This window comes from Microbacterium pollutisoli (assembly GCF_053586795.1).
The window spans coordinates 794,164-851,702 of sequence record NZ_JBNYWT010000001.1; the positions used below are offsets into that span (position 1 = coordinate 794,164).

Consider the following 57,539-nt stretch of genomic DNA (forward strand, 5'->3'; position numbering starts at 1 on the left):
CGCACCACGTCGAGCGCGAACGCGGCGGCCGGCGCGGGGCTGAACGCGCGGTAGAGGTCGAACAGGTGACCGGCCAGCAGCCCGCTGCCGGCGGTGGTCTCGGTGACGGACGGGTCGGATGCCGTGGACTCGAGCGACCCGGTGCCCCCGCCGTTGACGAATTCCAGTGCCGTGACCTCGCGCAGTGCGGCGACGATGGCGGCCCGGCGCTGCGCCAGCTCCTCCCGGGAACGGCGCTGCATCCAGCGGACGACGGCGTCGCCCGATCCGGCGTCGTCGGGCTGGCCGGCCACCTGCGCTTCGTACATCATGAGCCCCACCAGCGAGAATCCGGGCCGCTGCGCGATCGCGCGGGCCAGTCGCGTCACCTCCGCGACGTCGTGGACCGGTGAGCGGCGCACGCCGATGTGTCCGAGCACGGGCGCGCGCCAGGAGGCGTCGGCGTCGATGGCCACGCGGATCGCCGGGCGCGACCGGGCGGGCGCCACCGCGTCGACGAGGTCGAGCTGGGCGAGGTCGTCGACCATGAGGGTGATGCGCGCGGCGGCCCGCTCGTCGGCGGCGAGGGCCGCCAGGGCGGCGCGGTCGGCGGTCGGGTAACCCAGCACGATGTCGTCGTGATCGGCGGCGAGCCACAGTGCTTCCGGCAGTGTGAAGGCGAGGATGCCCCGATACCCCGGCATCGCCAGCGCGGCGTCGAGCACCTCGCGCACCCGGACCGACTTGCTGGCCACGCGGATGGGGACGCCGGCCGAGCGCACGACCAGGTCGAGGGCGTTGTGGCGCAGCGCGTCGACGTCGATCGCCGCGACCGGGCCGGGCCGGTCGGCGACGGCGGCGGTGCGGGCCGCCCAATAGCGCGCGGGCGTGCGCCAGGGTTCACCGGCTGCCACGTCGGGCCCGGCGAGCAGGTCGAGGGTCATGTGTGTCAGCCTACGACGCGCGCTGGTACCCCCGCTGGGACTCGAACCCAGACTGAAGCGATTTTAAGTCGCCTGCCTCTGCCATTGGGCTACGGGGGCGTCCCCCGATTATGCCGCAGGAACCGGGGTCACCTGGATGCGACGGGCGCCTTCTCGGCCGGAGCCTTGGCGGCACCGGCATCCGCGTCGGGGGCGACGGGACGCGGGCGCGCGGCGAACTCCTCGAACACGTAACGCGGGTTCTGCACCGTCTGCAGCGACACGTTGTCGCGGGTCAGCCAGAAGTTGTGCCACCAGTCGCCGAACACCCGCCACTTGCGCTCCCACGACGGCATCGCCAGACCGTGGTAGCCGCGGTGCGCGAGCCACGCGATGAAACCCTTGAGGGCGATGTTCCCGGACTGGAAGACCCCGTTGTACAGGCCCAGTCCCGCGACGGCGCCGAGGTTGTTGTGGATGTACTCCTTGGGCAGCTCGCCGCGCAGCACCGCGACCAGGTTCTTCGCCAGCAGCTTGGCCTGGCGGACCGCGTGCTGCGCGTTGGGCACGCAGTAGCCGCCCACGCCGTTGCCGGTCAGGTCGGGCACCGCCGACACGTCACCGGCGGCCCACGCGCCCTCGACGACTTCCTCCGCCGTGCCCACCCGGAGGTCGGCGCGGGTGCGGATGCGTCCGCGCTCTTCGACGGGCAGGTCGCTGCCGCGCACGACGGTCGGGTTGGCCATCACGCCGGCGGTCCAGATGATCAGCTCGGTGGGCAGCACCTCACCGGTGGACAGCTCGACGTTGCCGCCGACAGCGCCGGTGACCTGCGTGTCGAGGTGCACGTACGCGCCGCGCTTGGCGAGGTCCTTCAGCACCCATTCGCTCGTCTTGAGCGAGACCTCGGGCATGATGCGGCCCATCGCCTCGATGAGGTGGAAGTGCGTGTCTTCGAAGCGCAGCTGCGGGTAGTCCTTCAGCAGCGAGGATGCCAGGGCGCGCACCTCGGCGAACACCTCGATGCCGGCGAACCCGCCGCCGACGACGACGACGGTCAGCAGCCGGTCGCGCTCGGGGCCGGGAGGCAGGTTCGATGCCCGGTCGAAGTTGGTGAGGATGCGGTCGCGGATGGCGACGGCCTCTTCGATCGTCTTCAGCCCGATCGCGTTGTCGGCGATGCCGGGGATCGGGAACGTGCGCGAGACGGCACCGGCGGTGACGACGATCTGGTCGTAGTCCTCTTCCCACCCGTCGCCCACCTCGGGGGTGATGGTGGCGACCTTGCGCGCGTGGTCGATGCCCGTGACCTTGGCGGTGATCACCCGCGTGCGCTTGAGGTGACGCCGCAGGCCGACCACGACGTGACGGGCCTCGATCTCGCCGGCGGCGACCTCGGGGAGGAACGGCTGGTACGTCATGTACGGCAGCGGGTCGACGATGGTGACCTCAGCCTCGCCCTTGCGCAAGTGCTTCTCGAGTTTCCACGCGGTGTAGAACCCCGCGTAGCCCCCTCCGACGATCAGGATCTTGGGCACGGTGCTGGTCACGGTCGGAAGAACTCCTTGGAATCAACTGCTTGGCGAACGCGGGTGGCGCGCCGATCGGATGCGTCGGACAGCAGCGGTGACGCCGAGCCCAACCAGTATAGCCGCGAGTGTTCCCCCCAGCAGAGGCACCGTACCGTACATAAGCGTCTGCGCGCTCGGCAGCAGCGGCGAGGTGGCCTCGCTCGGCGGCTCGGCGACCGGCAGCGGCGGCACCTCGACGGGGGTCACCGTGGGGGTCGGCGCGGGAGCGGCCTCCCCGCGTCGATATACCCGGATCCAGTCCCTGAGACTGCCCATCGGGTTGGCGTCCACGCGCGGCACCGTCGCCGATACGGCGCGGTCGGCATCGACGATGCCGTAGCCGTAGAGACGGTCGGGGACGCTCCGAGCGCCCGGCGCCGGGCGGGCGGTCTTGATGATCCGGTTGATCACATTCGCGGCATCCAGCTCGGGGTGCGCGGCGCGCACCAGCGCGGCGATGCCGGCCACGATCGGCGCGGCGCCGCTGGTGCCCTGCCAGATCACCACGGTGCCGTCGGCGGAGACGCCCAGCAGTTCCTCGCTCGGGGCGGAGATGCCGACGGTGATACCGGCGGTGGAGGCCTCCCGGCTGGCCCGGCCCGACTTGTCGATGCCCGCGACCGTCAGCACGCCCGGGATCGTCGCCGGCGCGCCGACCCGCTCGGTGCCGGTGCCGCGGTTGCCGGCGGCGACGATGACGACCGCGTCGTGCTCGTACGCGTACAGGAACGCGTCGTCCCAGCTCTCGTCCCAATCGAGCGTGTTCGTGGTGAACGAGAGGTTGATGACGTCGGCGCCGTTGTCCACCGCCCAGCGCATGGCCTCGGCGACCTGCTCGACGAAGGGCACGGATGCCGAGGACCCGAACCCGATGGATGCCGACAGCAGCGAGGCCTCGGGAGCGACGCCGATCACGCCCGTGTCCGGGCCGGTGCCGCGGCCGGCCGCCAAGGAGGCGACCCAGGAGCCGTGACTGGCATCGACCACGCCGACCGGGGTGCGCCCGTCGGCGGCGCCGACGCCGGAGAAGTCCTTGCCGGCCACCACAGCGCCCTCGAACTCGGTGCGGCCACGGGCGATGCCGGTGTCGATCACCGCGATGCGCTGCCCGGCCCCGCGGGTGACCTCCCACGCATCGGTGATGCCGAACTCGTCGAGCCAGTACTCGGCCGACCGGGCCGGGTCCGGGGGTGGTGGCTCATCAGGCGCGTCGACGGGCGCGGCCGCCGCGCCGGTGAGGAGCGCGACGGCGGTCAGCACCGCCGTCGCCGCCGCCGCGCGGCGCATCACGACGTCGGCCCCACCTCGGCGGGCTGCGCACAGGTGCACCGCTGCGGCGACCAGTCGCTGCGGGCGAGCGCACGGTCGCCGATCGGGTTGACGCCCGGCCCGGCGGCCAGGGCGTGGGCGGCCACCGCGTGCAGGCACTTGACGCGGGTGGGCATGCCGCCGGCGGAGACGCCCTCGATCTCGGGCACCTCGCCGTGGGCGGCGCGGTCGGCGAGGTAGGCGGCGTGGGCGGCGGCGTAGGCGGCGGCCAGCTCCTCGTCCTCGGCCAGTTCGTCGTTGAGCTCACGCATGACGTGCGTGGCCTCGAGCGCGGACATGGCGGCGGTGGCCCCGGGATGGGTGAGGTAGTAGAAGGTGGGGAACGGCGTGCCGTCGGGCAGCCGCGGCTCGGTCGCCACGACGGTCGGGTTGCCGCACACGCACCGGGCAGCGATGCCGATGACGCCGCGCGCCGGCCGGCCCAGCTGCCGGCGCAGCGCCTGCAGGTCTGCGGCGGTGGCGGGAGTCAGCGTGGGGGGCACCGCACCAGGGTACCGGGCCGTTGCTGGGTCGATGCCCAGCGTGTCGCCGGTTCAGCCGTCGGCGCCGCCGGTGACGCTGACCGAGCGGGCCAGTCCCGCACCGGTCACCGAGCGCACGAGCTGCGACATCCAGTCGTTGGCGGTCTCCTCGACCTCGTCGCTGACGGCGACCTGTTCGGCGGGCACTGTGCCGGCCGGCAGATCGTCGTCGATGAGGTACACGACCTCGCCGGGTTTGACGTAATAGAGGCGTTCGCGGGCCTGCGAGGTGATGTAGGCGGGGTCGGCCCACTGCTCACGCTGGGCTTCGAGTGCAGCGACCTCCGCCTCGGTGAGCCGCACCGACTCTTCGAGCGCCGCGATGCGCTGCTGCTGGTCGACGTAGGTGCCGATGGTGGGCACGAGGACGAACGCGGCGAGCACCACCAGGGCGAGCATGATGCCGGTGAAGGCCGACAGCCGGACCCGTGCCATCCAGTCCCGCACATCCACGTTGGGTGCAGTGCGGGCGGCCGGGCCCCGGCCCGGAGCCGGGGTGCGCGAAGAGGGAGCCGTCGGTCGTTGCACGGCTCCCTCCTCTCGTCGTCAGTGCGGCGCGTCAGCCCTGGAAGCGGGGGAACGCCCGGCGGCCGATGAACTCCGCCGCCTCGCCCAGCTCCTCCTCGATGCGCAGAAGCTGATTGTATTTCGCGACCCGCTCGCTGCGGGCGGGCGCGCCGGACTTGATCTGACCTGCGCCGGTGGCCACGGCCAGGTCGGCGATGGTGGTGTCCTCGGTCTCGCCCGAACGGTGCGACAGCATGGCGGTGTAGCCGGCGCGGTGGGCCATGTCCACGGCATCCAGCGTCTCGGACAGGGTGCCGATCTGGTTGACCTTCACCAGCAGGGAGTTGGCCACGCCACGGCTGATGCCGTCGGCCAGACGCTGGGGGTTGGTGACGAACAGGTCGTCGCCGACCAGCTGGGTCTTGCTGCCCAGTGCCTCGGTCAGCGCCTTCCAGTTGTCCCAGTCGTCTTCCGCGAGCGCGTCCTCGATGGTCACGATCGGGTAGTCGGCGACGAGCCCGACGTAGTACTCGGTCAGCTCGGCGGCGGTCCAGTCCTTGTTGTCGAGGCGGTAGACGCCGTCGGTGAAGAATTCGGTGGCCGCGACGTCCAGGCCCAGGGCGATGTCGCGTCCGGGGGTGAAGCCGGCCTTCTCGATCGCACGCATCAGGAAGTCCAGGCCCTCACGGTTGCTGGGCAGATCGGGGGCGAAGCCGCCCTCGTCGCCGAGGCCGGTGGCGAAGCCGGCGGCCTTCAGCTCGCCCTTGAGCACGTGGTACACCTCGGTGCCCCAGCGCAGCGACTCGGAGAAGGTCTCGGCGCCGATCGGCGCGAGGAAGAACTCCTGCATGTCGATGCCGTTGTCGGCGTGCTCGCCGCCGTTGATCACGTTGAACAGCGGCACCGGCAGGATGTGCGCGTTCGGTCCGCCCAGGTAGCGGAACAGCGGCAGGTCGGCGCTGTCGGCGGCGGCCTTGGCGACGGCCAGGCTCACGCCCAGGATCGCGTTGGCGCCGGCGCGCGACTTGTTGTCGGTGCCGTCGGTCGCGATGAGGATCTCGTCGACGACGCGCTGATCGCTCGCCTCGACGCCCTCGATGGCAGGGCCGAGCTCGTCGACGACGGCCGAGACCGCCTTGAGCACGCCCTTGCCGCCGTACCGGCCCTTGTCGCCGTCACGCAGCTCGTACGCCTCGAACGCACCGGTGGATGCGCCGGAGGGGACGGCCGCGCGCTGGACGATGCCGTCGTCGAGCAGCACCTCCACTTCGACGGTCGGGTTGCCACGCGAATCCAGGATCTCGCGTGCGCCTACAGCCTCGATCAGTGCCACAGGGGACTCCTTGCTTGTGGAAGGTGGATCATGGGAGCATCGTCGGTCCGCGTCCGAGTCTAGTGAAGTGGATGCCAGGGCCACAGGCCGTGTGACGCGCGCGGCCCGTCACGGCGGAGGATCAGACGACGAGCGCGACGGCGACGCCGTCCCACCCCTTGGCGTCGAGCGTCTGCAGCGCGGTCGCGTCGAAGCGCGGGTCGGCGCCGAGCATCTCCAGCGCCCGGCGGGTGCCGACCACGTCGGGCCGGGCGCTGCCGGGGTCGGCGACCGCCCCGCCGCGTCCGACGTTGTCGACGACGACCACGGTGCCGGGGCGTCCGAGCCGCACCGCCCAGTCCAGGTACAGGGTGTTGGACTCCTTGTCGGCGTCGATGAACACGAGGTCGAACGGCTCCCGGTCCGCGAGGGTGGGCAGCACGTCGGCTGCGCGTCCTTCGAGGATCTCCACCCGGTCCCCCACGCCGGCCGCGTCGAGGTTCGTGCGGGCGATGCGGGCGTGGGCGGGCTCGGCCTCGATGGTGGTCACCGTGCCGTCGGCCGGCAGCGCCCGGGCGAGCCAGGTCGTGGAGTAGGCGCCGAGCGTGCCGATCTCGAGCACCCGCCGGGCGCCGGCGATGCGGGCCAGCAGGTGCAGGAACTTGCCGTTCACGGGCGCGACCTCGATCGCCGGCATCCCCGCGTCCTGCTGCCGCGCGACCGCGGCTTCGAGAGCCGGATCGTGCCCGACGAGCGTGTCGCTGAAGTAACGGTCGACGGCGCGCCAGCCGTCGGGGGTCGGTTCGGTCATGCGCTCAGCCAACCGGGCGGCCCGCACCGCGTCAAGGCGGGGCGGCCGCGTCGACCCCCGTCAGCGCCCACCCGGCTGCGGCTGCCGCCGGAACTGCCCGGTGGCGGCCAGCACGGCCACCACGACGGCCAGCACGCCCCACGCGACGACACCCAGCGGACCGACCAGCGCCATGTCGGGCGTCTCCCCCGCCGCCACCAGCAGCAGGACGAGCCCGGCCACCGCGTTGAGCGACCCGTGTGCGAGGGCGGCGGGCCACACTGACGCGCTGCGCAGGCGCAGCCACCCCAGTAGCACGCCCCAGGCGACGCAGCCGCCGACCATCAGCAGCAGGCCCGCCAGGTCGGGGCGGCCGAAGTTGTAGCCGAGCAGGATGACCGGCGCGTGCCACAGGCCCCAGACGGCGCCGCTGAGCAACAGTGCGGGCCACGTGCCGAGCGGCAGCAGGGCGGGCAGCAGCCAGCCGCGCCACCCGATCTCTTCGCCCGCGGCGGGGATCACGTTCAGCAGCGCCCCCACCGGGATGAACGCCAGCTGCGTGGCCACCAGCAGCTGCACGGGCGGCAGCGGCGTCCCTTCGGGGACGACGGCGGCGAGCTGCTCGGCGAACCCGGAGAACCCGGCCAGATCGAGGCGGACCAGTCCGATGGCCGCGGTCGCCAGCGCGATGGCGGCGACGAGGACGATCGGGGCGACCAGGGCGATCGCCAGCATCCCGATGAACCGCCCCGCCGGGCGCAGCGGCCACATGCCGAGGAAGCGCAGTCGCCCCGTCGGCGGGGTCTTCATCCCGAACACCACGAGCAGGGTTGCGAGGGTGGGCGTGAGCATCATGAGGGCCAGCAGCGGCGGGGCCCAGGGGTTCGCCAGGCCGCGATCGAGCCACAGCGGCAGCGCCGCGAGCCACGCCAGCCCGAAAGAGGTCAGGACGAAGACGGCGACGGCGCGCCACGGCACGCGGTCGGGGACGACGCCGCCGCCGGCTGCGGGTGCGGCCGTCATCGGTGGGCCTCCGTCGGGCGCGTCGTCTGCGCCCGCGCGGCGAGCGCACCCAGCACCGCGGCGCCGGTGTGCGCGTCGTCCACGGTGACGGTGAAGGTCTTGCCGCTGCGGCGGCGCACCTCGATGCCGGGGCCGGTGCGCAGCACGACGCCGAACCGGCCCGCGGGGCCCCACCGCAGCCCCCACCCGCCGAACTCGGCCATCGGGTTGACCTCGACGACGGCGGCCTGGGTGACCTCTTCGAGCGGCACCCGCATCCGCGGCCAGCCCAGCGCCGAGGTCACCGTGAGGCCCTGGTCGTCGACACGCACGTGGTAGACGAGATTGGCGGCGACGAGCAGGCTCACCAGCACCATCAGCACGGACGTGAGCCACAGGGCGACGGCCTCGGTGGTGGCCACGGCGGTGATCACGGTCACGGCACCGGTCACGACGAGGGCCGCCAGCAGAACGAGGACGCCCGAACGCGACATCGTCGCCCGCTGCAGCCAGACCGCCCGCTCCCCCGGGGACAGCTGCGTCGGCACCGCCGGAGCGGGCGTCGGTTCGAAGCGCTGCCGCGGCTGCGCGAACCAGCCGGCCACCGTCACCACGGCCGCGGCACCCCCGGCGGCCGCCAGCGGCACCCAGATCGACGGGCCGGCGGCCGCGTCGGCCAGCCCGGCCTGCCGGACGGTGGACACCGCCACCAAGACGGTCAGCAGCGTCGACAGGCCCAGCGCGGTCGCCCCCAGCAACCGGTACGCCCCGCCGCGGTCACCGCGCCGCAGGGCGGGCAGGGTCAGCAGCGCCAGCAGCAGCGGGATCCCCAGGCCGCTGCCGGCCAGCAGGACGATCGGCACCCAGGGCGGGCCGAAGGCGTCGGGAGCGCCGCCGGCGTCCCAGTGCGTGGCCACCGGATCCGGGAGTGCGGGCAGTGCCGCGAGCATCACGACCACCCCGCTCGTGACGATGACGGCCGGCAGCACGACCGCGACGAGCACGAAGCGGGTCACGATGCGGCGGGTCTCAGCGGGCATACGGGGTCTCCTCGGTGCGGACGGCGTCGGTGATCAAGGCGGCGAGGGTGTCGGCGGTCAGCCCGAGGGCGCGCCCCTTCGCCGCGAGTGCGACGATGTCGCCGTGCAGGCTCGTGAGCTGCGTGACCGCGTCGGTCAACACGGCGCCGCGACCGCGGCGCATCTCGACCAGTCCCTCGTCGCGGAGATCCTGATAGGCGTGGAGCACGGTGTGCAGGTTGACGCCGAGGGAGGTCGCGACATCGCGGGCGGCGGGGAGCCGCTCCCCCGGCCGCAGCCGGCCGGCCGCCGCATCGGTGCGGATCGATGCGGCGATCTGGGCGAACAGGGGCACCGCACTGTTCGGGTCGATGCGCACCAGCATGCGTCGATTCTATAACAACTAGAACATTGCGTGGTGCCGGGAGCCCCGCCGATGTGCGGACGGGGACGCGGCCCCGCAGACTGGCATCCATGCGCATCACTCCCCGGCGGCTCGCGATCGGCATGAGCCTGTGGATCCCGAATCTGTTCTCCGGCATCCGCGTGAAGCGGTTCGCACCGGACTGGACGTCGGCGACCGTGCAGCTGCACGTGAACGTCTTCACCCGCAACTATGTGAAGACCGCGTTCGGCGGGTCGATGTCGGCGATGACCGACCCGTACTTCTTCATGCTCGTGATGCATCAGCTCGGCCGCGACTACGTCGTGTGGGACACCCGCGGCGAGATCGAGTTCGTCAAGCCCGGCCGCGGCGTGCTCACCGCACATTTCACGGTGCCGCCCGAGAAGGCGGCCGAACTGCGCGAACGCGCCCGCGGCGGGGCGAAGGTGCTCGAGTGGTTCGAGACCCGGATCGTGGATGCCGACGGCGACGTCGTGGCGCGCGTGCGCCGCGAGGTGTACGTGCGGGAGAAGCGACGGGTGACCGAGGCCGCGGCCGGGTGAGCCCGGCGGTTCACCTTGCGGTGGCGGCGACCGGCTAGGGTTCGCCCATGACCGCTCCCTCGCTCTCACGCCGGCTCGGCCTCGCCGACGCCGTGCTCATCGGCTTGGGGTCGATGATCGGGGCCGGCGTGTTCGCGGTATTCGCGCCGGCGGCCGCGGCTGCGGGATCGGGGCTGCTGATCGGGCTGGGCATCGCGGCGGTGGTCGCCTTCGGCAATGCCACCTCGACCGCGCAGCTGGCCGCGGTCCATCCCACCTCGGGCGGCGTGTACGCGTACGGGCGCGCGGAACTGGGCCCCTGGTGGGGCTTCATGGCCGGCTGGGGCTTCGTCATCGGCAAGCTCGCCAGCTGCGCCGCGATGGCCCTCACCTTCGCCGCCTATGCGGCGCCGGCCGGGTGGGAACGGCCGGTGGCCGTGGCCGCGGTCGTGGCGTTGGGCGCGGTGAACTGGTTCGGCATCACCCGCACCGCGCTGGCCACGCGGATCATCGTCGTGATCGTGCTCGCGGCGCTGGCGGTCGCTGTGACGGCCGGAGCGGCGACCAGTGCCGGTGATGTCTTCCCGGCGCTGGACGGCATCGGCGACACCGGCGCATACGGCATCCTGCAGTCGGCGGGGCTCATCTTCTTCGCGTTCGCCGGCTATGCGCGCATCGCGACGCTGGGCGAGGAGGTGCGCAACCCCGCCCGCACGATCCCCCGGGCGATCGTGGCCGCGTTCCTCATCGCCCTGGTCGTCTACGCCGTGGTCGCCGTGGCTGTCCTGGCCGTGCTCGGGCCGGAAGAGGTGGCGGGCTCCACCGATCCGGTGGCGGCGATGGTCGCGGCCTCCGTCTGGCCGTGGGCGGAGCCGGTGGTGCGGCTCGGGGCCGCCGCCGCCAGTCTCGGGGCGCTGCTCGCGCTGATCGCCGGTATCGGGCGCACCGTGTTCGCGATGGCCAGAGAGGGCGACCTGCCGCGGCCTCTGGCGGCGGTGCACCCCCGCTGGCGCGTGCCGCACCGCGCCGAAGCGCTGGCGGTGACCGTCGTGGTGGTGCTGGTCGCGTTCGCCGACCTACGGCTGGCGATCGGATTCTCCTCGGTCGGCGTGCTGCTGTACTACCTCATCGCGAACATCGCCGCGTTCGGGCAGCACGGCCCCGCCCGGCGCTACCCGCGCGCACTGCAGGTGGTCGGCGCCGTCGGCTGCGGCGTGCTGGTGGTCACGCTGCCGTGGCAGGCGGTCGCCGCCGGCGTGGCGGTGTTCGCGGTCGGCATCGCCTACCGGCTCGTCCGGGTGCGACGCCGCAGGTGATCAGGTGTCGTGCTCGATGATCCCGGCATCCTCACGGTGATCGTCGATGCCCCCGGCCGGATACTCGCCGCGCTCGGGCCGCCGACGCAGGTACACCGCGCTGACGACCAGCCCGCCCCACACCAGCAGGATCGAGATGATCAGGAAGACGATGGCGATCGCGGTCACGATGCCCCCTCCTTCGCGTACGTGGGCGGCAGCGCCGGCCAGGGCCGGTAGTCATCGGGCGATCGGTACCAGGGCAGCAGCGAAGCGACGACGGCGATGATGACGATGACCGCGACCGCGCCCCAGCCGAACAGGGTGAGGTACCAGCCCGGCAGGTCGCTGTACCCGTCGACGATCAGGGTGACGATGCGCGAGATCAGCATGTAGCCCAGCACGACCGGCGCCAGGATCCCGACCAGCGCGATCCACGACCGGCCCACCCGGAACGTGGAGACGGCGTTGAGGTGGTCGCGCAGCTCGGGGCCGCGCCGCAGCACCCACATCACGAGGATCGTCATGATGACCGCGGACGCGACGATGCCGACGTTGTTTGTCCACTGGTCGACGACGTCCAGCGCCAGCAGGCCGGTCGTCGTCGAGAACCCGAGGATGGACAGCACGGCCGAGACCACGCCCACCCCGATGGCCGCCGCGCGCACCGACAGCCCGAACTTCTCCTGCACCGCCGCCGACACCACCTGCAGGACCGACACGAGCGAGGTGAAGCCGGCCAGCGCCAGCGATCCGAAGAACAGGCAGCCGAACACAGCGCCGCCGGGCATCTGCGACACGATGGCGGGGAACGTCATGAAGGACAGTCCGACGCCGGTGAGGTTCTCGAGCTGCTCGACGGCCACGCCCTGCTGGAAGGCGAAGAACCCGAGGGTGGCGAACACGCCGATGCCGGCGAGCAGTTCGAACGACGAGTTCGCGAACGCCACCACGAGGCCGGGGCCGGTGAGGTTCGAGCGGCGCCGCCGGTACGAGGCGTAGGTGATCATGATGCCGAACGCGATCGACAGCGAGAAGAAGATCTGGCTGTACGCGGCGATCCACACGTTCGGGTCGGCGAGCGCGGTGAAGTCCGGGGTGAACAGGGCGTTCAGGCCGTCGGCGGCGCCGTCGAGGAAGAGTGCGCGGACGACCAGGATGAGGAAGGCCACCAGCAGCACCGGCAGCGCCCACGCGTTGGCGCGCTGCAGGCCCTTGGCCACCCCGGCCGCCATGACCACGATCGTGATGATCCAGATGGCCGCGAGCGGGATGAGCACGGCGGGCACGAACTCGAGGCTGAATCCGGGTTCGCTGACGCGCACGTACTCCTGCGTGAAGAACTTCGCCGGTTCGTCGCCCCAGCGCTGGTCGAACGAGAAGACGAAGTAGCTGACCGCCCACGCGATCACGACGGTGTAGTACAGCCCGATGACGAACGCGATCGCGACCTGGAACCAGCCGAGCGTCTCGAGCCCGCGCCCGGCCCGGCCGCCCAGGCGCCGCAGCGCCGTGGGCGCGGCCCCGCGGAACCGGTGCCCGATCGCGTAGTCGAGGAACAGGATCGGGATGCCGGCGGTCAGCAGCGCGACCAGGTACGGGATGAGGAATGCTCCGCCGCCGTTCTCGTACGCGACGCCGGGGAACCGCCAGATGTTGCCCAGTCCCACCGCCGAGCCGATCGCGGCGATGATGAACCCGATCTGCCCGGTCCACTCCTCACGGGGAGCCCGGGCACGGGCCGTTTCCGGCGACGTGTCGGCCATGACATACCTCCGCTCCGCGCGCCGGACGGGTGCGTGTCCGCGCTGCCGTGCACGGCACGCTACCACCGCCCCGGCTCCGCCGCGATCCCCGTCCCGGGGTGGACGCCGGGCGGTTGGCTGCGGGGTCAGCTGAGGGGCTTGAGGTCCAGCTCGGCGCGGGTGGTGCCCGCCGACACGGGCGCGAACGACGTGTAGCCGTCGGCGGCGGCGCGTTCGAGCAGCGCCTTGAGGTTCTTGGTGCGCTGTTCCAGCCGCACCCGCGCACCCTCGGAGATCAGCGCCGCCTTGAGCGCGGTGAGCTCGGCCACCGGGACGTCGCGATCGTGGACCAGCACGACGGCGGCACCGGTATCCCCGGAGTCGGCGGCGACAAGGTCGACCAGTCGCTCGAAGCCGAATGAGAAGCCCACGGCGGGCACATCCTGGCCGAGGAACCGCCCGATCATGCCGTCATAGCGGCCGCCGCCGCCGAGCGAGTAGTCCACGGACGGGTGCGCGAGCTCGAAGATCGTGCCGGTGTAGTAGCCCATGCCGCGCACCAGGAACGGGTCGAAAACGAGCGGCACGCCGCCGGGCTCATCGGTGGTGCGGGCGGCGGCCACCGCCTCGCCGATGCCGACCAGGTGCGCGATGACGTCGTCGGCAACGCCCTCGGGCAGGGCCTTGCGGATCTGTGCCTCACCGAACGGCACGTACTCGAGGGTCTGCGGCCGCAGCAGGAAGGCCCGGAACGCGGCCACCGCGGCGGCGTCCGCACCGCGCTCGGTCAGCTCGGCGACGACGCCATCTGGTCCGATCTTGTCGAGCTTGTCGATCGTGATGAGCACGCCGGGGCGCTCGTCGGCGGCGAACCCGAAGGTGTCGAGCATGGCGTCGAGTGCGCGGCGGTCGTTGATGCGGATCGAGCCGCCCTCCAGGCCGAGCGCGTCGAGCGTGTCGAGGCCGGCGACGAGCAGCTCGGCCTCGGCGCGGGCGGACGGATCGCCGATGATGTCGATGTCGCACTGCACGAACTGGCGGTAGCGGCCCTTCTGCGGGCGCTCGGCGCGCCACACCGGCGCGATCTGGATGGCGCGGAACACCGTCGGGAGCTGGCCGCGGTGCGTCGCGTAGAAGCGGGCCAGCGGCACGGTCAGGTCGTACCGCAGTCCCAGGTCGCTGAGCGCCGCGGGGTCGGCGGCCCCGGCGCGGATCGTCTCGGCATCCATCCCCCGCTTGAGGACGTTGAACGCGAGCTTCTCGTTGTCGCCCCCGATGCCGGCGTGCAACCGGGAGTAGTCCTCGACGACCGGAGTCTCGATCTCGTCGAAGCCGTGCGCACGGTAGCGCTCGCGGATGACGGCGAGCACGCGCTCGCGACGGGCCTTGTCAGCGGGGAGAAAGTCGCGCATGCCGCGCGGCGGGTTCACGGATGCCACGGGCCCATTGTTCCAGGTCTCGCGGCGTCGCGATTGTTCGTCCGGGCTGCACCGGCACGACCCGGAGCGCCGCGCGGGCGCGGGCTTCGCCGGACCGTACCCGCGTCGACGGCGTGGGCTTCGCCGACGCTACGCCGCGCCGCCACCCGCTTCGTCGGCGCGGATCTCCTGCTCCAGCAGCCGCAGACGCTCGCGCAGCGCCCGCTCCGCATCCCACCCCCGGCTGCGTGCCATGGCGACCAGGTGCAGCAGCGCGTCGCCGAGCTCCGCCTCCGTCCCCGGCCCATCTGCGCCTCCGTCCCGGTCCCCATCCCCGCGAGAGAACAACTGCGCGCCGAGAGTACGGGAATCACCCGTACCCTCGTCCTCCCGTTGTTCTTTCGCGGTCTGGGGGGTCGAGGGCGTGGGGGTGGAGGTGGGGAGGCGGGCGGCGCGGGAGAGCAGCTTCTGGGCCAGTGCGAGCGAGGGCATGTGCGCGGAGACGCCGTCGAGCACACTGGTGCGCGTGCGCTTCTCGGCGGCCTTGGCGGCGTTCCAGTGCACGAGCACCTCTTCGGGCGTGGTCGCGACCGCGTCGCCGAACACGTGCGGATGCCGGCGCACCATCTTCGCGGTCAGCCCGCGCGCCACGTCGTCGATGCCGAAGGGCTCCTCGCCGTCGCGCGCAGCGATCTCGGCGTGGAACAGCACCTGCCACAGCAGGTCGCCGAGCTCTTCGCGCAGGTCGTCACGACTGCCGGACTCCACGGCGTCGATGAGCTCGGCCGACTCCTCGACGAGGTAGGGCACGAGATCGCGGTGGGTCATCCGCTGCGACCACACGCACCGGTCGCGCACGGCGCGCATGGTCTGCGCCGCCTCGCGCAGCGGATCTACCCCGCCGTCGCTCACGCCGCCGCCATCCCTCACGCCGTGCCCGTTGGCGCTCCCGCCGTCGCTCACGCCGCGCCCGCCGTCGGTCACGTCGCGGCCGGCGGCGCCGCCACCGGGATCGGATTGCGTCGGTAATGCCATGACCGCCACGATACGAGCACCCCGGCGATCACGAGCGAGATCATCGAGCCCACCAGCACGCCGAGCGTGGCCTGGTCGCGGGTTCCGGCGTCCCCGGCGAAGGCGAGCTCGGACAGCAGCAGCGAGACCGTGAACCCGATCCCGCCGAGCGCCCCGGCGGCCAGCAGGTCGCCCAGCGGAAGGCGGACGTCCCCGTGGCGCCGGCCGACGCGCTGCGAGATCCAGCCCGCCGCCGTGATACCGACGATCTTGCCCACCGGCAGCGCGACCACGACCCCCCAGAACGCCGGTGACAGCTCACTGGGCGACACCGCCGGGATGACCACGAGCGCCGACGAGAACGCGAACAGCGGCAGAACCACGCCGTTCACCCACGGTTCGAGCGCGTGCCGCACCCGCAGAGCCGGGGTCTGCACCATGAGCAGCCCCAGGGCGACGCCGGCGATGGTGGCGTGGATGCCGGACCGGTACACGAAGTACCAGGTCGCCACCGCGACGAGGACCATCACGACGGCGATCGGCAGCCGGGCGCGCGTGTCGAGCAGACGACTGAGCACGGCGAACACCGCCAGGGCGACGATCGCGGCGACGATCATGCCGAAGTCGATGTCGGTGGTGAACAGCACCGCGATGAACACGATCCCGACGATGTCGTCGAGGATCGCGAGCGCGAGCAGGAAGATCCGCAATCCCGACGGCAGTCCGCGCCCGAACACGGCCAGCACACCCAGGGCGAACGCGATGTCGGTCGCGGTGGGGATCGGCCACCCGGAAGCCGCCTCGGTGCCGTGCGCGAACAGCACGAACACGAGGATCGGCACGACCACGCCGCCGGTGGCGGCGATCGCCGGCTGCAGCGCCTTGCGGGGCGAGTTCAGCTGACCGCTGGTGAGCTCGAACTGCAGCTCGACCGCCACGACGAAGAAGAACACCGCCAGCAGCAGGTCGGCCACGACATGACCGACCGACATCGTGAACACGCCCGGGATGCCGACGTAGGCCGCGCGGAGAGAGAGGGCCGCGTCGCCCGCGGCCGAATTGGCCACGATCAGCCCCGCCACGGCGGAGCCCAGCAGCATGACGGCGGGGAAGCGTTCGGAACGGAGCAGGCTCATGGGATCCTTCGGGGTCGCCGGACAGGTGCCGACCAGGCTTCCCGGCTCACCGCTACCGAGCGTAACGCGTGCCGGGGGCGTCCTCACAGCCGGTTAGCGTGGAACGCATGCCCGAACCCACTCCCACCGAAGCCCTCGATCTGGTCGGCCGCGGCGACGCCGAGCAGGAGCTGCCTGAACGGATGCGCGCGGACGTGCGCCTGCTGGGGAGTCTGCTCGGCCGCATTCTGCGTGAGAGCGGCTCGCCCGGCCTGTTCGAGGACGTCGAGAGACTGCGCCGCGCCACCATCGACGCGTACACCGACGAATCGCCCGAGGCCTTCGCCCGCGCCGAGCAGATCGCCGAGTCGTTCTCCGTCGCCCGCGCCCACGAGGTGGCCCGGGCCTTCACCGTCTACTTCCACCTGGTGAACCTCGCCGAGGAGAACCAGCGGGTGCGGGTGCTCGCCGAGCGCGACGGCCGGCCCGACTCGCAGGATGCCGGTGACTCGGTCATCTCGGCCTTCGCCCACCTGTCGGCCGAGGTCGGCGCCGAGGAGGCCACACGCCGCCTGCGCGCACTGCGGTTCCAGCCGGTGTTCACCGCGCACCCCACCGAAGCGCGCCGCCGGGCCGTGTCCAACTCCATCCGCCGCGTGGCCGGGCTGCTGCGCGAGTACGACGCCGCACCGGCCGACGGGGCGGCAAGGCGCCGGGCACAGCGCCGCCTGCTCGAAGAGATCGACACGCTGTGGCGCACGGCGCCCCTGCGTGCGGCCAAGCCGACCCCGGTCGACGAGGTGCGCGCGATCATGGCCGTCTTCGACGAGACGCTGTACACGGCCGTGCCGCACGTCTACCGCCGTGTCGACGACGCCCTGCAGGGCACCGCGGCCGGGGCGCGCTCCCCCATCGTGCAGCCGTTCGTGCGGCTGGGCACGTGGGTGGGCGGCGACCGGGACGGCAACCCGTTCGTGACCGCCGCGGTCACCAAGAAGGCGGCCGCCATCGCCGCCGAGCACGTGCTGCGCGGCCTGGAGCACAGCGCCGAGCGCATCGCGCGGACGGTGACCACGTCGGCCGAGTCGACCCCGCCCAGCGCGGAGCTGACCGCCCTGTGGCAGCGGCTGGCCGCCGCCGACGAGGACGGCGCTGCCGATGCCCGCAAGCGTGCCGGGAACGAGCCGCACAAGGCGGTGCTGCTGCTGCTGACCCGCCGCATCGTGGCGACCCGCACCCGCGACGCCGATCTGGCCTACCGCGACCCGGAGCATCTGCTGGCCGACCTGCGCGTCGTGCAGGACTCGCTCGTGGCCGCCGGCGCCCCGCGCCAGGCGTTCGGGCACCTGCAGCAGCTGCTGTGGCAGGTCGAGACGTTCGGGTTCCACCTGGCCGAGCTCGAGGTCCGGCAGCACTCGGCCGTGCACGCGAAGGTGCTCGCCGAGTGCCGCGCCGGCGGGCCGCTCAGCGAGCAGGCGCAGGAGGTGCTCGAGGTCTTCCGGGCGATCGCGCACCTGCAGAAGCGATTCGGGCCGCGCGCCGCCGGGCGTTACATCGTCTCGTTCACCCAGTCCGCCGAAGACCTCGCGGCGGTGCACGAACTGGCCCGCTACGCGGTCGGCCCGCAGGGCACCCCGCCGGTGCTCGACGTGATCGGCCTGTTCGAGACCTTCGCCGACCTGCAGGCCGCGCCCGCGATCCTGGACGAGATCGTCGACCATCCCGCGTTCGCCGCACGACTGGCCGCCACCGGCAACCACTACGAGGTGATGCTGGGATACTCCGATTCGTCGAAGGATGTCGGCCCGGTGGCCGCGAACCTGGCCCTGTACGAGGCGCAGGCCCGGATCTCCGCCTGGGCACAGCGTCGCGGCATCGCCCTGACGCTGTTCCACGGGCGCGGCGGCGCGCTGGGCCGCGGCGGCGGTCCCGCGAACTCCGCGATCCTCGCACAGCCGCCGCACTCGGTCGACGGGCGCTTCAAACTCACCGAGCAGGGCGAGGTCATCTTCGCCCGCTACGGCGAGCCGGCGATCGCCATGCGCCACATCGACCAGGTGGCGGCCGCCACGCTCCTGGCATCCAGCCCCTCGAACGAGCAGCGCAACCGTGCGGCGGCCGAACGTTACGCGGCCATCGCCCACACCATGGACGTCGCCTCCCGCGAGCGGTTCTTCGCGCTGGTCAAAGCCCCCGGTTTCGCCTCCTGGTTCGCCACGGTCACCCCGATGGAGGAGGTGGGGCTGCTGCCGCTGGGCTCCCGCCCCGCCCGCCGCGGACTGTCGGTCGAGTCGCTCGAAGATCTGCGTGCGATCCCGTGGGTGTTCGCCTGGTCGCAGGCGCGCATCAACCTGGCCGGCTGGTTCGGGCTGGGGTCGGCGCTGGCCGCGGTCGGCGACGAAGAGCTGCTTCGCGAGGCCTACGCACAGTGGCCGCTGCTGCGCACGGTCGTCGACAACGTGGCGATGAGCCTAGCCAAGTCGGACGCGCGCATCGCGCGCCGCTATCTCGAGCTGGGCGACCGCGACGACCTGGCCGACCTCGTGATGGCCGAGATGGCGCTGACCCGCGACTGGGTGGTGCGCGTCGCCGGCGGCGGCGAGTTGCTCGCCCACAAGCCCGTGCTGCAGCGCGCCGTCAAGATGCGCAGCCCCTACGTCGACGCCCTCTCGCTGCTGCAGCTGCGCGCCCTGCGCACCCTGCGCGGCGCCACCGGCGAGGTGCCCGAGGACTGGCGGCGCCTGCTGCTGCTGTCGGTGTCGGGGGTCGCGGCGGGCCTGCAGAACACCGGCTGACATGCCGGCGGGGTGCTTCAGTCCACGCGACGGTCGTGGCGGTGCCGCGCCAGTGAGGCGCCGTACCGTTCGGCGAGCTGCACCATCAGGTCGGGGGTGTCCCGGTCGAGTCCGAACACGTACCCGGGGAAGTCGAGTTCGTGCTGCAGCGCCCAGATCTCTTCGTGCTTCTCCGGCGGCAGCAGCTGCGCCGGGTCGCCCACCGCGACCCAGCCGATCGGCACGACTGATTCGGGCGGCAGCACGGTGCGCAGATGGACCACCGCGTTGATGCGCACCTCGCTGTGGGCACCGATGCGGGCCCCGTTGAACACCCGCGTCCCCGTGGCCAGGAACACCTCGTCGGCCACGGTCGCCCCCGAGATGGATGCCATCGGCCCCACCAGCACGTGCGATCCGATGTGCACGGGGTGGGCGGCGCTGGCCCGCACGAGCGCGTTCTCCATGACGATGACGTGGTCGCCCAGGGTGATCGGACCGCCCTCCGCGGTGATGACCGCGCCGTGGAGCACCTGGCATCCGGCCCCGATGGTCACATCACCGGAGATCACCGCGGTGGGGGCGACCACGGCGTCCGGATGGATGCGGGGCGCCGCCCCGAGATGCTCGAACTGCACGGTGTCTCCCTCCCGGGCGCCCTCGCCCGTTGCCGTCAGCGTAGCGCGGTCGATGACATCGAGTCCGACGAATGGGGCGTGAGGGGTTATGGTGGATCGACCCCTTTTGGTGCACCACGCATTCCGCGTGCCCGTGTCGGCCGCACACCCCGCAGGCCCTCGACCGCCCAGTGAACCCGCAGGGCAGGGACGCATCAGCGCCGTCGCAGTCGCGCAAGGGGAACTCAAGACCCTCGGCAAGAAAGCTCCACCTGTGCCTGAAACCCTCGTCGCTCTGCCCCCCATCGTCCGTGATGTCTTCGACAGCGTGGTGGCCCGCAACCCCCACGAGCCGGAGTTCCAGCAGGCTGTGCACGAGGTGCTCGAGTCGATCGCCCCGGTCATCGAAGAGCACCCGCAGTTCGCGGAGAACGGCATCCTGGAGCGCATCGTCGAGCCCGAGCGCCAGATCATGTTCCGCGTGCCGTGGATCGACGACGCCGGCAAGATGCAGGTCAACCGCGGTTTCCGCATCCAGTTCTCCTCCGTGCTCGGACCGTACAAGGGCGGCCTGCGGTTCCACCCGTCGGTGAACCTGTCGATCATCAAGTTCCTCGGCTTCGAGCAGATCTTCAAGAACGCGCTGACCGGTCAGGGCATCGGCGGCGCCAAGGGCGGCAGCGACTTCGACCCGCACGGGCGGTCGGATGCCGAGATCATGCGCTTCTGCCAGTCGTTCATGAGCGAGCTGTGGCGCCACCTCGGCGAGCACACCGACGTGCCGGCCGGTGACATCGGTGTCGGCGCGCGGGAGATCGGCTACCTGTTCGGCACCTACCGCAAGATCACCAACCGCCACGAGTCGGGCATGTTCACCGGCAAGGGCGTGCAGTGGGGTGGCGCCGAGGTGCGCACCGAGGCCACCGGCTACGGCACCGTGTTCTTCGCGCAGGAGATGCTCGCCGTGCACGGCGAGTCGTTCGAAGGCAAGCGCGTCATCGTCTCCGGCTCCGGCAACGTCGCCATCTACGCCATCGACAAGGCCCGCCAGCTGGGCGGCCTGCCGGTGACCGCCTCGGACTCCTCGGGCTACATCCTCGACGAGGCCGGCATCGACGTGGCCCTGCTGCGCCAGCTCAAGGAGGTCGAGCGGGCCCGGATCTCCGAGTACGTCGTGCACCGGCCCACCGCGCGGTTCGTCCCCGGCGCGCAGCCGTGGGAGGTGCCCGGTAAGATCATCCTCCCCTCGGCGACCCAGAACGAGCTGGGCGAGGAAGCGGCCCACATGCTGATCGCCGGCGGCGCGCGTGTCGTGGCCGAGGGCGCCAATATGCCCACCACGCCGGCCGCCGTCACCGCGTTCCAGAACGCGGGCGTGCTGTTCGCGCCCGGCAAGGCCGCCAACGCCGGCGGCGTCGCCACCTCGGCGCTGGAGATGAGCCAGAACGCGGCACGGCAGCGCTGGAGCTTCGCCGACAGCGAAGCCAAGCTGCAGGCGATCATGAAGGACGTACACGACGCCGCCTTCGACGCCGCAGCGCGCTACGGTCACCCCGGCGACTACGTCGTGGGCGCCAACTGTGCCGGTTTCGAGCGGGTCGCCCACGCGATGGTCGCCCAGGGCGTCATCTGACCCGGACGCCGCCTTCCGGCATCCTTCCGCGAGCACCCCGAAGCGCCCGCGCCGTTCAGTCGGCGGCGGGCGCTTCGGTCTGAGGGGCGGGGAACAGCTGGTCCAGCAGCTGCCCCACCCAGGCGATGAGGTCGGCGTCGACGACCGGCTCTCCCCCGGCGGTCGGCAGCGGCACGACCATCGCGTCGCCGCCGGCCAGCAGCTTGGCCTTGGGGTGCAGACGCCGCAGCCGCACCTGCATCGAGTCGGGCAGGTGCGCGGGCGCGACGCGCAGGTTGGGGCCCATCGCGACCACGTCGGTCAGGCCCGCCTGGGCGGCCCGGCGCCGCAGCCGGGCGACGGCGAACAGCCCCTGCACCTCGGCGGGCGGCTCGCCGTACCGGTCGGTGAGTTCGTCGCGCACCAGATCGATCGCCTCGTCGGCGGCACCCGGCGCGGCCGCAGCCGACAGCTTCTGGTAGGCCTCCAGCCGCAGACGCTCGCTGTCGATGTAGTCCTCGGGGATGCGGGCCTGCACGGGCAGCTCGAGCCGCAGCTCGGCCGGTCCCTCGGCCTCTTCACCGCGGAAGGTGGCGACCGCCTCGCCGATCATGCGCAGGTACAGGTCGAACCCGACCCCGGCGATGTGCCCGGCCTGCTCGGCGCCCAGCAGGTTGCCGGCGCCGCGGATCTCGAGGTCCTTCAGCGCAACCTGCATGCCGCTGCCGAGGTCGTTGTTGACCGCGATCGTCTCGAGACGGTCGGCGGCGGTCTCGCTGAGCGGCTTGTTCTCGTCGTAGAGGAAGTACGCGTAGGCGCGTTCCCGAGCGCGCCCCACGCGGCCGCGCAGCTGGTGCAGCTGGCTGAGCCCGTACTTGTCGGCGCGGTCGATGATGATCGTGTTGGCGTTCGCGATGTCCAGGCCCGTCTCCACGATCGTGGTCGACACCAGCACGTCGGCGCGCCGCTCCCAGAAGTCGTCGACGACCTGTTCCAGGGCGTGCTCGCCCATCTGCCCGTGCGCCACGGCGATGCGCGCCTCGGGCACCAGTTCGGCCAGCTGGGCGGCGACCCGCTGGATCGACTGCACCCGGTTGTGGACGTAGAAGACCTGCCCCTCGCGCAGCAGCTCCCGGCGGATGGCGGCCGCGATCTGCTTGTCGTTGCGGGGGCCGACGTAGGAGAGGATCGGATGCCGGTCTTCGGGCGGCGTCTGCAGCGTGGACATCTCCCGGATGCCGGTGACCGCCATCTCGAGCGTGCGCGGGATGGGGGTGGCGCTCATCGCGAGGATGTCGACGTTGGTCTTGAGCTTCTTCAGCTGGTCCTTGTGCTCGACGCCGAACCGCTGCTCCTCGTCGATGATCATCAGGCCGAGGTCTTTGAAGACGACCTTCTCGGTGAGGATGCGGTGCGTGCCGATGACCATGTCGACAGTGCCGTCGGCCAGCCCCGCGAGCGTGTCCCGGGCCTGCTTGTCGGTCTGGAAGCGCGACAGCGGCCGCACCTTGACCGGGAAGCCCGCGAACCGCTCGGTGAACGTCTCCAGGTGCTGCTTGACCAGCAGCGTCGTCGGCACGAGCATTGCGACCTGCTTGCCATCCTGGATGGCTTTGAACGCGGCGCGCACGGCGACCTCGGTCTTGCCGAAGCCGACATCCCCCGACAGCAGCCGGTCCATGGGGATCGGCTTCTCCATATCGGCTTTGATCTCGTCGATCGTCTGCAGCTGATCCGGCGTCTCCGCGAACGGGAACGCCTCCTCCAACTCCCGCTGCCAGGGCGTGTCGGGGCCGAACGCATGCCCCTTGGCGGCCATGCGTGCCGAGTACAGCTTCACCAGCTCGACGGCGATGTCGCGGACGGCCTTGCGGGCCTTGCCCTTGGCGGCGGCCCAGTCGCTGCCGCCCATCTTCGACAGGGCGGGCGCCTCACCGCCGACGTAGCGCGACAGCAGGTCGAGCTGGTCGGTGGGCACGTACAGCTTGTCGCCCGGGTAGCCGCGCTTGGACGGCGCGTACTCGAGGACCAGATACTCACGGGTGCTCTTGACCGCGTTGCGGCCCCCGGTGGACACCTCACGCTGGGTCAGCTCGACGAACCGGCCGATGCCGTGCGTGGCGTGCACGACGAAATCGCCGGGCTTGAGCTGCAGCGGGTCGACGACGGTCTTGCGGCGGGATGCGAGTTTCTTGACGACGCGCTGGTCGCCGCCGATCGTGCGGCCGTAGAACTCGGTCTCCGTGAGCACGGCGAGCTTCGCGTCGGCGGCCTGGAAGCCGCGCTCGAGACTCGAGACGACGATGTGCGCGACACCCGCCTCGGGGGCCTCGGTGAGTTCGGCGACCGTGCGTGCGGCGATGCCGCGCTCGACGAGCACGTCGCGGGCGCGGTCGACCAGGCCCGCACCGGATGCGGCGACCACCACCCGCCAGCCGTCGCCGAGCAGCGCGCCCACGTGCGCGGTGGCGCCGTCGATGTTGCCCTGGAACGACGGCACCGGCTCAGCAGGCACCCGGACGGTGGCCGACGCCTCCAGCGCCACGTCGACGTCGTCGTCCAGCAGACCCTCGGCGGCCGCGTCGGCCTCACCGGAGTCGAACGCGCTGAGCCGCCACCACACATCGCCGCGGGCGGCCGCGGCGGCGCGCAGCTCGGGGAGGGTGAGGAAGTCGCCGGCGCCCAGGTCGACGGGCGCGCTCGCGCCGGCCGTCGCCGCGCTCCACGCGGCGTCGAGGAATTCACGGTTGGTCTCGCCGAGGGTGAGGGCCCGGGTGACGGCGCGCTCGGGGTCGACCAGTGCGACGGCGGTGGCCTCGGGCAGGTAGTCCGGCAGTGCCACGAGCCGGTCGACGACAGCGGGAAGCAGCGATTCCATACCCTCGACAGGGATGCCCTCGGCCATCTTCTCGAGCATCGTCTGCAGGCCCGGGAAGGCGTCCCGCAGCCGGCGGGCGCGCTCGCGCACCGTGTCGGTGAGCAGCAGCTCGCGGGCCGGCAGCAGCGACACCTCGCGGACCTCGCCGGGCAGCGACCGCTGGTCGGCGACCGAGAACGCGCGGATCTGGTCGACTTCGTCACCGAAGAACTCGACGCGGAACGGATGCGCGGCCCCCGCGGGGAACACGTCCAGGATGCCGCCGCGCACGGCGAACTCGCCGCGGCGAGCGACCATGTCGACCCGGTGGTAGGCCAGTTCCACGAGGCGGGCGGCCACATCGCCGAGCTCATGGCCGCGGCCCCCGACGACCAGGTCGATCGGCGGGATGTCGGTCAGGCCCGCGGCCAGCGGCTGGATGGCGCTGCGCACCGACGCGGTCACCACCAGGGGCGCCCGTCCGTCCCAGCGGGCGATGCGTGCCAGCACGTCCAGACGCACACCGACCGTTTCGGCACTGGGGCTGAGCCGCTCGTGCGGCAGGGTCTCCCAGGCCGGGAAGTGCAGCACTTCGGCGCCCGGCAGCAGGGCGCCCAGCGCCGGTCCCAGCGACTCGGCGCGGCGTCCGGTGGGCGCGATGACCAGCAGGGCGGGCGGATGGCCGGCGGCGCGGCGCCGTTCCAGCAGCGAGGCCAGCAGCGGGGCGTCGAGCCCCTGGACGAGCGAGAAGTCGGCGTCGACGGGGGCCGCGGCGACGGCATCCCGGTACGACTCTGCCTGCTCGAGGGCGCGCAGGATCCCGGGAACTGTCACCGGATGAGTCTACGCCCGACCGTCACGCCCGGGGCGCGTGGTGCTTCTGCTGCGCGGCGATCAGGCCCTCGTCGATCAGCTGCTCGACGGCGTCGGCCGCGTCGCCGACGAGGTGGGCCAGCGGGGTGCGCTGCGAGGCGGCGAACGGCTCGAGCACCCAGTCGGCCGCGTCCTGGCGCCCGGCGGGGCGGCCGATGCCGACCCGCACCCGCGGGAACTCCGGGGTGTTCAGCGCTTTGGCGACGTCGCGCACCCCGTTGTGTCCGCCGTGTCCGCCGCCGATCTTGAGTTTGAGGGTGTCGAACGGGATGTCGAGCTCGTCGTGCACGATCACGATCCGCTCGGCGGGCACGCCGTAGAAGCGGGCGAGCGCAGCGACCGGACCGCCCGAGACGTTCATGAACGAGTTGGGCTTGGCCAGCACGAGCTTCGCGCCGCCCGGCCGCAGCCACGTCTCGGCGACGCGCGCGTTCGTCTTGTGCGAACGCAGCGTCTCACCACGCCGCGCGGCCAGCTCGTCGACGACGAGCTGACCGACGTTGTGGCGGGTCAGCTCGTACCGCGGACCGGGGTTGCCCAGTCCCACCACCAGCCAGGTCTCGGCCACGGTATCCGTCCTTTCCGACGACGAAGCCCGCCGCCACCAGAACAGGCGGCGACGGGCTCCGGACACAGCGTTGTCGCTTACTCGGCGGCCTCTTCGGCGGCAGGCGCCTCGGCCTCTGCCGCGGCGGGCTCGCCCTCGGCCTCGGCGGTCTCGTCCTCCAGGACCGGCGCGGCCGGCACCGTGATGGCGACGATCAGCGTCTCCGGGTCGGTGACCAGCGCGGCACCCTTCGGCAGCGTGAGGTCGCCGGCGAGGATCTGCACGCCCTCTTCGAGACCCTCGACATCGACCTCGATGCTCTCGGGGATGTGGGTGGCCTCGACCTCGAGCGACACGGCCGCGTTGTCGAGGTTGACGATGGTGCCGGAGAACGACTCGCCCACGACGGTGATCGGGACGTCGACGTGGACCTTCTCGCCCTTCTTGACCACGAGCAGGTCGATGTGCTCGATGATCTGACGCACGGGGTCCTTCTGCACGTCCTTGATCAGCGTGAGCTGGGTCTTGCCCTCCAGCTCGAGCTCGAGGACGACGTTGGCGCGACGCACCAGCAGCGAGAGCTGGTGGCCGGGAAGCGCCACGTGGACGGGCTCGGTGCCGTGTCCGTAGACGACAGCGGGGATCTTGCCCGCAGCCCGCAGGCGGCGCGCGTAGCCCTTGCCGAAGCTGTCGCGCAGCTCGGCCTGGACCGTGGTGTCGGTCGACATGATTGTTCTCCTTGCGGGCCGTCACGGCCCAGACGGTGGTCTGTGTCTCGACTCGAACGCGCACGCGTGAGGAGAGCCGTGAAGCCCGCATCACCGCGTCGATCACGGACGTCGTTGCAGACGGCCCTCGCCGAGGTCCCCCCCAGTCTACCAGCGCCCGGCTAGGATGATGAACGTTCCGCTTCGCACCGCCACGCACCGAGGAGTCGCCATGGATTACGGCTGGTTCACACACGTCCTGTTCTGGGCCATCGGCGCGATGGCCGTGGTCGGCGGCGTCACCGCGATCGGCGCGATGTGGTCGATGGGGCGTTCGAACTCCTACAAGGACTGACCGCTCCCCCGAGGCGCCCGCGTCAGCCGCGGTCGCCGAAGTGGTCGACCACCGCGGCGAATGCGCGCGCCACGACGTTGTCGACCGTGTCGTCGATGTCGACCACGACGCCCGCCTCGTCGGTTTCGAGCGGCTCGAGGGTGTTCAGTTGCGATTCCAGCAGCGCGGGAGGCATGAAGTGCCCGGTGCGCGCGGCCATGCGCTGCGACAGCACCCCGACACTCCCCGACAGGTGCACGAAGAACACGTCGCCCCCGGAATGGGTGCGCAGCACGTCGCGGTACCGGCGCCGCAGCGCCGAGCACGCGACCACCGACGGGGTCCGGCCTCGGGTCTCGCGCTCGATGAGCTGGGCGACCCGCCGCAGCCACGGGGCGCGGTCCTGATCGGTGAGCGGCGTGCCGGCCGCCATCTTCGCCAGTGCCTCTTCGGAGTGCAGCGAGTCGGCGTCGGCGTACAGGCCGCCCAGTCGCTCGGCCAACGCAGCCGCGACCGTGGACTTCCCGCACCCGGACACCCCCATCACCACGATGGCGGCGGCACGTTCGGCCGCACTCACCGCGCGTGCACCGTTCGGCGTCCGGTCTCCTCGATGTGCACAGCGTCCTCCTCGGTGGCGGTGGCATCCAGTCTGCCGGTACACCGTCCGTCACATTGCCGACAGGCGCCCGGCGTTGACTACTACTCTGGAATCCGTGCGCCGTGACCGACGGCCACGATCTCCCCATTCCAGCAGAAGGAGTACGTGTGTCTTCGAATACAGACGCCGTTGCCAACATCGGAGTCGTCGGCCTGGCGGTGATGGGCTCGAACCTGGCCCGGAATCTCGCCAGCCGTGAAGGCAACACCGTCGCCGTCTTCAACCGGACGTATGCGAAGACCGAAGAGCTGGTCACCGAGCACCCCGAGGCCGGGTTCGTCCCGGCATCCACCTACGCCGAATTCGCCGCGTCGCTGCAGCGGCCCCGCACCGCGATCATCATGGTCAAGGCCGGACGGGCGACCGACGCGGTCATCGACGAGCTGATGAACGTGTTCGAACCGGGCGACATCATCGTCGACGGCGGCAACGCGCTGTTCACCGACACCATCCGCCGCGAGAAGACCGTGCGCGAGCGCGGCTTCAACTTCGTCGGCATGGGGGTCTCCGGCGGTGAGGAGGGCGCGCTGCTGGGCCCGTCGCTCATGCCCGGCGGCCCCGACGAGTCGTGGGTGACCCTCGGCCCGATCCTGAAGAGCATCGCGGCCGTCGCCGAAGGCGAGCCGTGTGTGACCCACATCGGTCACGACGGCGCCGGCCACTTCGTCAAGATGGTGCACAACGGCATCGAGTACGCCGACATGCAGCTGATCGCCGAGGCGTACGACCTCATCCGTCGCGGCACCGGCAAGACCCCGGCCGAGATCGCGGACATCTTCGCCGAGTGGAACACCGGTGAGCTGGAGTCCTACCTCATCGAGATCACCGCCGAGGTGCTGCGTCAGACCGACGCGGCCACCGGGAAGCCGCTCGTGGACGTCATCGTCGACGAGGCCGGCGCCAAGGGCACCGGCGCCTGGACGGTGCAGACGGCGCTCGATCTGGGCGTGCCGGTCTCGGGCATCGCCGAGGCCACCTTCGCCCGGTCGCTGTCGAGCCACCGCGAGCAGCGCGACGTGTCGGGCGACCTGCCCGGCCCCGCCGACGACGCCTTCTCGGTCGACGACGTCGACGCGTTCATCGAGCAGGTGCGCCGGGCGCTGTACGCGTCGAAGATCGTCGCCTACTCGCAGGGCTTCGACGAGATCCGCGCCGGAGCCGCCCAGTACGGGTGGAACATCGACCTGGGCGCGGTGTCGAAGATCTGGCGCGCCGGGTGCATCATCCGCGCCCAGTTCCTCAACCGCATCGCCGACGCCTACGCCGCCGAGCCCGAACTGCCGGTGCTGCTGACGGCCCCGTACTTCGTCGAGGCGCTCGCACAGGCGCAGGACGCGTGGCGGCACATCGTCGCCACGGCTGCGGGCGCCGGCATCCCCGCCCCCGCGTTCAGCTCGTCGCTGGCCTACTACGACGGCCTGCGCGCCGAGAGGCTTCCCGCCGCCCTCATCCAGGGGCAGCGCGACTTCTTCGGCGCCCACACCTACCGCCGTGTCGATAAGGAGGGCACCTTCCACACGCTGTGGTCGGGTGACCGCTCCGAGGTCGATGCCGAGGACACCCACTGACGACCGCCGCGCTGCGCGTCCGGCGCACGGCCGCACGCATCGTGCTGGCCGTGCTCACCGGTGTGTACCTGTGGGCGGTGGGGTGGATGACGCTGACCGTGCGGCCGTACGGCAGCGACATCGCCTCAGCCCTCGACCGTCTGCTGGCATGGTTCGCACAGCGCCCGTCCACCGCCTGGATCACGTTCGAGCGGGTCGAGTTCGGGGCGAACGTGGCGATGTTCGTGCCGCTGGGCGTGTTCGCGGTGCTGTGGTTCGGGGTGCGCGGATGGTGGACGGCGCCACTGCTGGGCCTGCTGCTCAGCGGCGCCATCGAGGCCGTCCAGCTGCTGTTCCTGCCCAGCCGCTACCCCGACGTCCGCGACCTGGTGGCCAACACGGGCGGGGCCGTGGTGGGGATGCTGATCATGCTGCTGCTGGCCTTCCTGCTGGCACCCGCCCCGCCGCGGCGGGCGGCTAGGGTCGACCCATGACACGCATCCTCTACCTGGGCGGCACCGGCGTGATCAGCACCGCCTGCGTCACCCGGTCGCTCGCCGAAGGTCATGACGTCACCGTCCTCAACCGCGGCTCCCGCCGCCGCGCGCTGCCGGCGGGCGTGCGGGAGGTCGTCGCCGACGTGCACGACAGCACGGCGGTGCGCGCGGCGCTCGGCGACGAGGAGTTCGACGTCGTCGCCCAGTTCGTCGCCTTCACGCCCGACCAGGTCGAGCGCGACCTGGCGGTGTTCGAGGGCCGTGTCGGCCAGTACGTGTTCATCAGCTCGGCATCGGCGTATCAGAAGCCGCCGCAGCGGCTGCCGATCGACGAGTCGACCCCGCTGCGCAACCCGTTCTGGCAGTACTCCCGCGACAAGATCGCGTGCGAGGACGTGCTGACGGCCGCCTACCGGGAGCGCGGGTTCCCGCTGACGATCGTGCGCCCTTCGCACACCTACGACGACACGATGATCCCGACGATGGGCGGGTGGACCGACATCGCGCGGCTGCGCGCCGGCCAGCCCGTCGTGATCCACGGCGACGGGACCACCCCGTGGACCCTCACCCACGCCGACGACTTCGCCGTGGGGTTCACCGGCCTGCTGGGGCACCCGGGCGCGATCGGCGAGGCGTACACGCTGACGGGCACCCACGCCCCCTCGTGGAACCAGATCTACCGCTGGCTGGCGGATGCCGCGGGCGTGCCCGAGCCGGACTTCGTGCACGTGGCATCCGACACCATCGCGGTGCACGCCCCCGAACTCGGCCCCGGACTGGTCGGCGACAAGGCGCACCCGGGTCTGTTCGACACCGGCAAGCTGCGCGCGCTGGTGCCGCAGATGCGCACCACGGTGACCTTCGACGAGGGCGCGCGGCGGATCATCGCGCACTATGACGTGCACCCGGACGCCCAGCGGGTGGACCCCGCCCGCGACGCGGCCTTCGACCGGATCGTCGCGCACGCGCGGGCGACCCGGTGACCGGCAGACTCACAGCACGGGCATAGCCGACGCCATAGCGATCTCACAGCGAGCACACGACAATGGAGGCATGCCCTCCTCGCCTGCCCTTCAGCGTCCGGACGGCACGCCGCTGCGCGTGCTCGTCGTCGACGACGAGCAGATGCTCACCGACCTGCTGTCGATGGCGTTGCGCATGGAGGGCTGGGACGTGCACACGGCCGGCTCGGGCTTCGAGGCGCTGGAGCGGGCCGCCGAGTTCCGCCCCGACGCGGTCGTGCTCGACATCATGATGCCCGATCTCGACGGCATGAGCGTGCTGCACCGGCTGCGGCATGCCGGCAACGATGTGCCGGTGCTGTTCCTCACCGCGAAGGACGGTGTCGCCGACCGGGTGGCCGGGCTCACCGCCGGCGGGGACGACTACGTCACCAAACCGTTCAGCCTCGAAGAGGTCGTCGCGCGGCTGCGCGGCCTGATGCGGCGCGCCGGCACGGCGACCTCGGGCGAGGACGACCCGATCCTGCGGGTGGGTGACCTCACCCTCAACGAGGACTCGCACGAGGTGGAGCGCGCCGGCGCCCAGATCGAGCTGACGGCCACCGAGTTCGAGCTGCTGCGCTACCTCATGCGCAACCCGCGGCGCGTGCTGTCGAAGGCGCAGATCCTCGACCGGGTGTGGAGCTACGACTTCGGCGGGCGCTCCAGCGTCGTGGAGCTGTACATCTCGTACCTGCGCAAGAAGATCGACGCCGGCCGGGAGCCGCTCATCCACACCGTGCGCGGCGTCGGCTACATGATCAAAGCACCCCAGTGACCGCAGCCGTCGACACCCCGACGTCGCGACCGCGGCGCCGGTGGAGCCTGCAGACCCGGCTGATCATCACCGTGGTGTCGTTCGTCTCGCTCATCGTGATCACGGTGGGCCTCGCGACCGGGGCGATCCTGCGCACGATGATGGCCGGAGGCCTCGACGCGCAGGTGCGGGCCGCCGCCGCCACCGTCGAAGTGCACCTGACGGCGACCGCCCAGGACGTGCTGTCGCAGGGATGGCAGGAGCCGGGCACGCTGCTGGTGACGCGCACCCTCGTGAACACCACCGGTGCCGTCGTCGGGCCGGACGGCCGGGTGGAAGTGCTCTCCCGCGAGGAGGTGGCCGATGTGCTCGGCGTCGTCACCCGCGACGGCATCTCGACGCTGACGGTGCCCGGCCGCGGCGAGTACCGGGTCAAGGTCGAGCTGCAGCGCGCCGGGTTCTTCACCGTGGTGGGGCTGCCGACGTCGGAGCTGACCCAGACGGTGCGCCAGATCATCACGACCGTGGCGCTGCTGACCGTCGGCGGGCTGCTGGTGCTGGCCGCCGTCATCGCCACCCTCATCCGCCACTCGCTGCAGCCTCTGCGCGCCGTCGCCGACACCGCCACCCGGGTGGCGACGCTGCCGATGGCCGAGGGTGCGGTGTCGATCCCCGAGCGGGTCCCGGCGCGCGAGGCCGACGACCGTACCGAGATCGGCCGGGTGGGTGCGGCGCTGAACACCCTGCTCGACCACGTCGACGCGTCGCTGTCGGCCCGGCAGCGCAACGAGGAGCGGATGCGGGCGTTCGTCGCCGATGCCAGTCATGAACTGCGCACTCCCCTGGCATCCATCCGCGGATATTCCGAACTCTCCCTGCGGGCGCTGGCGCAGGCGGACGCCGCCACGGCTGCGGAGACGACGGCCCAGTCGCTGGAGCGCATCCAGGCGCAGTCCCTGCGGATGACCGCCCTGGTGGAGGACCTCCTGCTGCTGGCCCGCCTCGACGAGGGCACCGAGCTGACCTACGAGTCGGTCGACCTGACGCGGCTCGTGGTCGACGCGGTCGCCGATGCGCGCGTCGCCGGCCGCGACCACGAGTGGGCACTGGATGTCGGCGACGAGCCGGTCGTCGTCGCCGGTGACAGTGCGCGGCTGCAGCAGGTGGTCGCGAACCTGCTCACCAACGCTCGGGTGCACACCCCGGCGGGCACGCAGGTCACCGTGGACGTGGTGCGCGACGGCACGCAGGCGGTGGTGCGTGTCCACGACGACGGCCCGGGCATCGACCCCGCCATCGCCGACTCGCTGTTCGAGCGCTTCGCCCGCGCCGATGCGTCCCGGGCCCGCAAGACGGGCGGCACGGGGCTGGGGCTGTCGATCGCGCAGGCGATCGTGGCCGGTCACGACGGTACCCTCACCGTCACCAGCGTTCCCGGCTCGACGACGTTCGAGGTGCGGCTGCCGGCGCGACCGCCCGAGCCGGACGCGCCGGCTCAGTAACCCGAGAACGCGTCGGTCGTGATCGAGCGGGCGCGCTCCAGTGCCGGTGACAGATCGGCGATGAGCCCGGGCGGGCCCGAGATGTACGCGTGGCGCGTGGCGATGTCGGGCACGACCTGCAGGAGCCCGTCGGCGTCCAGCCGCACGCCGCGCGCCCAGCGCCAGTGCGCGGGCAGGCTCGCCGGCTCGTCCCGCGTGAACACGATGACAGGGATGCCGGCCGCCTCCAGGTCGGTGCGGAACGCCAGCTCGCCGGCGTCCGCGGCGACGTAGACGAACACCACGTCGCGCTTCTGGTCGGCCAGGCGCAGGTGCCGCAGCTGCGACACGAACGGGGTGACGCCGATGCCCGCGGCCACCATCAACACCGGCGCGTCGGCCCGGCCCGGCAGCACGAAGTCGCCCCACACGCCGGTGACCGCCAGTTCGGTGCCCGGTTCGAGCGCTGCGAGCGCCTTCTTGTACGTGGACTGCGACCCCTCGCGCAGGGCGATCTTCACCACCGGCAGCTCTTCCGGGGCCGACACGATGCTGAACTCCCGCCGCGTGCCGCGGGCGTCGGGGTGCGGGTGCGGCACCTCGAGCTCGAGGTACTGCCCGGCGGCGAAGCGGAACCGGCGCTCGGCGCGGAAGCTCAGTTCCCGCACGGTCGGCGTGAGCTCCTCGCGGCCCAGCAGCACGAGGCGCACGGCGGTGCGCAGCGAGAACACCACGGCGACCAGGTTGCCCACCAGCAGGGCCCGCTCCTGCCCGAGGCTCACCTCCCCCAGGACGATGGGCCAGCCGGCGAGCACGCCCACGACGGCGGCCACGACGAACTGCTGCCAGCGGCGCGGCGGCAGCGTCAGCGGCTCCGACAGCATGAAGGCGCCCAGGAACAGGAACGGGGACGACCACAGGACCTGCCAGAGCACCGGCCCCAATTCGAACGCGAACCCGGCGCTGCGGTACTGCACCGTGGCGTGGACGACCGACACGGCCACCGCGATCACCACGAACACCGCCACCACCCGCACCTTCTCGGTGCGCAGCAGCACGATCAGTCCGGCGACGACTACCGGGACGGCCAGATACGGCGTGCCCACCCACCACGACGAGGCGCCCAGGTCGGGCAGCCAGATGCTGAGGACGGTGACGACGGTGGCACCCACGGCGGCGGGGTTGAACACATGACGCCCCTGCCAGGCCAGCACCACCTTCGACACGGACGCGGCCACGGCGGCGACCGCCAGACCGACCAGACCCCACAGCTCGACAGTCGGCCGCAGCACGAACAGGAGGATCAGCGCCGTGATCAGCGTCGCCTCCCAGCGCCAGGCCGTGCGCAGGATGCGGTGCGTGATCACGTCGGTCAGGCCGCCGGCCGCCGCCAGCACGGCGACCGCGGCGAGAAGCTCGCCGGGGTGGGGGCCGACGAGCCCGGCGACCGACAGGGCGAGGGCGACCACGGCCAGCGCGACCAGGGCGAGGAGCACGAGCCGGTACATCGACACCCGGCCGACCACCGCGAACGCGCGGTTCCACCAGGAGGTCCAGGTGACCGGCACGTCACACCACCTCCAGCGGGTGGTGCGCACCGGCAGGGGGCGTCACCCGCACCGGGTCGCCCGGGTGTACGACGCCGCCGGCGACGACGATCGACATGACCCCGGCCAGGCGCACGGTGGTGCCCGTGTCGTCGACGTGGACGAGTTCCTTCATCAGCCCGGGCGACAGTCCGTTGATCTGGGCGCAGGGGTTGCGAAGACCCGTGAGCTCGACGACGGCGTGCTCGCCCAGGGCCAGCCGTGTGCCGCGCGGGAGCGCCAGCAGGTCGATGCCGGAGGTGGTGATGTTCTCGCCCAGCCCGCCCGGTTCCACGCGGTGTCCGCGCCGGGCCATCTCGGCGAACAGCTCGGCGTGGATGAGGTGCACCTGGCGCAGGTTCGGCGCGGTCGGGTCCCGCCGCACGCGGGACCGGTGCTGCACGGTGGTGCCGGCGTGGGCGTCGCCGTCGACACCGATGCCTTCGATGAGGGTGATCGACGAGCGGGTCGGCTTGGTGAAGCGATGGGCGTCGTCGCGGGCCACGGCGACGACCTTTCCGGCGGCAGACGTCTCGGTCACCGTTCCACGCTACTGGGTCGTGAACAGCTCGGCCGGGCAGCCCGGCGACCATTCCAGGCGCCCGTCGGTGGTCATCCGAACCCATGCCACGCCTGACCGGGCGGCCAGGGCCGGGCCGCCGTCGAAGAACAGGGCGGTGGCGAGCCCGTCGGCCCACATGGCCGTCTCGGCGACCGCCCACGTCGCGGCGATCGTGCGCACCGGGTGCCCGGTGCGGGCGTCGAGCACGTGATGCAGCCCGTCGCCCCACGCGCGACGGTTGACCGCCGAGGCGCACAGCGCCGCATCGGTCACCTCCCAGACGCCGACGGCGCGTCGGGGGTCGAACGGGTGCTCCAGCGCGGATGCCAGGGAGTCGCCGATCAGCGGATTCACGGCACCGCCGGTGGCGTCACTGAGCGCGGCGAACGCGTCGAGCATGGCGGTCGCGTCGACGGGCGCCGGCACCGTACCCGGCTGCCGCGCGAGCGCCCGGACGAGTGAGTCGCCGCGGAACCGCGACCAGGTCGCATCGAACGTCTCGACGAGCGCGGTGATCCGCGCCCGGGCAGCCGGCGTAAGCGGCGTCGCGGTGTCGATCCGCCACCGGGTGCCGATCGCGTCGAACCGCCAGGTGGCATCGGCCGGTTGCGCGGTCACGCGTCACTGTGCCGCTTCGGCGCGGATCGCCTCGAGGGCCTCGTGGAACCCGCCGCTGGTCAGGGAGGAGCCGGCGACGCGGCTGACCTGCAGCTGGTCGATGTCCTCGCCCACGACGATGTCGGCGATGCCGCCGATGAACTCGCCCTGGTGCTGCCTCGACTCGCGGGTCTGCGGGTCGCCGACCACCTCGACGGCGGTGACGATGTCGTCGGCGAGCGTCACCGTGACGGTGATCTGCTCGAGCGTCTCGGGCGTGCGGTAGACGCCCTGTGCGGTGTAGGTGCCGTCGGCGTAGTCGCCGGTGCCGCCGCCGGCCGGTGCACTGCCGGGGGCGTCCGGGGGCGCGGCGTCCGGTTCGTCGCCGGCGGGCGGGTCGGCGGGGCCGGCGCAGCCGGCGAGGGTGAACGCCGCGGCGAGGCCGAGCGCGGCCGCGCCGGTGCGCAGCTGCCGGCGCGCGGACGGGGTGGTCATCGGCAGTCCTCCCGGGGATGTGGACCGGTGTGGGCCTTCATCCTGACGGTGCGCGCTATGAGCCGCCTGCGAACGTGCGGCGGCGGAAGGCTTTGAGCACCTCGACGGCGAGGAAGACGGCGACCGAGAACGCGAGCGGCAGCAGCCAGGCGGTGACGCTCAGCGGGCGGGAGTCGAACAGGCCGTGGAACCACGGGACGTAGGTGTAGAGGACCTGCAGCACCAGCAGCGCGAGGGCCGACAACCACACCGCCGGGTTGCCGCGCAGCACGTCGACGGTCAGACTCGACCGCCCCAGGAACCGGCAGTTGAACAGGTAGGCCAGCTGTCCGAGCGCCAGCATGAGCACGGCCTCGGTGCGCGCCGTCTCCAGGTCGTGGCCGGCGGCCAGCGCGAGCGAGAAGACCGCGAGGGTGGCACCGCCGATCAGCAGCGACACGACGAGCACGAAGCCCAGTTCGCGCAGGTTGATGATCGACCCGCCCGCTCCTCGCGGCGGCCGGTCCATGATGCCGCGTTCGGCGGGTTCGTAGGCCAGCGCGAGCGACAGCGTGAGCGCGGTGATCATGTTCACCCACAGCACCTGCACCGGGGTCAGCGGCAGGGTGAAGCCGAAGACGACGGCCACGAGGATCACCAGGGACTGGGCGCCGTTGGTGGGCAGCAGGAACACGACCGACTTGCGCAGGTTGTCGTAGATGCGCCGGCCTTCGCGGATAGCGCTGCGGATCGTCGCGAAGTTGTCGTCGGCGAGCACGATCTCCGCCGCTTCCTTCGTCGCCTCGGTGCCCTTGATGCCCATCGCGACGCCCACGTCGGCGCGGGTGAGCGCCGGAGCGTCGTTGACACCGTCACCGGTCATGGCGACGACCTCGCCGCGCGACTGCAGGGCGCGGACGATGCGGATCTTGTGCTCCGGGCTCGTGCGCGCATACACGTCGACGTCCGGCGCGACGGCCTTCAGCTCCTCCTGCGTGAGCTGTTCGAGCTCGGTGCCGGTCAGCACCTGCGCGTCGCCGTCGGGGACCAGGCCCATCTCCCGGCTGATCGACAGCGCCGTCCCGGCGTGGTCCCCGGTGATCATCTTGACCTTGATACCGGCACGGTGGCAGTCGGCGATCGCGTCGATGGCCTCGGGCCGCGGCGGGTCGAGGATTCCCCACAGGCCGAGGAACTCCAGATCGACCAGTGAGTCGACGGTCACGTCCTCGGCGCGGGTGGGTTTGCGCGCGGCGGCCAGCACGCGCAGCCCCTGACCGCTGAGTTCGTCGATCGCCGCGGACCAGAACACGCGGTCGAGCGGTTCGGCGCCGTCCGCGCCCCGCTGCGTGAGCGCCCGCTCCAGGAGGCGGTCCGGCGCCCCCTTGACGAGGATGGCGCGTGCCCCCTCGCGCGACTCGTGCAGGGTCGCCATGAACTTGTTCGCGGAGTCGAACGGCACCGCCGCGCGGCGCACCATGCCGTCGTCGCGCGCGCCGCCCTTCATCGCGACCACCTTGAGCGCGCCTTCGGTGGGCTCGCCGACGAGCGTCCAGCCGTCGGTGGCCGCGTCCCGCACGATGTGCGCGTCGTTGCAGAGGGTGGCGACCGCCAGCAGCGCCGACAGGTCGTCGCCCGGCGCCGCGCCGTCGGCGGCGGTGATCGTGCCGGCCGGGTCGTAGCCGAGGCCGGTGACGTCGTAGGCGGCGACCGGGGTGATGATGCGCCGCACCGTCATCTCGTTCTTGGTCAGCGTGCCGGTCTTGTCGGAGCAGACCGTCGTGACCGAGCCGAGCGCCTCGACGGCGGGAAGCTTGCGGGTGATGGCCTTGCGCCGCGCCATCTGCTGCACCCCGATGGCGAGGGTGATGGTCACCAGGGCCGGCAGGCCCTCGGGGATGGCGGCGACGGCGAAACCGATCGCGGCCGAGATGAGCTCGGCGAAGGGCATCCCGTGCAGGTAGCGGCCGATCAGCAGCATGACGGCGGCCATGCCGAGGATCACGAGCGTGAGCACTTTGCCGAATGCGGCCAGCTGCTTGGTCAGCGGCGTGTCCAGCGAGCCGGCCTCGCCCACCAGCGCTTGGATCTTGCCGATCTCGGTGCGGGCGCCGGTGCCGGTCACGATGCCGCGACCCTGGCCGGCGGCGACGATGGTGCCCGAGTACGCCATCGAGGTGCGGTCGCCGATGCCGGCATCGTCCGCGACCGGGGCGACATCCTTCGACGACGGCACCGACTCCCCCGTCAGCGCCGCCTCCTCGATGCGCAGCTGCAGCGCCTCGGTCAGCCGCAGGTCGGCGGGCACCTTGTCGCCCGGCGTGAGCCGCACCACGTCGCCGGGCACGAGGTCGGCGGCCGGGACCGTCGCCCACGCGCCGTCGCGGAGCGCACCCGCCTCGCTGGAGAGCATGCCGCGGATGCCGGCGAGCGCCTTCTCGGCGCGCCCCTCCTGCACGAAGCCGATGATCGCGTTGATGACGGCCACGGCCATGATCACCGAGAAGTCGAGCCAGTCGCCCATGACCGCCTTGATGGCGGCCGCGCCCAGCAGGATGTAGATCAGGGTGTCGTTGAAGTGCGTGAGGAAGCGCCGCCATGCGGGCAGCCGTTCGGGCTCGGGGAGCACGTTGGGCCCTGCCACGGCGAGCCGCTCGGCGGCCTCCGCCGTGGTCAGCCCGGCGGGTGAGACGCCGAGCGCCTGTGCGACGGCGTCAGTGCCGAGGGCGTGAGGCCGCTCGACATCCAGGGGGGTGTCGGTCGCGGGCCCGGTCATCGCCGTCTCTCAGGCCGCCCCGTCGAACATGCTGGTGACCGATCCGTCTTCGAACACTTCCTTGATCGCCCGGGCCAGCAGGGGCGCGATGGGCAGCACCGTCAGGGCGGCGAAGCGCTTCTCGGCCGGCAGCGGAATGGTGTCGGTCACCACGACCTCGTCGATCGCGGCATCCTGCAGCCGCTCGACGGCGGGGTCGCTGAAGATCGCGTGGGTCGCGGCCACGATGACGCGCTCGGCGCCGTTGGCCTTCAGCGCCTGCGCAGCCTTGACGATCGTGCCGCCGGTGTCGATCATGTCGTCCACGAGCAGACACACCCGGCCGGCCACGTCACCGACGATCTCGTTGACGGTGACCTGGTTGGCCACGTTCGGGTCGCGCCGCTTGTGGATGATCGCCAGCGGCGCGCCGAGGCTGTCCGACCACTGGTCGGCGACACGCACGCGGCCGGTGTCGGGCGAGACGACGGTCAGCTTCGCGCGGTCGTCGTCGCTCAGGGTCTGCTGGAAGTGCTCCAGCAGGACGGGCTTGGCGAACAGGTGGTCGACGGGCCCGTCGAAGAAGCCCTGGATCTGCGCGGCGTGCAGGTCGACGCTCATGACCCGGTCGGCCCCGGCGGTCTTGAACAGGTCGGCGACCAGGCGGGCGCTGATCGGCTCCCGGCCGCGGCCCTTCTTGTCCTGACGCGAGTACGGGTAGTACGGAGCGACCACGGTGATGCGCTTCGCGGAGGCGCGCTTGGCGGCATCCAGCATGATGAGCGTCTCCATGAGCCACTCGTTGACCGGCGGGCCGAACGACTGGATGATGAACGCGTCGCAACCGCGGATGGAGACCTCGAACCGGGTGAGCATCTCACCCGAGGCGAAGGTGCGGTGCTCGGTGGGCACCAGTTCGGTGCCCAGGGCCGCAGCGACCTCGGCCGACAGCTCGGGGTGCGAGCTGCCCGAGGCGACGACCAGCCGCTTCTTCGTCTTGGCCACCAGGCCCGGTGCGATGCCGCGCGCCGCGTCGAGGTCAGTGTGCTTCTTCTTGCGACCCATCGTCCGCCTTCTGTGCAGACCGAGCACGGGTGGCGGCCTCGGCAGCACCTGTTCCCGGTCGGTTCTTCTCGACCCACCCCTCGATGTTGCGCTGGGGTGCGACGCTCAGTGCCAGCGCGCCGGCGGGGACGTCCTTGCGGACGACCGCTCCGGCGCCGGTTTTCGCGCCATCTCCGATCCTAACGGGCGCGACGAACACGTTGTGCGAGCCGGAGTGCACCTCGTCGCCGATCTCGGTGCGGTGCTTGGCCAGATCGTCGTAGTTGGCGGTGATGGCGCCGGCGCCGATGTTGACGTGGCGGCCGATCGTCGTGTCGCCGATGTACGACAGGTGCGGCACCTTGCTGCCCTCGCCGATGGTGGAGTTCTTGGTCTCGACGAACGTGCCGATCTTGCCGCCGGCGGCCAGGCGGGTGCCCGGGCGCAGGTAGGCGAACGGGCCGACGCTCGCGCCGGCGCCGATGACGGCGAGCGTGGCGTCGGCGCGGCGCACGGTGGCGCCCGCGCCGACTTCGCAGTCCTCCAGGGTCGTGTCGGGGCCGATCGTGGCCCCGGCGGCGACGGTCGTGGCGCGCAGGATGTGCGTGTTGGGCAGCACCGTGACGTCGGGGGCGAGGGTGGCCGTCACGTCGATCCAGGTGGTGGCCGGGTCCTGGATCGTGACACCTTCGAGCTGCCAGCGGCGCACGGTGCGGGCGTTGAGGAGCCGGCCCGCCTCGGCCAACTGTGCCCGATCGTTGACCCCGAGGGTCAGGGCGACGTCGTCGACGAGGGAGGCCGCGACGGCACGCGCGTCGGAGCGCAGCAGCCCGATGACGTCGGTCAGGTACTTCTCCCCCTGCGCGTTGTCGGTGCCCACCCGGGCCAGCTGCGTGCGCAGGTCGGTCGCGCGGAAGACGTAGACACCGGCGTTGATCTCGGTGACGGCGGCCTCGGCGGCGCTGGCATCCTTCTGCTCGACGATGCGGGCCACGCCGCCGTCGGTGTCGCGGATGATGCGCCCGTACCCGGCAGGGTCGTCCACGACGGCGCTGAGCAGGGTGGCGGCCGCGGCCCGGGCCCGGTGGTCGGCGACGAGGGCGGCGAGGGTGGTGTGGTCCAGCAGCGGCACGTCGCCGGAGAGGACGAGCACGTCGCCGGCGAACTCGCCGAGGTGGTCGAGGGCGACTTCCACGGCGCGGCCGGTGCCGGGGATCTCATCCTGGTCGACGACGACGACCTCCGGCGACACGCCGAGCACGGCGTCGGCGACCTGGTCCCGCTCGTGGCGGACGACGACGACCACGTGGGCGGGCGCGAGGTCCCGGGCCGTGTCGAGCACGTGGCCCACGAGCGGTCGGCCGCCGATGCGGTGCAGCACCTTCGGCAGCGCCGACTTCATGCGCGTGCCCTGACCGGCCGCGAGGATCACGACGGCGAGCGAGGTGTCGAATGTGGTGTTCGTCATGCTCCGCCGCCAGGACTCGAACCTAGACCTCACAGCTCCAAAGGCTGTCGTGCTGCCATTACACCACGGCGGACCGCGACCGGATCGGGCCGCCCGTCAAGTCTGCCACGCCTGCCGGGGCGCTCCGTGTCACCGCGTCACGCGCACCGCCAGTTCGGTGCCGGCGGTGACCCCGGCGGCGTTGACGAACTCGACGACGTAGCGGTGCGTGCCGACGGCGGCGCCGACCACGTCCAGGCGCGCGGTCTGGGCCCGGGGCGTGTCCGCGGTCAACTCGCCCTCGGCCACGAGCACCCCGTCCTCGTAGAACCGGTAGGCGGTCGCGTTGGTGCCCCACCACAGGTTCGCGGTCACGGTGTAGCGCCCGTCGCGGTCGTGGTTGTCGTGGCTGAGCACGGGCACTCCCGGCGCCGCGTCGGTGACCGTCACCGTCAGCGGCGCGGTCTCGGTCTCGCCCTGCGTGTTGGCGAGCACGGCGGTGTATCGGTACGTGCCGTCGGTGCGCCCGGAGATCGGGATGGCGGCCCGCTGCGCGCGGATGCCGTCGTAGGTCAGCGGCACGGCGGTCAGGAACACGCCGTTCTCGTACAGCCGCAGCGAGGACGCGTTGGACCCCCACCACAGGTTCATCGTGATCGTGTAGTCGCCGTCCTTCAGGCCCGTGTCCCACCCGTTGTCGTGCGAGAGCACGCCGCGGGCCGGCGCGGCGGTGGCGGTGTCGGCGTCTCGGGCGACGAGGGCCGCCTCGGTCTCGGCGACGAGCCGCAGCGCGTCGGTGATGAGGGCCTGTTGCGGCCAGGCGGCGGCGAGCACGATCCGCGCCGTCTCGAGGGCGGGCGCGACGCGGGCGAAGGATGCCGGGGTGTACGCGTCGGGGTCGTGCGCGGCCAGGGCGTCGACGGCCGAGGCGAGGTCGGTCGTGTCGACCGGGGTGCCGGCACGGGCCAGCCGCACCTCGTCGACCGTGCCCCATGCTCCGGCGGAAAGGGCGGCCTCGAGCGCGACGGTGACCTCGCCGCCGGCATCGACCGCGAACGGCGCGGTCGTGGCGGTGTCGAAGGCCTGCCAGCCGGTGAGGGTGAGGTCGGCGGCGGTCGTGCCGGCGTCGGTGGTCGCCCGCACGCGGAGGGTGTCGGCGGCGCCGGTGTCGCCGCCCTGCGCGGTCGCCGACAGCGTGTAGGTGCCCGCGGGGACGCCGGTCAGCTGCTGCGAGACGGTGAACGCGTACGGGCTGTCCGACCAGAAGCTCACGGCGCGCTGTCCCGCGGCGGCATCTCCGGTTGCGCCGATCTGCGCGCCGCTGCCGGTGATCGACCACGCGGTGGCGTCGGGGTCTTCGAAGCCGGGGTCGATGACCCACTGGCGTGCGGTGACGGTGACGGTGGCGTGGGCGGTGAGCCCGCCGGCGGTGGTGCCGGTGAGGGCGTATTCGCCGGCGCCGGTGATCCAGCCGGCCGCGTCCGACCAGGTGACCGCGGCGGTGTCGACGGTGCCGTTCCAGGCGACGACGTCGACTTCGTCCGGCAGCGTGAGCGGGTCGCCCTCGACGGTGGTGACGGTGACGGGGACGACGGTGGATGCCGGGGCGGGGCCGGTCAGCTCCAGCGCCGCCATCGCGGCCTGCAGCCGGGTCAACGCGGCATCCATATGAGCGGCGGCGGGCGCGGCCGAGGCGAGGACCACGTCGGCGATCTCAAGCGCCGCGTCGAGGGCGGCGGCCGAGTCGGCCGTGATGATGTCACGGTCGATCGCGTCCGCTCGGGTGACGGCGGCCTGCAGCGCGGAGGTGTCGGCCCCGTCGGCGGCGCGGGTGACGACGATGTCGTCGAGCGTTCCCCACGCTTCGGCCGGCAGGTCGGCGCTGATCGTGACGGTCGCGGTCCCGCCGGCCGGCACGGCCACGGCATCCGTGGTCGGTGTCGCCCAGTTGCGCCAGCCGTTCAGGGCGACCGGCGCCGAGGCCTCGGCGTCGCCGGCGGTCAGGGTGATCGTGACCGTGCCGGTCTCGCCCTCCCCATCGCCCTGCGCGGCGACCGACGCGGTGTACTCGCCGGCTGCCAGTCCGGTCAGCTGCTGGGTGAGCGTGAACGCGAAGGGCGCTGCCGAGTAGAAGTGCGCCGAGCGCTCCCCGCTGTGCGGATCGTCGGTGGCCCGCAGCCGCAGCACGTCGCCGGTGGTCTGCCACATGCTGACGTCGACGTCTTCGAAGCCCGGGTTGGCGACCGCGTTGACGGCCAGGACGGTGACGGTCGCCGTCGTGTCGTGGCCGCCGGCGGTGACCCCGGAGACGCGATAGGCGCCCGGGCCCGACATGAAGTCGGCGGCCTCGGACCAGGTGACCGCCTCGGCGGCGGTCGACCCGTCGTTGTAGGTGAGCTGCACGGTGGCCGGCAGCGTGACCGGCTCGCCGTCGACGACGGTGATCGTCGGATTCTCGACGGCGGTGACCTCGAGCGGGGCGGTGGCGCCGGTGCGGGCGTAGGCGAAGACGCTGAGCGACTCGAGCGGCGTGCCGGAGGGGGCGAACAGGGCCTGGTTGTCCCACGCGGATCCGCCGAACCATACTCCCGCGTCCTCGGGGTCGTACTCGGCGGCGTAGCTGGTGGCCCAGCCCGAGCCGTCGCGCTCCCAGAGCAGCTTGTTCTGCGCGAGCTGGTCGGGCGGCCCCACCGGAAGCCAGGCCGGCTCCCAGTAGTACACGCCGATGCCGGCGTCGCCCACGTCCACGACGGCCTGGATGACGTCGCGCACGGCGGTGGCCTGCCCCTGCACGCTCACCGGGTACCGGGTGGCCTCGCTGGGCAGGTCGATCGTGTTCCCGTGCCCGTCGGCATCGTCGAGGGTGTACGCCCAGCTGGTCTCGGCGACGATCACCTGCTTGTCGTAGGTGTCGGCGACGTCGGTGAGCACAGCCGTCAGGTTCTCGAGGGTGCCGTGCCAGTACGGGTAGTACGAGGAGGCGAACACGTCGTAGTCGACGCCGGCCGCCGCCAGGTTCGCGGCGTAGGTGGCGTACCGGCCGGTGCTCTCGGGGTTGGTGACGTGCACGGCCACGAGCGCGTCGGGCAGGGCCTCGCGCACCCCCTCGGCACCGGCGGCCAGCACCTGGCCCATGGCGGGCCAGCCGGTCACCCCGGCCACGCCGTTGTTGGTCTCGTTGCCGACCTGCACCATCCGCACGTCGACGCCCGCGGCGGCGAATCGCCCGAGCGCGTCGACGGTGAACTGCTTCACGGCCGCGGCGGTCTCCGCCGTCGACAGGCCCTCCCACGCCTTCGGGGCCTGCTGCTTGCCGGGGTCCGCCCAGAAGTCCGAGTAGTGGAAGTCGACGAGCACACGCAGCCCGGCGGCGGTGGCCCGTTGCCCGATCTCGACGGCGCGGTCGACGTCGACGTCGCCGCCGCCGTAGCCGTGCCCGTCGGCATTGAAGGGGTCGTTCCACACCCGGACGCGCACGTCGGTGATCTCATGGTCGGCGAGCACGTCGAACAGGTCTGCGGGCGCTCCGGTCTCGTCGCGGAACACGACGCCGGATTCTTCGAGCGACAGCACCGACGACACATCGACGCCGTTGATGAAGTCGGCGGGCAGGTTCTCGACCTTGTGCACGACGATCCCGGCCTCGACCGGGGGCTCGTCGGCAGCGGCGGGCGCCGCCAGGGCGCTCAGGGAGAGGGCGGCGATCGCGGCCAGGGCTGCCGAGCGCAGGGAACGTGCGCGCATGGGTCGATCTCCTTCGATCGAATGGGCTGTTACCGGTCACAGTAACAGGCGGCCACGGCGTGCGCCAGAGCCCGGGATAATCGATGCATGGCGCCCCCGCATGACGAAGTCGACCGGATCCTCGAAGCCTGGGTCGGCGAGCGCCCCGACCTCGACTTCTCCCCCCTGGAGGTCCTCTCGCGGGTCGACCGGCTCTCGCGGCACCTCGACCGTGCCCGCCGGGAGGCGTTCCGGCGCAGTGACCTCGAGGCGTGGGAGTGGGACGTGCTGTCGGCGCTGCGGCGCGCCGGCGAGCCCTATCGGCTGAGCCCCAAGCAGCTGCTGCAGCAGACGCTCGTCTCCAGCGGCACGATGACCAACCGCATCGACCGCCTCGTCGGCCGTCGCCTCGTGCGGCGCGAGGCCGACCCCAGTGACGGGCGCAGCGTGCTGGTCGTGCTCACCGACGACGGCCGCACCCGGGTGGACGCCGCGATCACGCGTCTCGTGGACGCCGAGGCCGCGCTGCTCGAAGGGCTGTCGCGCGCAGACCGCGAGCGCCTCGCGGGGCTGCTGCGCAAGCTCAGCCTCAGTTTCGGCGGCTGACCCGCACTGTCGCCCGGGTCGGCGACATCAGGCCTCGAGGGCCTCCCCCAGTTCGAGCCACTGCAGCTCGAGGTCGTCGCGCTCGGCCTCGAGCTCGCCGATCACGCGCATCTTCTCGCCGAGCCCGACGTAGTCGCCCTGGTCGTGGTCGGCCAGCGCCACGCGGTGCCGATCGATCTGGCCGGTGAGCTTCTCGATGCGGCGGTCCAGGGAGGCCAGTTCCTTCTCGGCCGCGCGGCGCTCGGCGCCGCTGAGCGCGGGGGCCCCGGCATCCGTTCCACCGGTCGCACCGCGGTCCAACCGTGCGGCACCGTCGTCGGCCTGCCGCGTGCGGGCGGCCTGGCGCAGGCGCAGGTACTCGTCGACGCCGCCGGGCAGGTGGCGCAGGTGGCCGTCGAGGATGGCGTACTGCTGGTCGGTGACCCGCTCCATGAAGTACCGGTCGTGGGAGACGACCAGCAGCGTGCCGGCCCACGAGTCGAGCAGCTCCTCGACGGCGGCGAGCATGTCGGTGTCGAGGTCGTTGGTGGGCTCGTCGAGGATCAGCACGTTCGGCTGGTCGAGGAGCACCAGCAGCAGCTGCAGCCGCCGCTTCTGCCCGCCGGAAAGGTCCTTCACGGGCGTCGACAGCTGTGCCGACGCGAAGCCCATGCGCTCGAGCAGCTGCCCCGGGGTCAGCTCCGTGGCCTTGGACCCGGTGCCGAACGTGTAGCTGGTGCGCAGCCGCGAGACGACGACACGCACCGGTTCGTCGAGGTGCGGATCGAGCTCGTCCATGCGCTGGGTGAGCACCGCGACCTTGACGGTCTTCCCGCGTTTGACCCGGCCGGAGGTGGGTTCGACGGTGCCGGCGATCAGCCCCAGCAGCGTGGACTTGCCGGCGCCGTTGACGCCGAGGATGCCGGTGCGCTCGCCCGGGGCGATGCGCCACTCGACGCCGCGCAGCACCTCGCGCGCCGGCTCGTCACCGACGGCGGGGTAGGTGACCCCGGCATCCAGCAGGTCGACCACGTCCTTGCCCAGGCGGGAGACGGCCAGGGAGGTGAGCGAGACCTTGTCGCGCAGTTCGGGCACGTCGGCGATGAGCTCGTTGGCCGCGTCGATGCGGAACTTCGGCTTCGAGGTGCGGGCGGGGGCGCCGCGGCGGAGCCACGCCAGTTCCTTGCGCGCGAGGTTCTGCCGACGCTGCTCGATGACGGCGGCCTGCCGGTCACGCTCGACGCGCTGCAGGATGTAGGCGGCATAGCCGCCCTCGAAGGGCTCGACGATGCGGTCGTGCACCTCCCAGGTGCGCGTGCACACCTCGTCGAGGAACCAGCGGTCGTGGGTGACCACCAGCAGCGCGCCGGTGGTGGGCGACCAGCGGCGTTTGAGGTGGGCGGCCAGCCACGCGATCGCCTCGACGTCGAGGTGGTTGGTCGGCTCGTCCAGGGCCAGCACGTCCCAGTCCCCGGCCAGGAGCTTGGCCAGGGCGACGCGGCGGCGCTGGCCGCCGGAAAGCGTGCTCAGCCGCGCGTCCGGGTCGAGGTCGCCGACCAGTCCCGACAGCACGTCGCGGACCGCGGCGTCGCCGGCCCATTCGTGCTCGGGCCGGTCGCCGACGATCGTGTGCCGCACCGTGCCGTCGTCGTCGAGCACGTCGGCCTGGTCGAGCATGCCGATGCGCACGCCGCCGCGGACGGTCACGCGGCCCGAGTCCGGTTCGCGGCGCCCGGCGAGCATCGCCATCAGGCTCGACTTGCCGTCACCGTTGCGGCCGACGATGCCGATGCGGTCGCCCTCGTCGACGCCGAGCGAGACGCCGTCGAAGACGACTTTGGTCGGGTATTCCAGGTGCAGGGCCTCGGCCCCCAGCAGATGTGCCATATCCCTCCGAGCGTAGTCGCCCGGCCGCGGGTGTCCGCCCGTTCCGCCCACGGCGTGGACCGCCGACGGCTGCGCCCGGGCGGAGTCAGTACCAGTAGCTGAGGCGCGGGGGCACCGACCACGCGAACAGTCGCGCGACGCGCTCGGGATCGGCGGTGTGCACCCGTCCGGCGTGCGCGAGCGTCGCCGCCGACACCCCGCCCAGGACGATCGACGACAGTTCGGCCACGCCCAGCCGCACCACGAGGTCGTCGGGCTCGCCGTCGCCGGCGGACACCACTGCACCTCCGTCGGGGTCGGCGGTCAGCACGTGGCGTCCGCTGGTGAAGCCGAACGGGTCGTCGATCTCGAGCACGATGCGGTCGGCCCGGTCGTATCGGCGCGCGGTGAGGACTGCGGCCACGTCGAGGATGCGCAGGTAGTGGTGGTCGCGCACGGTGATCTTGGCTGCGCGCTGGTCGGCGATCATCCACCACAGTGGCTCGTCGGTCGACAGCTCGCTCGCCTCGATGGTGCCGATGAGGTCCATCGACAGCAGGAACCGCCACAGGCCCGCGTAGGCCTCGTCGGTCGCGGCGATGAGGGAGGCGACACGGAGGGTGGATGCCGCGTAGTCGTCGTGGTTCTCGTGCACCGTGTAGGTCACCAGACCGTCGATGTCGCCGGCCGGGGACCGGTACTGCAGGGCGCGCAGCTCGCCGGCCTTCTCGGCATCCGGACGCGTCCGTGTCTTGCGGTCGGCGTGGTCGTCGGAGAGGGCGATCTCGCCGGGGCGGTCGAGCCGCACGCGGGCGTGCAGCTGCGGCACGAGGGCGCGCGCCGCGTCCCGGCTGATGAAGTCGATGCGTCCGGGCGCGATCGGGCCGACCCACCCGGCGCGGCGCACGTCGAGCTTCCAGGACGTGGCGGGGGCGGCGGGGCCGAACCCGAACCGGCCGTAGATGCCGGACTCGCTCACGGTGAGCGCGGCGATCGGGACGCCGAGGGAGGCCGCGGTGCGCAGCTCGCCGCCCATGAGGCTGCGCAGCAGCCCCTGCCGGCGGTGGGTGGGCGCCACGGTCACCGCGCTGATCGCGCACGCCGGGACGGCCACGCGGCCGGGGAGGGTGAGGTCGGCCACCCAGGACGCGAAGGTCGCGACCGGGACCTCGGGCTCCGGCGTCTGCGGGTCGTGCACGCCGATCTTGCGGCGGTACGCGCCCCGCTCGAATGAGGTGTCGCGCTGCAGGTCGGTGGGTTCGGCGTCGAGGAATCCGCGGGCGACGGCGCGCTGCCAGCCGGTGAACTGGGTCAGGTCCGCGTCGTCCTCACGCCGCACGTCGAGGCCGCGCTGGGCCAGGGCGTCGAGCAGCTCCCGGTCGACGGGGGCGGTGTGGTGGCGGGCGGTGAGATCTGTCATGCGAGGCCTTCCGTGAGGGTGGGTGTCGCGGGCGGGGCGGGGATGCCGGTGGCGCTCACCCCAGGACGCGGGCGCCGGGGACGGGGCCGTGCACGGCGAGGGCGTCGTGACCGCGGGCGACCAGGGCGCCGGCGACCTCGGTGGCGTGTGCGGGATCGTCGGCGACGAACGCGACGGTGGGGCCCGAGCCGGAAACGAGGCCGCCGCGCGCACCCACGTCACTTCCGTCGGCGAGGACCACGGCCAGGTCGGGGCGCAGCGCCAGCGCGGCTGCCTGCAGGTCGTTGTGGACGACCTCGGCGAGAGCTCCGGCATCCCCCGAGCGCAGGGCCTGCAGCACCGCCGCGTCCACGCGGGGCGTGTCGCGCGCGGGGGCGATGTCGGCTGCGGCGCGCAGCGCGTCGAGGTGCCGGTAGACGGCGGGCGTCGACAGGCCGTCGTGGTGGGTGACCAGCACCCAGTCGATGCGGCCGCGGGCCAGGGCGGGGGTCAGCTCGTCTCCGCGGCCGGTGCCCACGGCGGTGCCGCCCAGCAGCGCGAACGGGACGTCGGCGCCCAACTCGGCGGCCAGTGCGTGCAGCTCGGAGCTCGACAGCGGCGCACCCCACAGCTCGTTGCAGGCCACGAGCGCCGCCGCGGCGTCGGCCGAGCCGCCGCCCATGCCACCGGCGACCGGGACACCCTTGTGGATGTCGAGGTGCACGCCGGTGTCGACCCCGGCAGCGCGGGCCACCAGCCGCGCGGCGCGCAGCGCGAGGTTCGTGTCGTCCAGCGGCACGCCGGTCACGTCGACGGCGCCGGTGACGCTGACGGTGAAGTCGTCGGCCGGTGTGGCCACGACGTCCTCGTACAGCGACACGGCCTGGTAGACCGAGGCGACCGGGTGGTAGCCGTCGGCCTGCACGTCGCCCACGTCGAAGAACACGTTGAGCTTGCCGGGGGCACGCACGTGCACCCGGTCGGCGATGTAGGCGAGGCTCACGCGTTCGTCGATTCGGCCCACAGGTCGACATCGATGCTGTCGCTGAGCGCATCGATGCGCTCGAGCTCCTCGGTGTCGAAGGCCGGGCCGTTCAGGGCTGCGACGTTCTCGTCGAGCTGCTCGGGCCGCGAGGCGCCGATGAGGGCCGAGGTGACCACCGGATCGCGCAGCACCCACTGGATCGCCATCTGCGCGAGCGTCTGGCCCCGTCGCTCGGCGATGAGGTTCAGGCTGCGGAGGGCCGCCAGGCCGTGGTCGCTGAGGCGCTCCTGCGGCAGCGAGGACCGTTTCTGGGCGCGCTGCGCGGTGCCGTCGCCGAGGTACTTGCCGGTGAGCAGCCCCTGCGCGAGCGGGGTGAAGGCGATGGCCCCCATGCCCTCCTGCCGGAGCACGCCGGTCAGGCCGTCCTCGACCCACCGGTTGAGGATCGAGTAGGCCGGCTGGTGGATCACGAGGGGCGTGCCGAGGCTGCGGGCGACGGCCTTGGCCGCGGCGGTGTGCTCGGCGCTGTAGGACGAGATGCCGACGTAGAGCGCCTTGCCCTGCCGGACGAGGGTGTCGAGTGCCCCGACGGTCTCCTCGATGGGGGTGACCGGGTCGTAGCGGTGCGAGTAGAAGATGTCGACGTAGTCGAGGTTCATGCGCTGCAGCGATTGCTCGGCGCTGGCCAGCAGGTACTTGCGCGAGCCCAGCGTGCCGTAGGGACCGGGCCACATGTCCCACCCGGCCTTCGACGAGATGATCAGCTCGTCGCGGTAGGGCGCGAAGTCCTCACGCATCATGCGGCCGAAGTTCGTCTCGGCCGACCCGTAGGGCGGGCCGTAGTTGTTCGCGAGGTCGAAGTGCGTGATGCCGCGGTCGAAGGCGTGGCGCAGCAGCGCACGCTGGTTGTCGAAGGGGATGTTGTCGCCGAAGTTCCACCACAGGCCGAGCGAGATCGGCGGCAGGTAGAGCCCGCTGTCACCGACCTGGCGGAACGAGGCGAGGTCGTACCGGGTGGATGCCGCCGTGTACGGCCGGTGGAGATCTCCCCCGCGGGTGGGCGGGAAGCGGTCTGCGCTGTCGGTCATCCCTCCAGGCTACCGACCGGTCCGCCCCGGTGGGAGACGGCGTCGTCAGCCGGCGGCGGCGCGCGCGATGGCCGTGAAATCGTCGATCGTGAGCTGCTCGCCGCGTGCGGTGGGGTCGACGCCGGCCGCTTCGAGGACGCTGCCGGCCTGCGCCGCCGAACCGCCCAGCACGCCGGACAGCGCCTGCCGCAGCATCTTGCGGCGCTGCTGGAAGGCGGCGTCGACGATGCGGAAGGTGCGGGCGCGTTCGTCGTCGTCGCCCCGGGGCTGCGGGTCGCGCGTGAAGGCGACCAGCACGCTGTCGACGTTGGGCACCGGCCAGAACACCTGGCGTGAGACGGTGCCGGTCAGCCACCAGGGGCCGTACCAGGCGGCCTTCACGCTGGGCGCGCCGTAGATCTTGGATCCCGGCGGGGCGGCCAGGCGTTCGCCGACTTCGGCCTGCACCATGACCACGCCGCGGGCGATCCCGGGGAAGGTCTCCATGAAGTGCAGCAGCACCGGCACGCTGACGTTGTAGGGCAGGTTGGCGACGAGGACGTTCGGGTCGCCGGGCAGCTCGGTGACGCGTAGCGCATCGGCGTCGACGACGGTGAGGGCGCCATCGGGCACTCCGTGGGTGCGGGCGGTGTCGGGCAGCCGTTCGGCGAGGCGGTGGTCGATCTCGACGGCGGTGACCGAGGCGCCGGTCTCGAGGATCGCGAGCGTCAGCGATCCGAGCCCCGGCCCGACCTCGACGACGTGGTCGGTCGCGGTGACCTTGGCCGCGTGCACGATCTTGCGGACGGTGTTCGCGTCGACGACGAAGTTCTGCCCGAGCCGCTTGGTCGGTGTGACGTCGAGTTCGGCGGCGAGTGCGCGGATCTCGGCGGCACCGAGCAGGGTCACGGACATGCGCTCCAGCCTACCGACGCCGCCCGTCGCCGCCGTTCGCGCCCCCGCATCGAGCGGCCTCCCTCACCCTCCGCCCAGCCCATGTGAGTTCCCACGCACACAGCCCGCCGTGACTCGCTCCCCGGCCCATGTGAGTTCCGGCGCACAGAGCCGCCGCGGTTCCGTTCCCCAGCTCATGTGAGTTCCCGCGCACACACCACCGCAGTCGCTTCGCCCGCGCATGTGAGTTCCGGCGCAGACGCCGCCGCGGCGGCTCATGCGCCAGTCCCTCGCCAGCGCATGTGAGTTCCGGATCACACAGCTCCGCCGCAGTTACCTTGCGAACCTATGTGAGTTCCCGCGCACACACCGCCACCGCAATTGCTTCGCCAGCGCATGTGAGCTCCGGCGCACAAGCCGCACCGCCACCGCGACTCCTACGCCAGCCCATGTGAGTCCCAGCTCACACAGTGCCGCCGCGATTCATTGCCCAGTTCATGGGAGTTCCCGCGCACACAGCGGCGCCGCGGTTCCGTTTCACAGCTCATGTGAGTACCCGCGCACACACTGCCGCAGTTGCTTCGCCGCGCATGTGAGTTCCGGGTCACACGACGTGTGTGAACGGGAACTCACATGGCTTCCAGAGAAGGACCCCGAGACCGAGAAGGAGCATGAGCAGAACCCCACGTCCGAGAACAAGCCGAGCAGCCCACATGCCAAACCCGAGCGGTACCCACCCGAGAAGGATCCGGGGCCGACCCGAAACCGCACGCACCGATCGGCCGGGGCTCAGCCCGCCGCGGCGCGCGCGGCCTGCGGGAGCGCCGAGATGATCCGGTCGAGGGCGGCGGCGTCGTGCGCGGCCGTGACGAACCATGCCTCGAACGCGGACGGCGGCAGGGAGACGCCCGCATCCAGCATTGCGTGGAAGAACCGTCCGTAGGCCGCGGTGTCCTGCCGCTGGGCCGTCGCGTAGTCGGGCACTCCCCCGGCGACATCGGCGCCCCAGAACACGCTGAACAGCGTCCCGGCCCACTGGACGACATGCGGCACCCCGGCAGCCGTCAGCGCCTCGGTGACGGCGGTCGCGACGGTGGTCGCCGCGGCGGTCAACCGTGCATAGACGTCCGCGTCAGCGTGGCGCAGCGTCGCCAGACCCGCCGCCACGGCCACGGGGTTCCCCGACAGCGTGCCGGCCTGGTAGACGGGGCCGGTGGGAGCGAGCAGATCCATGATGTCGGCGCGGCCCCCGACGGCGGCCACCGGCATCCCCCCGCCGATCACCTTGCCGAAGGTGACCAGGTCGGGCACGACGTCTTCACCGGCGGCCTGGAGCACGCCGGCGTAACCGGTGGCCGAGGCACGGAACCCGGTGAGCACCTCGTCGCTGATCAGCAGCGCCCCGTGGGCGCGGGCGATCTCGGCCAGGAACGAGGTGAACCCGGCCGCGGGCGGCACGACCCCCATGTTCGCGCCGGCGGCTTCGGTGATCACCGCCGCGATCCGGTCGGGATGGGCGGCGAAGACCTCGGTGAGCGCGTCGCGGTCGTTGTAGGGCACGACGAGGGTCTGCGCCGCGATGGCTGCGGGCACACCCGCCGAACCGGGCAGTGCGAACGTGGCCAGGCCCGAGCCGGCCTCGGCGAGCAGTCCGTCGGAGTGCCCGTGGTAGTGACCGGCGAACTTCACGAGCAGGTCGCGGCCGGTCGCGCCGCGGGCCAGCCGGATCGCGGTCATCGTCGCCTCGGTGCCGGTGGACACCAGACGCACCTTCTGTGCGGCGGGCACGCGGTCACGGATGACGCCCGCGAGTTCGGCCTCCGCCGGGTTGGGCGCGCCGAAGCCGAGCCCGCGGCCGGCCGCGGCGACGACGGCCTCGATCACGGCCGGGTGTGCGTGACCGAGTAGGGCCGGACCCCATCCGGCGACGAGGTCGACGTATTCGCGACCGTCGGCATCGACCAGATACGGGCCCTGGCCCGAGACGAAGAACCGGGGGGCGCCGCCCACCGACCCGTAGGCGCGCACCGGCGAGTCGACCCCGCCGGGGATGACCTCCAGCGCCCGGGCGAACAGGGCTTCGTTGCCGGTCATCCGAGATCCTTCCCCTCGCGCAGCCATGCGGCCGCCTCGAGCGCCCAGTACGTGAGGATGACCTCGGCGCCCGCGCGGCGGATCCCCAGCAGCGTCTCGCCGATCGCGCGGTCGCGGTCGATGAGACCCGCGGCGGCCGCGTGCTCGATGAGCGCGTACTCGCCGGACACCTGATACGCCCACACCGGCACCGCGGAGACGTCGACGACGCGGGCGAGCACGTCGAGGTATGGGCCGGCCGGCTTGACCATGACGACGTCGGCCCCCTCGGCGATGTCCGCCAAGGCCTCTTCGACGCCCTCCCGACCGTTCCCGGGGTCGAGCTGGTAGGTGCGCCGGTCGCCGGTGAGGGTCGATTCGACGGCGTCGCGGAACGGTCCGTAGAACGCGGACGCGTACTTCGCCGCATAGGCCAGGATCGCGACATGCGCGAATCCGGCGGCATCCAGGGCGGCACGCACGGCGGCGACCTGGCCGTCCATCATGCCGGACAGCCCCAGCACGTCAGCGCCGGCACGGGCCTGCGCGACGCCCATCTGCGCGTAGATCTCGAGCGTGGCGTCGTTGTCGACGGACCCGTCGGCGGCCAGCACGCCACAGTGCCCGTGGTCGGTGAACTCGTCCAGACACAGGTCGGACTGCACGGTGAGCCGCCCGGCGGCCGCTTCCCGCGCGACCGTGATGGCGCGGTTGAGGATGCCGTCGGGGTCGACGGCCCCGCTGCCGGTCGCGTCGCGGGTGGTCGGCACGCCGAAGAGCATGATGCCGCCCAGACCCGCCGCCGCAGCGGCCTCGACCACGCCGGGCAGCGCGTCGAGGGGATGCTGCGACACTCCCGGCATGCTCGCGATCGGCACCTCGGCGGTCGCGCCCTCCTTGACGAACACCGGCAGCACGAGGCGCGCCGATGTCAGCGAGGTCTCCGCGGCGAGGCGCCGCAGCGCCGGGGTCGCGCGCAGGCGGCGTAGACGTCGGGTGGGGAATGTGCTCATGCGGACTCCTCCGAAACGGTTCGGGCGGCGAGTTCGGCCAGCAGCGCGTCGACGCTCTGCGTCTGCGCGGTGTAGCCGACCGTGTAGCCCAGTCTGGTCGCATCGCGTGTGGTGCCGGGCCCGATCGAGGCGATGAGCACCCGATCGTGCAGCTGCGGCACCTGGCGCCGGAGCTCCCGCGCGACGCTCAGCGAGGTCAGCAGCACGACGTCGAACCGGCCGTCGCGCAGGGCGGCGGCCACGGTCGGGTCGAGGTCGATGCCGATCGTCCGGTAGGCGATGCACACGTCGACGTCGAAGCCCTGCAGTTCGAGTTCGTCGCTGATGACGGCCAGGGCGAGGTCGCTGCGCAGCACGAGGCAGCGTCCGGTGCGCTCCGGCGAGCGGTCGACGCACCACTGGGTGATCATGGTGGCCGCCGACGACGGGCCGACCGGCACGAACTCGACCTCGAACCCCGCGTCGGCCACGGCGCGGGCGGTGGCGCGTCCGACGGCGGCGATGCGGGTGGTGGCCGGCACATGGATGCCCTGTGCGACGAGCTGCTCGATGCTGGCCGCGCTGGTGACGAACAGCCAGGTGTACTCGCCGGCGGCCAGCGCCGCGAAGGCCCGGTCGCGCGCGGCGGTGTCCCGCGGCGGCGCCGAGGCGATCAGCGGCGCGACGACTCCCGTCGCCCCGTACCGCGTCAGTTCGGCGTGGACACGGTCGCCCCACGCCCCGCCGCGCGGGATGAGCACGCGCGCGCCGCGCAGGGCGCCACCGGCCAGGGCCCCTGTCATCGGGCGGCTCCGGGGAGGTCGGCAAGCTCGGCGGCACCGCCGTCGATCAGCTCGGCGACGACGTCCTCGGCCAGGGCCGCCGCGGCATCCGCTGCGGCGACCGCGGCGAAGTCGACGACGCGGTGCCCACGCACCCGCCGCGTTCCGTCGAGGGCGTACACCTCGGCCTCGAGCACGAGCGCGGCGCCGTCGCGGGCGGCGGCGATCGCGACCGGCGCGGCGCAGCCGGCTTCCAGGCGCCGCAGGACGGCGCGCTCCACGAGCGCACACGTCTCGGTCTCGGGATCGTTCGCGGCCTGCACGAGCGCGGCGATCTGGTCGTCGCCCTCCCGGATCTCCACGGCCAGGGCGCCCTGCGCGGCGGAGGTGGGCCCCTCGAACAGCTCGGTGATCACGCCTTCCAGTCCGATGCGGCGCAGCCCGGCCTCGGCCAGGACGATCGCGTCGAACTCGCCCGAGGCCACCTTCGACAGCCGGCTCTCGACGTTGCCGCGGATGCCGTCGACGACCAGGTCGGGCCGGCGGGCCAGCAGCTGGGCGACGCGGCGTGGCGAGCCGGTGCCCACGCGCGCGCCAGCGGGCAGCTCGGCCAGCGTCAGTCCGTCGCGGGCGCACAGCGCGTCACGGTGCGAAGCGCGCGGCGGGACCGCGGCGATCACCACGCCCGGCAGGGGCGTCGTGGGCAGGTCTTTCATCGAGTGCACGAGCAGGTCGCACTCGTCGCGCAGCAGCGCATCGCGGAGCGCGGACGCGAACACGCCGGTGCCGCCCAGCTGCGCGAGCGGGCCGGTCAGCACATCGCCGTCGGTGGTGATCTTGACCAGTTCGACCGGCACACCGGTGGCGGCCGTGATGGCGTCGGCGACGGTCTGCGACTGCGTGGTGGCCAGTCGGCTGGCGCGGGTGCCCAGCCGCAGCGGCGTGCGGGCGGTCACGGTGCGACTCCGGCCAGTGCGGGGCGGAAGCCCCGGCGGGTGTTCTCGCAGCATCCGGGCCGGCACACGTCGTATGCGGGGCAGAGGTCGGTCAGATGCGGGCGCTCGGCGGGCGGCATGCCGTGCAGGCGCTCCTCGACGAGGTCGGCCAGCCCGGCGACGAACGCGGGGTTCGCGCCGGGGGTCGCGGTGCGCACCGCGACCAGACCGAGCTCCTGCGCGGTCTCGATCGCTTCGGTGTCGAGGTCCCAGAGCACTTCCATATGATCGCTCACGAATCCCAGCGGCACGATGAGCACGGCGGTGCGCCGGCGCGCCGGGAGCTCGGCGAGTGCGTCGTTGATGTCGGGCTCGAGCCACGGCACCTGCGGCGGGCCCGACCGGCTCTGGAACACGAGCTGCCACGGGCACGGTCCGCCCAGTTCGGCCATGATGCGCTCGGCCACGGCGAGGTGCTCGGCCACATACGCGCCGCCCGGACCGTACCCGTCTTCAGGCGCGCCCGACCGGTCGGCGTCGACGTTCGGGATCGAGTGCGTCGAGAACAGGATCTCGACATCACGCGCGATGTCGATGCCCTGCGCGGTCAGCTGGGCGATGCCGTCGCGGATGCCGTCGATGAACGGCGTGACGAAGCCGGGGTGGTCGAAGAACGAGCGCACCTTGTCGATCTCGACCTTGCCGGACAGGCCCGTGGCCTGCACTGCGTCGGCGAGGTCCTCGCGGTACTGCCGGCACGACGAGTACGAGCTGTAGGCGCTCGTGGCGATGGTCAGGAACGTGCGGTGGCCGTCGTCGTAGGCCTGCTGCAGCGCCTGGTCGAGGTAGGGCGCCCAGTTGCGGTTGCCCCAGTACACCGGCAGCGTGTGTCCGCGGCCGTCGAGCTCGGCCTGCAGCGCGGCGCGCAGCAGCCGGTTCTGCTCGTTGATGGGCGACACGCCGCCGAAGTGGCGGTAGTGGTGCGCGACCTCTTCGAGCCGCTCGTCGGGGATGCCGCGGCCCGCGGTGACGTTGCGCAGG

General features: G+C 72.2%; 49 protein-coding genes and 2 tRNA genes (2 of these 51 only partly in view). 11 read left to right on the forward strand and 40 right to left on the reverse strand.

Annotated features, from left to right (window positions below; genetic code table 11):
• The 11 genes from ACQ143_RS03875 to ACQ143_RS03925 all read right to left on the reverse strand — a co-directional run.
• Positions 1–923 carry the 5' portion of an alanine racemase gene (locus ACQ143_RS03875; protein ID WP_449569384.1) on the reverse strand. 313 nt of this gene lie to the left of the window's left edge, so only the first 923 of its 1,236 coding nucleotides appear in the window; its start codon is at positions 921–923; its stop codon lies off the left edge, out of view.
• A gap of 23 nt (positions 924–946) precedes the next feature.
• Positions 947–1,022, reverse strand: a tRNA-Leu gene (locus ACQ143_RS03880).
• Between the two features lie 29 nt (positions 1,023–1,051).
• A complete protein-coding gene (locus tag ACQ143_RS03885) occupies positions 1,052–2,440 on the reverse strand; it encodes an NAD(P)/FAD-dependent oxidoreductase (RefSeq protein ID WP_449569585.1) in 1,389 nt (462 codons plus the stop codon).
• Between the two features lie 33 nt (positions 2,441–2,473).
• Positions 2,474–3,760, reverse strand: a complete 1,287-nt coding sequence (locus ACQ143_RS03890) for a S8 family serine peptidase (protein WP_449569586.1) — start codon at positions 3,758–3,760, stop codon at positions 2,474–2,476.
• Complete coding sequence (locus tag ACQ143_RS03895; protein WP_449569385.1) at positions 3,760–4,284, reverse strand: DUF501 domain-containing protein; 525 nt, start codon at positions 4,282–4,284, stop codon at positions 3,760–3,762. Before ACQ143_RS03895 ends, ACQ143_RS03890 begins: the two co-directional genes overlap by 1 nt.
• A 51-nt stretch (positions 4,285–4,335) precedes the next feature.
• Entirely contained in the window at positions 4,336–4,851 is a 516-nt protein-coding gene (locus tag ACQ143_RS03900) for an FtsB family cell division protein (protein WP_449569386.1), read from the reverse strand.
• Between the two features lie 31 nt (positions 4,852–4,882).
• Positions 4,883–6,163 (reverse strand): phosphopyruvate hydratase, encoded by a 1,281-nt coding sequence (gene eno / locus ACQ143_RS03905; RefSeq protein ID WP_449569387.1) that lies wholly within the window; start codon positions 6,161–6,163, stop codon positions 4,883–4,885.
• A 121-nt stretch (positions 6,164–6,284) separates the two neighbouring features.
• The gene (locus tag ACQ143_RS03910) at positions 6,285–6,953 is read right to left on the reverse strand and encodes an O-methyltransferase (RefSeq protein WP_449569388.1); all 669 of its coding nucleotides are present in this window, start codon (positions 6,951–6,953) and stop codon (positions 6,285–6,287) included.
• 60 nt (positions 6,954–7,013) lie between these two features.
• A complete protein-coding gene (locus tag ACQ143_RS03915) occupies positions 7,014–7,955 on the reverse strand; it encodes a CPBP family intramembrane glutamic endopeptidase (protein ID WP_449569389.1) in 942 nt (313 codons plus the stop codon).
• Positions 7,952–8,974: a DUF1648 domain-containing protein gene (locus tag ACQ143_RS03920; RefSeq protein WP_449569390.1), complete on the reverse strand. Its 1,023-nt coding sequence runs from the start codon at positions 8,972–8,974 to the stop codon at positions 7,952–7,954. Before ACQ143_RS03920 ends, ACQ143_RS03915 begins: the two co-directional genes overlap by 4 nt.
• Positions 8,964–9,338, reverse strand: a complete 375-nt coding sequence (locus tag ACQ143_RS03925; protein WP_449569391.1) for a GntR family transcriptional regulator — start codon at positions 9,336–9,338, stop codon at positions 8,964–8,966. The genes ACQ143_RS03920 and ACQ143_RS03925 overlap by 11 nt, the downstream gene beginning before the upstream one ends.
• Positions 9,339–9,427: 89 nt before the next feature.
• Between ACQ143_RS03925 and ACQ143_RS03930 the strand changes: the two genes are divergently transcribed.
• On the forward strand, positions 9,428–9,901 hold the full coding sequence (locus ACQ143_RS03930) for a DUF4442 domain-containing protein (RefSeq protein WP_449569392.1): 474 nt from the start codon (positions 9,428–9,430) through the stop codon (positions 9,899–9,901).
• 47 nt (positions 9,902–9,948) lie between these two features.
• The gene (locus tag ACQ143_RS03935; protein WP_449569393.1) at positions 9,949–11,196 is read left to right on the forward strand and encodes an APC family permease; all 1,248 of its coding nucleotides are present in this window, start codon (positions 9,949–9,951) and stop codon (positions 11,194–11,196) included.
• Here the strand turns inward: ACQ143_RS03935 and ACQ143_RS03940 are convergent, their stop codons facing one another.
• The 5 genes from ACQ143_RS03940 to ACQ143_RS03960 form a co-directional block, all read right to left on the reverse strand.
• On the reverse strand, positions 11,197–11,364 hold the full coding sequence (locus ACQ143_RS03940; protein WP_449569394.1) for a methionine/alanine import family NSS transporter small subunit: 168 nt from the start codon (positions 11,362–11,364) through the stop codon (positions 11,197–11,199).
• Entirely contained in the window at positions 11,361–12,941 is a 1,581-nt protein-coding gene (locus ACQ143_RS03945) for a sodium-dependent transporter (protein WP_449569395.1), read from the reverse strand. The genes ACQ143_RS03940 and ACQ143_RS03945 overlap by 4 nt, the downstream gene beginning before the upstream one ends.
• Positions 12,942–13,066: 125 nt before the next feature.
• A complete protein-coding gene (gene hisS, locus ACQ143_RS03950; protein WP_449569587.1) occupies positions 13,067–14,332 on the reverse strand; it encodes a histidine--tRNA ligase in 1,266 nt (421 codons plus the stop codon).
• A 156-nt stretch (positions 14,333–14,488) separates the two neighbouring features.
• Entirely contained in the window at positions 14,489–15,205 is a 717-nt protein-coding gene (locus ACQ143_RS03955) for a MazG family protein (protein ID WP_449569588.1), read from the reverse strand.
• A gap of 113 nt (positions 15,206–15,318) precedes the next feature.
• The gene (locus ACQ143_RS03960; RefSeq protein WP_449569396.1) at positions 15,319–16,488 is read right to left on the reverse strand and encodes a Na+/H+ antiporter NhaA; all 1,170 of its coding nucleotides are present in this window, start codon (positions 16,486–16,488) and stop codon (positions 15,319–15,321) included.
• A gap of 107 nt (positions 16,489–16,595) precedes the next feature.
• Between ACQ143_RS03960 and ACQ143_RS03965 the strand changes: the two genes are divergently transcribed.
• The gene (locus ACQ143_RS03965; protein WP_449569397.1) at positions 16,596–19,262 is read left to right on the forward strand and encodes a phosphoenolpyruvate carboxylase; all 2,667 of its coding nucleotides are present in this window, start codon (positions 16,596–16,598) and stop codon (positions 19,260–19,262) included.
• A gap of 17 nt (positions 19,263–19,279) precedes the next feature.
• Here the strand turns inward: ACQ143_RS03965 and ACQ143_RS03970 are convergent, their stop codons facing one another.
• On the reverse strand, positions 19,280–19,879 hold the full coding sequence (locus tag ACQ143_RS03970; protein WP_449569398.1) for a gamma carbonic anhydrase family protein: 600 nt from the start codon (positions 19,877–19,879) through the stop codon (positions 19,280–19,282).
• A 253-nt stretch (positions 19,880–20,132) separates the two neighbouring features.
• Between ACQ143_RS03970 and gdhA the strand changes: the two genes are divergently transcribed.
• A complete protein-coding gene (gene gdhA, locus ACQ143_RS03975) occupies positions 20,133–21,491 on the forward strand; it encodes an NADP-specific glutamate dehydrogenase (RefSeq protein ID WP_449569399.1) in 1,359 nt (452 codons plus the stop codon).
• Between the two features lie 55 nt (positions 21,492–21,546).
• On the opposite strand, the gene mfd is transcribed toward gdhA, so the two are convergent.
• The 3 genes from mfd to ACQ143_RS03990 form a co-directional block, all read right to left on the reverse strand.
• Positions 21,547–25,161 carry a transcription-repair coupling factor gene (gene mfd / locus ACQ143_RS03980; RefSeq protein WP_449569400.1) on the reverse strand — a complete coding sequence of 1,205 codons (3,615 nt, stop codon included), beginning with the start codon at positions 25,159–25,161 and terminating at the stop codon, positions 21,547–21,549.
• 22 nt (positions 25,162–25,183) lie between these two features.
• Complete coding sequence (gene pth / locus ACQ143_RS03985; protein WP_449569401.1) at positions 25,184–25,768, reverse strand: aminoacyl-tRNA hydrolase; 585 nt, start codon at positions 25,766–25,768, stop codon at positions 25,184–25,186.
• A gap of 77 nt (positions 25,769–25,845) precedes the next feature.
• Entirely contained in the window at positions 25,846–26,475 is a 630-nt protein-coding gene (locus tag ACQ143_RS03990; protein WP_449569402.1) for a 50S ribosomal protein L25/general stress protein Ctc, read from the reverse strand.
• Between the two features lie 211 nt (positions 26,476–26,686).
• On the opposite strand from ACQ143_RS03990, the gene ACQ143_RS03995 reads away from it, so the two are divergent.
• The gene (locus tag ACQ143_RS03995; RefSeq protein WP_449569403.1) at positions 26,687–26,809 is read left to right on the forward strand and encodes a hypothetical protein; all 123 of its coding nucleotides are present in this window, start codon (positions 26,687–26,689) and stop codon (positions 26,807–26,809) included.
• A 22-nt stretch (positions 26,810–26,831) separates the two neighbouring features.
• Here the strand turns inward: ACQ143_RS03995 and ACQ143_RS04000 are convergent, their stop codons facing one another.
• On the reverse strand, positions 26,832–27,368 hold the full coding sequence (locus ACQ143_RS04000; protein ID WP_449569404.1) for a gluconokinase: 537 nt from the start codon (positions 27,366–27,368) through the stop codon (positions 26,832–26,834).
• Between the two features lie 188 nt (positions 27,369–27,556).
• Between ACQ143_RS04000 and gndA the strand changes: the two genes are divergently transcribed.
• The 5 genes from gndA to ACQ143_RS04025 all read left to right on the forward strand — a co-directional run bounded on the left by gndA (position 27,557) and on the right by ACQ143_RS04025 (position 32,753).
• Positions 27,557–29,017 carry an NADP-dependent phosphogluconate dehydrogenase gene (gndA, locus tag ACQ143_RS04005; protein ID WP_449569405.1) on the forward strand — a complete coding sequence of 487 codons (1,461 nt, stop codon included), beginning with the start codon at positions 27,557–27,559 and terminating at the stop codon, positions 29,015–29,017.
• Between the two features lie 50 nt (positions 29,018–29,067).
• Positions 29,068–29,490 carry a VanZ family protein gene (locus ACQ143_RS04010; RefSeq protein WP_449569406.1) on the forward strand — a complete coding sequence of 141 codons (423 nt, stop codon included), beginning with the start codon at positions 29,068–29,070 and terminating at the stop codon, positions 29,488–29,490.
• Positions 29,487–30,476 (forward strand): SDR family oxidoreductase, encoded by a 990-nt coding sequence (locus tag ACQ143_RS04015; RefSeq protein ID WP_449569407.1) that lies wholly within the window; start codon positions 29,487–29,489, stop codon positions 30,474–30,476. The genes ACQ143_RS04010 and ACQ143_RS04015 overlap by 4 nt, the downstream gene beginning before the upstream one ends.
• A 70-nt stretch (positions 30,477–30,546) precedes the next feature.
• Positions 30,547–31,272, forward strand: coding sequence for a response regulator transcription factor (locus ACQ143_RS04020; RefSeq protein ID WP_449569408.1), 726 nt, complete (start codon positions 30,547–30,549; stop codon positions 31,270–31,272).
• Positions 31,273–31,409: 137 nt separating this feature from the next.
• Positions 31,410–32,753: a sensor histidine kinase gene (locus ACQ143_RS04025; RefSeq protein ID WP_449569589.1), complete on the forward strand. Its 1,344-nt coding sequence runs from the start codon at positions 31,410–31,412 to the stop codon at positions 32,751–32,753.
• Here ACQ143_RS04025 and ACQ143_RS04030 read toward each other — a convergent pair.
• The 9 genes from ACQ143_RS04030 to ACQ143_RS04070 all read right to left on the reverse strand — a co-directional run bounded on the left by ACQ143_RS04030 (position 32,747) and on the right by ACQ143_RS04070 (position 44,941).
• Positions 32,747–34,240: an FAD-dependent oxidoreductase gene (locus ACQ143_RS04030; protein WP_449569590.1), complete on the reverse strand. Its 1,494-nt coding sequence runs from the start codon at positions 34,238–34,240 to the stop codon at positions 32,747–32,749. The two genes, ACQ143_RS04025 and ACQ143_RS04030, sit on opposite strands and share 7 nt — an antisense overlap.
• Positions 34,241–34,301: 61 nt before the next feature.
• A complete protein-coding gene (locus ACQ143_RS04035) occupies positions 34,302–34,859 on the reverse strand; it encodes an MOSC domain-containing protein (RefSeq protein ID WP_449569409.1) in 558 nt (185 codons plus the stop codon).
• Positions 34,860–34,868: 9 nt separating this feature from the next.
• Positions 34,869–35,498, reverse strand: a complete 630-nt coding sequence (locus ACQ143_RS04040; RefSeq protein WP_449569410.1) for an FAD:protein FMN transferase — start codon at positions 35,496–35,498, stop codon at positions 34,869–34,871.
• A gap of 3 nt (positions 35,499–35,501) precedes the next feature.
• Complete coding sequence (locus tag ACQ143_RS04045) at positions 35,502–35,972, reverse strand: FMN-binding protein (protein WP_449569411.1); 471 nt, start codon at positions 35,970–35,972, stop codon at positions 35,502–35,504.
• Between the two features lie 55 nt (positions 35,973–36,027).
• Positions 36,028–38,727 (reverse strand): cation-translocating P-type ATPase, encoded by a 2,700-nt coding sequence (locus tag ACQ143_RS04050; protein WP_449569412.1) that lies wholly within the window; start codon positions 38,725–38,727, stop codon positions 36,028–36,030.
• Between the two features lie 9 nt (positions 38,728–38,736).
• Positions 38,737–39,771 (reverse strand): ribose-phosphate diphosphokinase, encoded by a 1,035-nt coding sequence (locus ACQ143_RS04055; RefSeq protein WP_449569413.1) that lies wholly within the window; start codon positions 39,769–39,771, stop codon positions 38,737–38,739.
• Complete coding sequence (gene glmU / locus ACQ143_RS04060; protein ID WP_449569414.1) at positions 39,746–41,218, reverse strand: bifunctional UDP-N-acetylglucosamine diphosphorylase/glucosamine-1-phosphate N-acetyltransferase GlmU; 1,473 nt, start codon at positions 41,216–41,218, stop codon at positions 39,746–39,748. The genes ACQ143_RS04055 and glmU overlap by 26 nt, the downstream gene beginning before the upstream one ends.
• Position 41,219: 1 nt before the next feature.
• Positions 41,220–41,291, reverse strand: a tRNA-Gln gene (locus ACQ143_RS04065).
• Between the two features lie 56 nt (positions 41,292–41,347).
• Entirely contained in the window at positions 41,348–44,941 is a 3,594-nt protein-coding gene (locus ACQ143_RS04070) for a glycosyl hydrolase 53 family protein (RefSeq protein WP_449569415.1), read from the reverse strand.
• A gap of 87 nt (positions 44,942–45,028) precedes the next feature.
• Here ACQ143_RS04070 and ACQ143_RS04075 point away from each other — a divergent pair, with 87 nt between their 5' ends.
• Positions 45,029–45,526, forward strand: coding sequence for a MarR family winged helix-turn-helix transcriptional regulator (locus tag ACQ143_RS04075; RefSeq protein WP_449569416.1), 498 nt, complete (start codon positions 45,029–45,031; stop codon positions 45,524–45,526).
• A gap of 27 nt (positions 45,527–45,553) precedes the next feature.
• Here the strand turns inward: ACQ143_RS04075 and ACQ143_RS04080 are convergent, their stop codons facing one another.
• The 10 genes from ACQ143_RS04080 to ACQ143_RS04125 form a co-directional block, all read right to left on the reverse strand.
• Entirely contained in the window at positions 45,554–47,392 is a 1,839-nt protein-coding gene (locus tag ACQ143_RS04080) for an ABC-F family ATP-binding cassette domain-containing protein (protein ID WP_449569417.1), read from the reverse strand.
• An 85-nt stretch (positions 47,393–47,477) separates the two neighbouring features.
• Positions 47,478–48,791 (reverse strand): GNAT family N-acetyltransferase, encoded by a 1,314-nt coding sequence (locus ACQ143_RS04085; RefSeq protein WP_449569418.1) that lies wholly within the window; start codon positions 48,789–48,791, stop codon positions 47,478–47,480.
• Positions 48,792–48,846: 55 nt separating this feature from the next.
• Positions 48,847–49,794, reverse strand: a complete 948-nt coding sequence (locus tag ACQ143_RS04090; protein WP_449569419.1) for a 4-(cytidine 5'-diphospho)-2-C-methyl-D-erythritol kinase — start codon at positions 49,792–49,794, stop codon at positions 48,847–48,849.
• The gene (locus ACQ143_RS04095; protein ID WP_449569420.1) at positions 49,770–50,843 is read right to left on the reverse strand and encodes an aldo/keto reductase; all 1,074 of its coding nucleotides are present in this window, start codon (positions 50,841–50,843) and stop codon (positions 49,770–49,772) included. Before ACQ143_RS04095 ends, ACQ143_RS04090 begins: the two co-directional genes overlap by 25 nt.
• A gap of 45 nt (positions 50,844–50,888) precedes the next feature.
• Complete coding sequence (gene rsmA, locus ACQ143_RS04100; RefSeq protein ID WP_449569421.1) at positions 50,889–51,737, reverse strand: 16S rRNA (adenine(1518)-N(6)/adenine(1519)-N(6))-dimethyltransferase RsmA; 849 nt, start codon at positions 51,735–51,737, stop codon at positions 50,889–50,891.
• A gap of 768 nt (positions 51,738–52,505) precedes the next feature.
• Positions 52,506–53,810, reverse strand: a complete 1,305-nt coding sequence (gene hemL, locus ACQ143_RS04105; protein ID WP_449569422.1) for a glutamate-1-semialdehyde 2,1-aminomutase — start codon at positions 53,808–53,810, stop codon at positions 52,506–52,508.
• The gene (gene hemB / locus ACQ143_RS04110) at positions 53,807–54,802 is read right to left on the reverse strand and encodes a porphobilinogen synthase (RefSeq protein ID WP_449569423.1); all 996 of its coding nucleotides are present in this window, start codon (positions 54,800–54,802) and stop codon (positions 53,807–53,809) included. Before hemB ends, hemL begins: the two co-directional genes overlap by 4 nt.
• Positions 54,799–55,584 (reverse strand): uroporphyrinogen-III synthase, encoded by a 786-nt coding sequence (locus tag ACQ143_RS04115; RefSeq protein WP_449569424.1) that lies wholly within the window; start codon positions 55,582–55,584, stop codon positions 54,799–54,801. Before ACQ143_RS04115 ends, hemB begins: the two co-directional genes overlap by 4 nt.
• On the reverse strand, positions 55,581–56,519 hold the full coding sequence (gene hemC, locus ACQ143_RS04120) for a hydroxymethylbilane synthase (protein WP_449569425.1): 939 nt from the start codon (positions 56,517–56,519) through the stop codon (positions 55,581–55,583). Before hemC ends, ACQ143_RS04115 begins: the two co-directional genes overlap by 4 nt.
• A protein-coding gene (locus ACQ143_RS04125; protein ID WP_449569426.1) for a ferrochelatase crosses the window boundary here: on the reverse strand, positions 56,516–57,539 show its 3' portion. Its footprint extends 203 nt past the window's final position; 1,024 of the gene's 1,227 nt are visible here — the last part of the coding sequence; its start codon lies off the right edge, out of view — the gene reads right to left on this strand; its stop codon occupies positions 56,516–56,518. Before ACQ143_RS04125 ends, hemC begins: the two co-directional genes overlap by 4 nt.

What these genes read in the sequence shown, in the direction of transcription:
- ACQ143_RS03935 (WP_449569393.1), top strand. Translation starts at nt 9,949, where the DNA reads ATGACCGCTCCCTCGCTCTCACGCCGGCTCGGCCTCGCCGACGCCGTG.
- ACQ143_RS04045 (WP_449569411.1), bottom strand. Translation starts at nt 35,972, where the DNA reads ATGACCACCCCGTCCGCGCGCCGGCAGCTGCGCACCGGCGCGGCCGCG.
- ACQ143_RS03945 (WP_449569395.1), bottom strand. Translation starts at nt 12,941, where the DNA reads ATGGCCGACACGTCGCCGGAAACGGCCCGTGCCCGGGCTCCCCGTGAG.
- ACQ143_RS03890 (WP_449569586.1), bottom strand. Translation starts at nt 3,760, where the DNA reads ATGCGCCGCGCGGCGGCGGCGACGGCGGTGCTGACCGCCGTCGCGCTC.
- ACQ143_RS04030 (WP_449569590.1), bottom strand. Translation starts at nt 34,240, where the DNA reads ATGTACCGGCTCGTGCTCCTCGCCCTGGTCGCGCTGGCCGTGGTCGCC.
- rsmA (WP_449569421.1), bottom strand. Translation starts at nt 51,737, where the DNA reads ATGTCCGTGACCCTGCTCGGTGCCGCCGAGATCCGCGCACTCGCCGCC.
- ACQ143_RS03990 (WP_449569402.1), bottom strand. Translation starts at nt 26,475, where the DNA reads ATGTCGACCGACACCACGGTCCAGGCCGAGCTGCGCGACAGCTTCGGC.
- ACQ143_RS04085 (WP_449569418.1), bottom strand. Translation starts at nt 48,791, where the DNA reads ATGACAGATCTCACCGCCCGCCACCACACCGCCCCCGTCGACCGGGAG.
- ACQ143_RS04095 (WP_449569420.1), bottom strand. Translation starts at nt 50,843, where the DNA reads ATGACCGACAGCGCAGACCGCTTCCCGCCCACCCGCGGGGGAGATCTC.
- ACQ143_RS03910 (WP_449569388.1), bottom strand. Translation starts at nt 6,953, where the DNA reads ATGACCGAACCGACCCCCGACGGCTGGCGCGCCGTCGACCGTTACTTC.
- ACQ143_RS03955 (WP_449569588.1), bottom strand. Translation starts at nt 15,205, where the DNA reads ATGCGCGCCGTGCGCGACCGGTGCGTGTGGTCGCAGCGGATGACCCAC.
- ACQ143_RS04020 (WP_449569408.1), top strand. Translation starts at nt 30,547, where the DNA reads ATGCCCTCCTCGCCTGCCCTTCAGCGTCCGGACGGCACGCCGCTGCGC.
- ACQ143_RS04055 (WP_449569413.1), bottom strand. Translation starts at nt 39,771, where the DNA reads ATGGGTCGCAAGAAGAAGCACACTGACCTCGACGCGGCGCGCGGCATC.
- hisS (WP_449569587.1), bottom strand. Translation starts at nt 14,332, where the DNA reads ATGCGCGACTTTCTCCCCGCTGACAAGGCCCGTCGCGAGCGCGTGCTC.
- ACQ143_RS03930 (WP_449569392.1), top strand. Translation starts at nt 9,428, where the DNA reads ATGCGCATCACTCCCCGGCGGCTCGCGATCGGCATGAGCCTGTGGATC.
- hemB (WP_449569423.1), bottom strand. Translation starts at nt 54,802, where the DNA reads ATGAGCACATTCCCCACCCGACGTCTACGCCGCCTGCGCGCGACCCCG.
- ACQ143_RS04115 (WP_449569424.1), bottom strand. Translation starts at nt 55,584, where the DNA reads ATGACAGGGGCCCTGGCCGGTGGCGCCCTGCGCGGCGCGCGCGTGCTC.
- ACQ143_RS04080 (WP_449569417.1), bottom strand. Translation starts at nt 47,392, where the DNA reads ATGGCACATCTGCTGGGGGCCGAGGCCCTGCACCTGGAATACCCGACC.
- glmU (WP_449569414.1), bottom strand. Translation starts at nt 41,218, where the DNA reads ATGACGAACACCACATTCGACACCTCGCTCGCCGTCGTGATCCTCGCG.
- ACQ143_RS03915 (WP_449569389.1), bottom strand. Translation starts at nt 7,955, where the DNA reads ATGACGGCCGCACCCGCAGCCGGCGGCGGCGTCGTCCCCGACCGCGTG.
- ACQ143_RS04015 (WP_449569407.1), top strand. Translation starts at nt 29,487, where the DNA reads ATGACACGCATCCTCTACCTGGGCGGCACCGGCGTGATCAGCACCGCC.
- ACQ143_RS03960 (WP_449569396.1), bottom strand. Translation starts at nt 16,488, where the DNA reads ATGAGCCTGCTCCGTTCCGAACGCTTCCCCGCCGTCATGCTGCTGGGC.
- ACQ143_RS04050 (WP_449569412.1), bottom strand. Translation starts at nt 38,727, where the DNA reads ATGACCGGGCCCGCGACCGACACCCCCCTGGATGTCGAGCGGCCTCAC.
- hemL (WP_449569422.1), bottom strand. Translation starts at nt 53,810, where the DNA reads ATGACCGGCAACGAAGCCCTGTTCGCCCGGGCGCTGGAGGTCATCCCC.
- ACQ143_RS03920 (WP_449569390.1), bottom strand. Translation starts at nt 8,974, where the DNA reads ATGCCCGCTGAGACCCGCCGCATCGTGACCCGCTTCGTGCTCGTCGCG.
- ACQ143_RS04070 (WP_449569415.1), bottom strand. Translation starts at nt 44,941, where the DNA reads ATGCGCGCACGTTCCCTGCGCTCGGCAGCCCTGGCCGCGATCGCCGCC.
- ACQ143_RS04025 (WP_449569589.1), top strand. Translation starts at nt 31,410, where the DNA reads ATGATGGCCGGAGGCCTCGACGCGCAGGTGCGGGCCGCCGCCGCCACC.
- ACQ143_RS03965 (WP_449569397.1), top strand. Translation starts at nt 16,596, where the DNA reads ATGCCCGAACCCACTCCCACCGAAGCCCTCGATCTGGTCGGCCGCGGC.
- ACQ143_RS03995 (WP_449569403.1), top strand. Translation starts at nt 26,687, where the DNA reads ATGGATTACGGCTGGTTCACACACGTCCTGTTCTGGGCCATCGGCGCG.
- ACQ143_RS04075 (WP_449569416.1), top strand. Translation starts at nt 45,029, where the DNA reads ATGGCGCCCCCGCATGACGAAGTCGACCGGATCCTCGAAGCCTGGGTC.
- ACQ143_RS03925 (WP_449569391.1), bottom strand. Translation starts at nt 9,338, where the DNA reads ATGCTGGTGCGCATCGACCCGAACAGTGCGGTGCCCCTGTTCGCCCAG.